This is a genomic window from Neobacillus camarae, from assembly GCF_054950115.1.
The window spans coordinates 1500926-1558596 of sequence record NZ_JBUCKX010000002.1; the positions used below are offsets into that span (position 1 = coordinate 1500926).

The window sequence follows — 57671 nt, forward strand, 5'->3', positions numbered from 1 at the left end:
ATTGTGTAGAAAGGTTGTTGTTTTCCATGAAGCCAGTTACCCTCATGTCCAGGGTATACCGCAAAATACTCCCGGCTGTCCATCAAGAATTGGCTTATTGGAGAGAACGCGCTGAAAGGATTCCGAATTTGGAGCTGCGCAGGCAGGCTCTGGCCAGTATCGAGCACAAAACGTTTCATTGTGAAGGAGGAGCCATATTGGCACTGGCCGCCGAGGCGCACTATATACAGGCAATAAAATTTATTGTTGCCTATCAAACCATTAGTGACTATCTTGATAATCTTTGTGACCGCAGCACTTCGCTGGATCCGAGGGATTTTTCCTCGCTTCATGAGTCGATGTCGGATGCGCTAGTCTTAAACGCGGAACGCAAGAATTATTACCAATATCGTGATGACCAGGACGACGATGGTTATCTTTACGATTTATCCGAAACTTGCAGGTCTGTACTACGGAAACTTGCCCATTATGAACCGATTAAGGATTATCTGCTTGAACTTTGCCACTATTACTGTGAACTGCAGGTCCATAAACATGTGGCCAAGGTTGAACGGGTACCGCGATTGGAAACATGGTTCAACCGGCACAAAGCCAATCTTCCTGATATGGAATGGTATGAATTTTCAGCGTGTTCCGGCTCCACTTTGGGAATATTTTGTCTTGTCTCTTATGCCATGAGGGACGATTTTTCCGCTGAGGATGCGAAAAATATAAGGAACGGTTATTTTCCCTATATCCAAGGTCTGCATATTTTGCTTGATTATTTTATTGATCAAGAAGAAGACCGGGCAGAAGGAGATTTAAACTTTTGCTTCTATTATAAAGACCAAGAAACCTTGTTCGAACGGCTAAGACATTTTGTGTTCGAGGCAGATAAGCATACGGAGCGGTTACCTCATAGAGAGTTCCACCGAATGATTAACCGCGGATTGCTGGGAATTTATTTATCCGACGTAAAGGTCCGGAAACAAAAAGAGGTCCGAAAGTTGGCCAAGGGGATTATTAAGACCGGGGGATGGATCAGTTATTTCTTTTATTTCAATGGACGTGCGTATAGGACCGTCCAAAAAATACTTCAAAACTAATGAAAAATGAGGATGGACGAGCCATCCTCATTTTTTTTCAATTGCGACAATAAATGGTGGATTATTTTGCTGATTAATAAATCGGTACTCCAGGACATGGGCTGTTATTTGATCTAATTGGCGGCAATAGCTTAACAGCGCATCTCGTTCCTCCGCTCCTCCAGGGTGGCCGTGATAAATGACCAGAACAATGATTCCTTCGGGTGCCATGATAGGCAGCAACTGGCCGATGGCCGCAATGGTCGTTTCGGCTTTCGTCACAATCGTCTTGTCACTGCCGGGCAGGTAGCCGAGATTAAAAATGGCACCGGTTACGCTGCCATGAAGCTCGTCAGGAATTATCTCCAGTAGATGTTCATGGCCTTGATTAAAAAGCTGTGTCCGGGCAAGCAGGCCATGCTGTGTTAACCTGTCCTTTGTTGCATGAATAGCTGATTCTTGAATATCGAACCCAAAAACTTTGCCGGTGTCCCCGACGAGTTCAGCCAAAAACACGGTATCATGCCCATTCCCTAAAGTCGCATCCACCGCAATATCCCCGGTGGTCACCGATTTGGTTAATAGAGATTTGGCAAACGAGAGTATACGGTCCAGTTTCATTGGCCCAATCTCCCCGTTTGAAAATATTTCCCCTGCCAGCTGTTTCTGCGTTTTAATTCCGCATCAATACTGTTCAATACTTCCCATTTGTTGACACTCCACATTGGACCAACCATTAAATCAATTGGTCCGTCACCGGTAATCCGGTGGACAACCATTTCCGGAGGCAGGATTTCCAGTTGGTCGCAAACCAAGTTGACATAGTCGTCCATTGTCAGGAATTCCAGCATTCCTTTTTCATATTGTTTCACCATCGGAGTGCCCTTTAACAGGTGCAGCAAATGAATTTTAATTCCCTGAACATCTAGCTTGGCTACTTGACGTGCCGTTTCCATCATCATGTCATGGTCTTCAAGCGGCAAACCATTGATAATATGGGAGCAAACCCGAATGTTATGCTTTCTTAGTTTGTTGGCACCGTCGACATAACATTGAAAGTCGTGGGCACGATTGATTAACTGGGCGGTCCGTTCATGAACGGTCTGCAGGCCCAATTCAACCCAAAGGTAGGTTCGTTTATTGAGTTGCGCCAAGTACTCAACCACCTCATCAGGCAGGCAGTCCGGGCGAGTTGCAATGGATAAGCCGACAACCCCATCCATGTTAATGACCGTCTCATACTTTTCACGCAGCACCTCTACAGGGGCATGGGTATTAGTATAGGCCTGAAAATAGGCCATGTATTTGCCGTCCTTCCATTTGGTGTGCATCTTATTTTTAATATCGTTAAACTGGGTGACCAGGTCGTCAGCGCGATTGCCAGCAAAATCCCCGGAACCCGAAGCACTGCAAAAAGTGCAGCCACCAAAGGCCACTGTGCCGTCACGGTTCGGGCAATCGAAGCCGCCGTCCAATGCCACCTTAAACACCTTATGCCCAAATTGCTGTCGAAGATGATAATTCCATGTATGGTAACGTTTATCATCGGCGGCATAAGGAAATGGTTTGATCTGAAGCATGTATAACAATCTCCTTGGTATAGAGTTTAAGCATCTTTTTATTTTAGCATGGGACAGAAGCCTTATCCAACGATTGTTATTTGCAAAATTGCCAGCATTTATCATTGCTTTACTGTCATAGGAAAGTAAGTGGGGAACACAATAAGAATTGAAGCAGTCCTTATGCTTCAATAATGGCGCTTTTTTTCGGGAGGGTACGTACATGGCTACTCGTGAATCAATGGATGCTTTAAGACAAGAGGTTGAAAATTCAATCCGTTATGCAGAGGAGCAATACAAGCAAAGCAGTCTCCAGCAGCAATATAATAATGATGACTATACTCAAGCACTGCAGCAACTAGAAGCTACCTATCAGGACATCGCTAAAATAGCGCATAGTGCCAGTGCCGAGCAGCGGGATCAGCTTCACCGCATGAGATTGCAGGTCCAGCAACTGCAAAATAATTTGATCTTACAAGATACAAGAGGGGGAGAGCAGTTTTGAAAAAGCGATCTAAACAGCAAAACCCTGAGCAGAAAACCCGCAATGGGATGAATAACCAAGACGTTGAATTGGGGAAAGATTATGATGTGGTGAAAATGGCGAAAAAGAAATACGAAGAGTCAGGCGGCCAGCCGGTAAAATCCAAATTCCATCAGGAACAAAATCAGTCCTCATAAAACAAAAAAATCCCCTGGCAGTACAATCATGCCTGGGGATTTTTTGTTTCCGTTTTCTAATAATACCAATAATTCCAACATATCTTTAGGTAACCGAAAAGAATTGCAACGAACCAGAAAAAGGTCTAAAATGACCAAGGAATTGAATATTTTTCTGATAAAGGAGCGTTTTTTTCATGCCGCGTGCCTTATGGCTGTTAATTATCGGGATGGCAGTGAATATGATAGGCTCTTCTTTTTTATGGCCTTTAAATACCATTTATATTCACAATCATTTAGGCAAGTCTCTGTCCGTTGCCGGGGTTGTATTGATGCTTAACTCAGGAGCGAATGTAATTGGAAACCTCACGGGTGGCTCTTTATTTGATAAAATCGGCGGGTACAAATCAATTCTTTTGGGCATTTTCATCTCTTTGTTTTCCCTTGTTGGTTTAACCTTTTGGCATGGCTGGCCAGAATATGTTATTTTTCTCATCATTGCCGGATTTGGAACCGGGATTATTTTTCCAGCCATGTATGCGATGGCAGGTTCTGTTTGGAAAGAAGGCGGACGAAAAACCTTTAATGCGTTATATGTCGCCTCTAATCTTGGTGTCGCAATCGGTACAGCATCTGCAGGTGTTGTCGCAGACTACTCGTTTCAGCTTATTTTCCTTGCCAATACGGTTATGTACCTAATATTTTTGGTTATTGCCATTTTCGGGTACAGGGGAATTACAATGGATCCTGCCCAGTCCAAGGGTACAGATCAATCGGCTTTATCGGTAAAAAGCAGTGCCAACTTACATGCATTGATCATCCTTAGCTTCAGCTATCTACTTTGCTGGATTCCCTACAGCCAATGGAGCACCACTATTGCCTCCTATACACAGGAAATTAACATAAAGCTTACCCAATACAGTTTATTGTGGACGATAAATGGGGTTCTTATTGTTTTGGGGCAGCCGCTTTTAAATGTCTTGCTAAAAAAGTTTATTAAGTCATTAAAACAGCAAATTATCATCGGTATCGGGATTTTTATGGTCTCATTTTTATTTTTAAACCATGCAGGCACGTTTACAGGATTCCTTGTAGCTATGATTTTCTTGACCATAGGTGAAATGTTTGTTTGGCCAGCGGTGCCGACCATTGCTTTTGGATTGGCACCAAAAGGGCGGGAAGGGTTCTACCAAGGTATTATTAATAGTACCGCAACCGGCGGGAGAATGATTGGTCCGCTGCTAGGCGGGGTAATCGTCGACCTTTACAGCATGACCGTGTTATTCATCATTTTGATTGCCTTGTTTGTCATTGCCATTGCGGCCACACTTATTTATGATCGGAAATTAAAGGCTGTGGTATCGAGTACCTTCCACGGGCAATTCTAATCATCTTTTCCGTGAGGTTATGTTCAGTTTGAGGGGGGATCTATCCATAGGTCCCTATTTTTACGTTTAATTGTAAAAAATTTTGTCAAGGCTGAAATTAGTCCAAGCTACTTGCATACTATAAAAAAATTGATTACAATAACCGTATTACGAAATACTTATATTGCAAAAACCGTGAATAGGAGTAGTAGTGGTTAAGACCCGCATTATTAGAGAGTTGGCGGCTGGTGCAAGTCAACCGGGGACATCATGAACTCGCCTATGAGTTGCAAATGTGAACTTAAGTAAGATTTGCCGTTTTCCGCGTTAAGGATGAATGAAGCGAGTGTTAGTTGCACTAATGTGGGTGGTACCGCGGGAGATACATATATCCTCTCGTCCCTGTCTGGGATGAGGGGTTTTTTATTTTTCACTAGGAGGAACAAGAAATGAGTTTCGATCATCAGCAAATCGAAAAAAAGTGGCAGCAAAAGTGGGAGCAAGAAAAGACTTTTAAAACAAACGAAGAGTACGATAAGCGTAAATTTTACGCCTTGGATATGTTTCCATATCCGTCAGGTGTTGGCCTTCACGTCGGCCATCCTGAGGGATACACCGCAACCGATATCCTCTCCCGCATGAAGCGGATGCAAGGGTATAATGTTCTTCATCCGATGGGCTGGGATGCCTTTGGATTGCCTGCCGAACAATATGCCTTAGATACAGGCAACGACCCGGCAGAATTTACCGAGAAAAACATCAACACCTTCCGCAGACAAATTAAATCATTGGGCTTTTCCTATGATTGGGACCGCGAAGTGAATACAACGGATCCAGAATATTATAAGTGGACCCAGTGGATTTTCTTAAAGCTTTGGGAAAAAGGCCTTGCTTATATTGATGAAGTACCTGTCAACTGGTGTCCTGCACTTGGAACCGTGCTTGCCAATGAAGAAGTCATTGATGGAAAAAGTGAGCGCGGCGGCCACCCTGTTGAACGCCGGCCGATGAGGCAGTGGATGCTGAAAATTACAGCATACGCCGACCGTCTCCTTGAGGACTTGGAGGAACTGGATTGGCCGGAAAGCCTGAAGGAAATGCAGCGAAACTGGATTGGCCGCTCTGAAGGAGCAGAGGTCAATTTCAAAATTGATGGCCATGAAGAAACCTTTACTGTATTTACTACCCGCCCTGATACGCTTTTCGGTGCAACGTATGCAGTTTTAGCACCAGAGCATGCTCTTGTAGACAAGATTACTACTTCAGAGCAACGTACAGCGGTTGATGATTATCTAGATAAGGTTAAGACGAAGAGTGATCTTGAGCGGACAGACCTTGCCAAAGAAAAAACAGGTGTCTTTACTGGCGCCTATGCGGTTAATCCCGCAAATGGCGAAAAAATGCCAATATGGATTGCGGATTACGTATTAGCAAGCTATGGCACAGGAGCGATTATGGCGGTTCCTGCCCATGATGAGCGTGACTACGAATTCGCCAAGGTTTTTGGACTGCCGATTAAGGCGGTTGTTGCCGGCGGCGATGTGGAAGCAGAAGCCTATACGGGTGATGGTGAACACATTAATTCGGAGTTCTTAAATGGTTTAAATAAAGTAGATGCCATTAAAAAAATGATTTCCTGGCTGGAAGAAAAAGAAATCGGGACAAAGAAAGTGACCTACCGCCTGCGTGATTGGCTGTTCAGCCGCCAGCGTTATTGGGGCGAGCCAATTCCAATTATCCACTGGGAAGACGGCACTATGACAGCTGTCCCTGAAGATCAGCTGCCATTGACTCTGCCGAAAACAACCGATATCAAACCTTCGGGTACTGGTGAATCACCACTCGCCAATATTGAGGAATGGGTAAATGTTGTAGATCCGGCAACAGGTAAAAAAGGCCGACGTGAAACCAACACGATGCCGCAATGGGCCGGCAGCTGCTGGTATTACCTGCGTTATATTGACCCGGAGAATTCGGAAGAGCTTGCTTCACAAGAAAAGCTAAAGCATTGGCTGCCAGTCGATATTTATATTGGCGGTGCAGAGCATGCGGTGCTCCACCTGCTGTATGCACGCTTCTGGCATAAATTCCTTTATGATATCGGGGTTGTCCCAACGAAGGAACCTTTCCAAAAGCTGTTCAACCAAGGAATGATTTTAGGCGAAAACAATGAAAAAATGAGTAAATCAAAAGGCAATGTCGTCAACCCAGATGAAATCGTCCATACGCATGGCGCCGATACACTCCGCATGTACGAAATGTTCATGGGACCGCTTGACGCATCGATCGCGTGGTCGACAAACGGCTTGGATGGTTCCCGACGGTTCTTGGACCGGATTTGGCGGTTAATTGTCGAGGAAAATGGCGAGCAGAATCCCAAAATCCAAGACACAGAAGAGGTGTCCAGCCTTGAAAAAGTTTATCATCAAACAGTGAAAAAGGTTACCGAGGACTATGAGGGACTTCGTTTCAACACTGCGATTTCCCAATTGATGGTATTCATTAACGAAGCCTATAGAGCAACTTTGCTGCCAAAGCATTTTATCGAAGGTTTCGTCAAATTGCTGTCACCGGTTGCTCCACACATTGCCGAGGAGATTTGGGAAAAGCTTGGCCATGAAGGCACCATTTCTTATCAAGCATGGCCGGCTTATGATGAAGCAAAACTGGTGGAAAATGAAGTGGAAATCGTCATCCAGGTAAACGGTAAAGTCAAAACAAAAGTGAAGGTTCCAACAGATGCCAGCAAAGAGGCATTAGAAGGAATTGCCATGGAAGATGACCGCATCAAAGAGCAAATTGAAGGAAAAACCATTCGCAAGGTCATCACGGTTCCGGGTAAGTTGGTTAATATAGTAGCAAACTAAATGGGATGAGTGCCGGCTAAAACATAAGGCCGGCCTCTTTTAAAAGGGGATGGATTCTATGGAAGAAATTAAAATCATCACACCGGAAGAACTAAGTAAAAAGCTTGAGTCAGGGGAAAAGCTTGAACTTGTGGATGTAAGAGAAGATGAAGAAGTAGCGGGAGGAATGATTCCAGGGGCTAAGCATATTCGAATGGGAGATATTCCTGCCAATCTCGATTATTTCGACAAGGACAAAGAGTATATTTTCATTTGCCGCTCGAGCCGACGCAGCGAAAACGTCTGCTACTATCTTCAGGAACAGGGCTACAAAGTCCGTAACATGATTGGTGGCATGATGAACTGGACTGGTAACGTCAAATAACCGATTCCAATACGGAATCGGTTTTTTTTTTTTGACACTTTCTTAACTACCGCGTCCGGTTTTTACCGAGGTCTTCAGTCGTTAGGAAGCGCTCTTAACTACCGTGACTGCTTTTTACCGGGGGCTTCGGTCGTTAAGGGGCGTTCTTAACTATAGAATCCGCTTTTTACTGATTCCTTCTGTCGTTAAGACGCTGTCTTAACTTCCATGGCAGCTATTTAATGGTGTCCTTGGTTGTTAATATTTTAATGGGATACTTTCGTGCTTGGAGGGTCTTTAAAAAGAAAGCCACCCATGATCATAACCGGAATAATATTGACGGCTGCCAGGACATATCCCTGAATGTCAGTCCCAATAAACAAAGTGTGGAGTGTAACTAGTATATATAGGATTGGATTTAGGGCATGGAGTTTCTGCCATCTTTGATAACCGATTTTTTTTCTTGCTTTGGAAGTCACAATTGCCAGAATTAAAAAATAGAGACCAATAATTCCTAAAGCATTGGCGATTGTTTGATAGTCGGTTGCAAATGGAATCAGAACATCTGTCCATTTAAATCCCATATACTTGTCAATCAGCAAGAATCCAACATGCCCGACTGTCAGATACAGCGCCCAATCCGACAGGGACTCGTGGAAAATATTCGTTGACGATACATTTTGTTTGCGGCTTTTTTTGATCTGCGTGTAAATCCCGGTCATCGCGGACAGGTAAAGCAAAAAATACGCCACTAAACCGGTTGACCGGATCATATACCACTCAAACAACTCCATCGGGGCTGCCCCCTTTCCATACTTCACCATCATTCTTTATCAAAACAGCGTTTGCGCCTTTTTTTGAAATCCAATCTTGCCCGTCTTTTTCGTCCATCAATAAAACGGTTTTGGCCCAAACATCTGCCTCTAATGCTGTAGGAGCGGTGACGGTGGCGGAAACAATGGAACTCTTGGACGGTTTCCCTGTCCGCGGGTCAATCAAATGGTGCTGCTGCACACCGTTTTTAAGCCATTTTCTTTTTCCTGAAGTGGAGGTCGCAACCGCCCCATCTTTTACTTGAATGGATGAAATCATCTTGGCAGGGGCATTCGGCTCTTCAATCCCAATGTTCAAAGGCCTTGGCAAATCTCCGAAGATACGGATATCCCCGCCGACATTAATGAAACCATAGCCCACTTTTTCCAAAAGTTCAGCGGTGCGGTCAATCACCCAGCCTTTCGCAATCCCGCCAAGGTCAATTTTCTGATGAAGCATAACCGTCTGGTCCGTTTTATTTAATCTATATGGAAAGGCCAGAACAGCAACTGCCCTGTTTCCCCATGGAAACTCTAAGTTTTGGCCACGGATCGTTTCAATGGATGCAGAATAGCCAGCGTCTTCAAGAGCGGAAAGAATGCCAGGATTAAAAATACCGCCTGTTTCTATATAAAGTTGCTCTGCTTGCTCTAAGATCTGGAACAGGTCGTCAGACACAGGAATTTCCTTTCCAACATGCCGGTTAAGATGGGAAAGTTCACTGTCCGATTTGAAACGACTGCAGGTATCCTCAATTCGTTCAAACTGTTTATAGACGGGCATTAAATCATTGGCGAACATTTCTTTATCAATGGAAATTTGAACGATTGTGCTCATGGAGTTAAAACGATATTGAAACATCAGGTGCCTCCTGTAGTGGTATCAAATCCACTTTGATTGTTAAAGTTCTGTCCGCCGCCGTCGGAAAATTGGCCTTGATGATGCCCTCTTCCAAACCCCTGGTCACCACTTCCATAATATTGGCTTGAATCTTCGGAATCGCTGCTGCCAAATGGTGAGGAATTATTTCCATTATTGGCATCACTGTTTCCCTGCTCCGGAAGTTGGACGCCGAATTGATCTTGCTGCTGCTGATTTGTATCACTATTAATGCCCTGATTCTGGGTAGCCGTTTGATTAGTAGATTGCTGATTTCCATTTGAAAATCCGAAATAGGAAGTCAAACCGGCAACCAAAGCTAAACTGCCAAAGCTGACTCCCCAGGAGATTTTTTTCTTCTTATCCACTGGGATAACTCCTTTCAAAATATGAAATTGTTTTACTACTAGGTACTTTACAAGTTGTAACTTAAAAAAACCTTAACTTTTTTAAGAAAAATAATTTTTTAAATTCAAAATATTGTCAATAATAGTAGTAAAAAGTGAGGAGATTCTAGTGATACAGGTAAAACTATTTGATCGGGAACATGAAAAGGATTTAGAGAAAGAAATGAATCGGTTTTTAAGAGGAATCGATGAAAAGAGTCTTTTGGATATTAAATATAATGTTGCGGCATTTCCGGAGGAGGAAGAGGAGGAACAAATCTATTGTTTTTCCGCAATGGTTATTTACCGGGCCTGATGATTAATCAGGCCCCGCTATTTTTTAAAGCAGCGTTCGTGCCGGCCAATCTACCTGTCACAAATGCGGAAGTGATGTTATAGCCGCCGGTATAGCCGTGAATATCAAGGATTTCCCCGCAGAAAAACAAGCCGTTCATGAATTTCGACCCCATGGTTTTCGGGTCAATTTCCTTTACGGAAACGCCGCCTCCTGTCACAAACGCTTTTTCAAGTGGAAGCGTGCCATTTACTTTAAACGTAAACTGCTTGCAGTTTTTCGCAAAACCGCGCAGTTTTTCATTCGATACGGTGCCGCCTTGAGAACCGGATTCGATCTCATTATGTTCAAGCAGAAACAGTAAATAGCGTTCAGGAAGCAATCCCTTTAATGTGTTTTTCATGCTTTTCTTTGGCTCCGACTTTACCATCTTGACAATGCTTTGAAAAAGTTGTTCTTCGGTTCGGTCCGGAAGAGCGTCGAGGCTCATGGTGACTTCAGTTAATTTCCATTTTTTCATTGCCTTGACCACAAACTGGCTGCACCTTAACACAGCCGGTCCGCTGATGCCAAAATGGGTGAAAAGCATGTCCATGCGATGGGTAATCAATGGCTTTCCTTTTGGATTAAGCACGCTCAATCCAATATCCCTTAAGGATAAACCTTGCAAGGTCTTATCTTTAATAAAGGCTTCACTGGAAGTGACCGGTACCTCAGTTGGATACAATTCGGTTATGGTATGGCCGGCTTTTTCTGCCCAGGCATAGCCATCCCCAGTGGAACCGGTATGGGGAACCGACTTTCCGCCCACTGCAATCACGACGGATTTAGCAGTGAAGGATTGCCCGTCTTTTAACAAGACCCCCGAAACATGCCCGGAATCATATAGAACTTCCGCCACCGGGCTGTTTTTGAAAACAGTAATATGATATTTTTCCAATTGATGCAGCAGGGAGTTCACGACGGTTTGGGCTTTATCGGAGACCGGGAACATCCGGCCATGGTCTTCTTCTTTCAATGCAATTCCCAAGTTTTCAAAAAAGCGGATAATGTCTTCATTATTAAAAATAGAAAAGGCACTGTATAAAAACTTGCCGTTGCCAGGGATATGCTTAATAATCTCTTCCAAGGGCAGACGATTGGTCACGTTGCAGCGCCCGCCGCCAGAAATGGCAAGTTTCCGGCCAAGCTTGTCGCCCTTATCAATTAACAGGACTTTTGCACCTTTTTCCCCGGCAGCGATGGCCGCCATTAACCCGGATGGACCTCCTCCAATGACAATGACATCAAAATTCATAGTTTCACCAACTTTTAGACAGATTCATTTCATTATAAACATATAATGTGAAATTAAAACGAATTTGGGTTCATTTTGAGAAAAATAACATTGCTGTTAGTAGCATCCACCGGAAAGAAGTTGTAAACTACTAATAGTCCGCAAAAAAAGTCGAATTTTATTTTGCTTCAATAAGGACTACTATAAGTAACCGTATTGCGGTCAGGAAGGGATTCTATGCAATCTAAGTTATTAAGAGGAACATTTATTTTAACAGTAGGGACAATCCTATCAAAAGTTCTTGGATTGGTTTATGTTATACCCTTTTTCCAAATCGTCGGCAGGGAAGGGACAACCCTTTACCAATTCTCTTACGTTCCATATACCATTTTTATAAGTGTTGCCACGGCCGGTGTGCCGCTGGCCGTTTCAAAATTCATCTCAAAATATAATGCGCTTGAAGAGTATGCTGTTGGCCGAAAGCTATTTAAATCCGGGATTTTAATTATGTTATTAACAGGATTTATGGCATTCTTAATCATGTATCTTGCAGCACCGACATTGGCTGAGATGAGCACTAAGGGTGAAAAAGCCAACCTGGACGATGTTACAACCGTCATGCGTGCAGTTAGTTTTGCGTTGATTGTTGTGCCTTTTATGAGCTTAATACGAGGATTTTTCCAAGGGCACCAGTCGATGGGGCCTTCAGCCGTTTCACAAGTAGTGGAACAAATTGTAAGGATTACCTTTACTCTGCTTGGAGCCTATGTCGTCCTTCATTTTTTTAGCGGGAAGATTGTTACGGCTGTCAGTGTGGCCACATTTGCCGCATTTACTGGAGCAATAGGCGGACTGCTTGTTTTATTTTGGTATTGGTATAAAAGAAAGCCGTATTTGGACGAACTGTTGGTTCATGATAAAGGGACAATGGATGTGTCTCTGAAAGAAATATATAAAGAAATATTTGTCTACGCCTTTCCTTTTGTGTTGGTGGGAATTGCCAACCCATTATTTCAGGCGATTGACCAATTTACCTTCAGTAAGGCAATGGCCGAAATCGGGAAAGTCAAAGTTGCCGATAATTATTTTTCTATCTTGAATTTTGAATCTCATAAAATTGTCATTATTCCTGTATCCCTTGCTACTGCCTTCTCGTTAACACTGGTTCCGAGTATTACCAAGGCGTTTATTGAAGGAGAAAAAAACAGCCTGAATCATCAGCTGAATCAAACGTTTCAAGTGCTGTTATTCTTGACGCTTCCGGCTTCTATAGGGTTATCATTATTAGCGGAACCAGTATACACAGCTTTTTATCAGCATGATCTGTTGGGGGCAAGTGTCCTGTCCGCCTATGCGCCGGTTGCCATTTTGTTTTCCTTATACTCGGTTACGGCGGCAATCCTCCAAGGAATCAATGAACAGCGCTTTACCGTCCTGAGCTTGTTGATCGGATTGCTAATCAAGCTAACATTGAATGTTCCGTTGATTAAGGCGATGGAAATAAAAGGGGCGGTTTTGGCCACGTCTCTTGGTTATGGAGCTGCCATTGCGCTGAATATTTTTATTATAAAAATGTATGCCCGTTATCCGTTCCGGTTTGTTTGGCGCCGGAGTTTATTAATTGCTATTTTTGCAGGTTTAATGTGGGTGGGAACCGAAATTGCCTATAAGATCTTGTTATTATTCCTGTCTCCTGCATCAAAGGTGCAGTCTGTGATTATTATTTTGGTAAGTGCCCTAGTCGGGGCCGGGATTTATTTTTTCCTTGGCCTAAAATCCGGATTGGCCCGGCGGTTATTCGGTGATAGGGTGGATCGGATTATGGATAAACTAAAGCTGTCGAGAAGGAGGGGGACAAGTGAGACTGGATAAATTACTGGCGAATCTTGGCTACGGCAGCCGCAAGGAAGTCAAGCAGCTGCTTAAAAACGGTGGTGTTCAAGTGGACGGTGAAATCATCAAGGATGCGAAACAGCATGTGGACCCTGACGCCCAAACCGTCACCTTATATGGAGAAACGATTGAATATAAGGAATTCATTTATTTAATGATGAACAAACCTCCCGGTGTGTTATCAGCTACAGAAGATACCTCCGGAGAAACGGTAATTGATTTATTGGAGCTGGAGGACCAAGTATATGAGCCGTTTCCTGTTGGACGGCTTGACAAGGATACGGTAGGATTTTTGTTAATTACCAATGATGGTCAGCTGTCCCATCGGCTGTTGTCTCCTAAAAAACATGTTCCCAAGACCTATTTTGCCGTGATTGATGGTGAGGTGACTGAGGCGGATGTGAATGCCTTCGCCAAAGGGGTCATATTGGATGATGGGTATGAAACAAAACCGGGTGAGCTGGTGATATTAAAATCCGGCATCCGCTCCGATATCGAATTGACGATTACGGAAGGGAAATTTCATCAGGTAAAAAGAATGTTCGAGTCCGTTGGCAAAAGAGTCGTTTACCTAAAGCGAATCTCAATGGGGCCGCTTAAGCTCGATGAAACCCTTGTACCTGGCGAGTATCGAGAGTTGACAGACGAGGAAGTTCAGTTATTAAAAGATTATCAGGTGAAATAACAACTTGTATGGATAAAGCGCAGGCAGAGCGAACAGCTCTGCCTTTTACCATGTAATAAATAGTTGTGCTATTTAAAATCTCTCTTTATCCATGTTCAATAATTCATCCATAAAAATGTGAACAATGGGCAACTTATAAATATCAGTCCAATCAAGAAGACAGATAGAAGCATAAAGGGGGATATTTGGTCTTGAAGCTCACTCACAAGCAGCGGATGGAGCTGCATGGTTTTAATAATTTAACAAAGTCGCTAAGCTTTAATATGTATGATATCTGTTTTACACGAACAAAAGAAGAACGCGAGGCATATTTAAATTATATCGATGAACAATACAGTGCGGAACGTCTAACGAAAATTTTACAAGATGTAGCCGATATCATTGGGGCGCATGTCCTGAATATAGCCAGCCAAGACTTCGAGCCTGCGGGAGCAAGTGTGACCTTTCTTGTATCAGAAGCACCGGTGGAACATGCCCCTTCAGAATATTTCGAGGAATCACCTGGGCCAGTGGTGGAAAATGTGGTTTTGCAATTAGACAAAAGTCATGTGACGGTCCATACATATCCGGAATACCATCCTGATGAAGGAATCAGCACATTCAGGGCAGATATTGATGTTTCAACCTGCGGTGAAATTTCGCCATTAAAAGCATTGAATCACCTCATCCGGTCGTTTGAGACGGACGTGATGATTATTGATTACCGTGTCCGCGGCTTTACCCGGAACAAAGATGGATATAAGCTGTTTATCGACCATGACATCAGTTCCATTCAAAACTACATACCAGAGGATGTCGGTGAACAATTTGATATGATTGATGTCAATGTTTATCAAGAGCATATTTTTCATACCAAGTGCAAGCTAAGAGAATTTGATTTAAATAATTACTTATTCGGCTATACGAAAGACAAACTGTCTCCAGATGAGCACATTGAAATCACAGAGCGGATCAAATTGGAGATGGATGAAATCTTCTATGGGAAAAATATCGTGGAGTAAGAAAAGCGCAAATGCTTTAGCTGTATGGCCTGGAGGAGGACTAGGGTAATGGAGGAGTCAATTTTATAAAGACCAGACTTAAATTCTAATAGCATTAAAAAAGAAGTCAGCACTCGCTGACTTCATACTATTTCGGCTTCTTAGCCAAAAGGGAAAAAATAACTAAGATGATTAATGTCACAACGCTAACTAGGGAACCAATTACATTATCTGGGTTGAATAAAAAGCCGATAAATATAATGATTAAACTAACCACACCAAAAATGGTTGTATATGGGAACCATTTGACCATGAATCCTGGTTTCACATGATAGGTGGGACGGAGTTTCAATTGGGCGAGGCAAATAAAGATCCAAATTGCCATAACCGTAAATCCTGGAATGGACATCAAATATCCAAACACTTGACTTGGAGTGACATAAGCAAAATAAACCCCGAAGAGGATAAAAAGGCTGGTAATGGCGATCCCTGCAAGAGGAATCCCTTTTTCTGAGGTCTTTGCCAGGCTTTTTGCCGCCGTACCGCTTTGAGCCATCGAATACAAGGTTCTTGAAGTCGCATATATACCAGAATTAGCTGCAGACAACACAGCGGTTAATAATACAAAGTTCATGATATGGGCAGCAGCCGGCAAGCCTGCCGCACGGAGTACCTGTACAAAGGGACTATCTTCTCCAGTTACCGAATTCCAAGGCATCATGCCGCAGATAATCAGGATGGGCAAGATATAAAACATAATCACTCTTAAGATAACTCCTTTGACAATCTTGGGCATGACCCGCTCGCTATCTTGTGTTTCGGTTACCGCAACCCCGACTAATTCTGCTCCTCCATATGAAAACATAACCACCAGAAAGGCGCTAAAAATTCCGCCTATTCCGTTAGGGAAAAATCCCCCATGCTTTGTATAGTTGCTAAAAGGATCCTGAACAGAACTTGGAATGACTCCAAGCAACAGCAAAATACCAAGTAAAATAAATACAACTAACGCAAAAATTTTTATTCCTGCAAACCAAAATTCCACTTCACCATACGCCTTCACTTGAAATAAATTGATTCCAACAATGATTGCCGCGCATATAATGCTTAGCATCCACAAGGGAGCATGAGGGAACCAAAATTGGAGGAAACTCCCTGCCGCTAACAGTTCAACCACTGTAACAAGGATCCAGTTTACCCAGTAAAGCCATCCGGTAATAAACGAAATCCGAAAACCAAATGCTTTGTGAATCAGGTGCTGAACATTATGGTTAGGGTTGGCAATCGCCATTTCCCCTAATGCAGCCATTACTATAAACAGCAGCAGTCCGCCAATTAGATAGGTGACCACTACACTTGGACCTGCTATATTTAAAGTATCTGAACTTCCTTTAAAAATCCCCGTGCCAATCATTCCGGCCAATGCAATAAACTGCACATGCCTGGGCAAAAGCCCTTTTTTTAGATTTTGTTGTTTTTTCTCCATGATGCTCCCTTTTTCTTTTTCACTTAAACGCTTTTATGCGTTAAAGTTTTTTTATATTAATATAACATATTTATAGTCTTTGTCAATTTCATACTGATAATATTAGCAGACGTTATACCTAATACAAGGAAGTTAATTTCCTTTATTTATTCATTAGCTCTGTAAAACGATAATGTTATTTTTTATCTCTGTTAATTGGAGCGGATAAGCTCGACTCCTCGAAAATCCTCGATTATGCTATCGCATAATTTCGTGCGAAGAAAGTTCATGGATACTTTCCTTGTGCTATCGCATTTTCTTCGTGCATGGGCGGATTCGAGAATGAATTTCAGTGTCCTGCGGGAGTATGGGGCTGGGGAGTCTCCGCAGGCGCGGTACCAGCCGAGGAGGCTTCCCGGCACGCCCGCGGTTCGCTGAGCGACTGGAGCAGAAGTCAACAGCCAAGTTTAACAGAGCCTATTCATTAAAACAGAAAATAGCACACGCGTATAGCGTGTGCTATTAATATCTTTTTGCCGTATAATCCATTTTTAGGATGTCATTTTCACTTTTTTTTGTGTAGTTGTCCACTTTCCGCGGCTTGGGCTTATGACCAAGTCATTATAGGCTAAAACATTCAAATCTCGTTGTATGGTGCGAGGAGTGATACCAAATTCCTCTACAAGTTCTTGAGTCGTTACCGTGCCATGATCACGGATAAACATGTAGATACATTTGATGCGGTTTAACATCCGGTTAGTTGAAGGTTTCAAAGAACCACTCCCTATCCTAATTTCAAACCTATGGCTTAATCCCTCTACCGACAGCCTCTTTGAAGAAGAATCTTCAAGTATATGTAATTTTCTTTTCCGCGCAGACAGCTCCTTTAAATAATGTTGAAGGAGGTACTCAGATGTCATACATCTAACCTTATTGTACCCACAATTTCAGAAAATTTCTACCACTATACATAAATTTAAACAATATCGACAAATTTTTTATGATAGATTCCCTTACCGAACCTCCCTTTTTCTTTTCTTACTATAAATTTATGGTGAAAGGGAACCTATTTATGATAAGTTTTTTGAATTTTTAGTTTTTTGGTAAAAAATGACCAGGCTACTACAAAAGATTGATTAAAGAATTGGAATAGTGCTATTGTTAAAAATAATGCACCATTTTTTGAAAGGGGAAGGTGAGCATGGCATTTGCTATCGTAAATGGGAAGATGATTAATCGGACAGAAGCCAAAGTCGATATGGAAGATCGTGGCTACCAATTTGGTGACGGGGTATATGAGGTAATCCGTGTTTATCAAGGCAAACTTTTTACATTGGAGGAGCATTTAGCCCGTCTGGAAAGAAGTTTGGCGGAGATTAGTATAAAACCGCCCTATACGATCCAAGAGTTAACCGAAATGCTGTACGAATTGGTGGAGAAAAATAACCTCGACACGGGGATTATTTATATGCAAATTACAAGAGGGGTCGCACCACGTAACCATGCGTTCCCTTCCGGAGAAGTGACCCCAAGCTTAACCGCCTATACAAAAGAACTGGCTAGACCGCTAGCTCAATTGAAATCAGGTGTTAAAACGATTTTAACAGAGGATATCCGCTGGCTGCGCTGCGACATCAAGAGTCTGAACTTATTAGCCAATGTTTTGGCAAAACAAAAAGCGGCAGAAAACAACTGCTACGAGGCAATCCAGCATCGCGGACAAGAGGTGACAGAAGGCAGCTCTTCCAATGTTTTCATCATCAAGAATGGGGTGGTCATCACCCATCCTTCAACCCAATTGATTTTAAAGGGGATTACCAAGGATGTCATTTTGAAACAATGTGAAAACCTGCAAATACCAGTAGAGGAGCGGGTATTTTCACTTGATGAGCTGTCTGGTGCTGATGAAGTATTCCTGTCAAGCACGACAAGTGAAGTGATGCCTATTATCGAGATCAATGGCAACACCGTTAAGGATGGGCACCCAGGCCCTGTCACCAAAAAACTCCAAGAAGCGTTTGTACAGGTAATTGCCGGACAATGCGGACTGTTAAAACAATCCATTTAGTGAACAAAGGGCTGTCCCAATTTGAGACAGCCCTTTGTTCATAATATAAGAATGTATCCGGTGTTTGAGAATGGTCCAGCTCCACCAGGAAAGCTTCGACAGCATTACGAAAAAGCTTTTTGAAGGAGGCCTGTCGTTCGCTGACCACTATGGAGAGCTTCCTAGAATAGGCTTCTTCGCAGGAACAAGCGTTTTGTGCTTGTTCCAAGGAGCTTTCACTTTTTTATTGGAATAAGTCGCTAGATAGATATCTTTCCCCTGTATCACAGGCAATGCAGACGACCACGTCATCTGAAGATAATCGTTTGGCCACTTCTATTGCGGCAAAGCAAGCTCCTCCTGAAGAAGGTCCCACGAGAATTCCTTCCTCCTTAGCCAGTCTCCGTGCAATATTATAAGCGTCCTCATCGGCAATTTGATGAATTTCATCATACACATTAGTGTTGAGAATGTCAGGAATGAATCCGGGGCTTGTGCCAACAAGCTTATGAGGTCCCGGTTTCCCACCCGATAACACAGGAGATCCTTTAGGCTCCACCACATGTATGGTCAAATTTTTATAATGCTCTTTTAGGGTTTCCCCTGTCCCCGTAATCGTTCCACCTGTTCCGGCAGTTGCCACAAACGCGGAGAGGGGCCTGCCAATTTCCTTCATGGCTTCGATAATTTCAACAGCAGTGGTATGCCGATGCGCATCAGGGTTTGCTTCATTCTCAAATTGCATTGGAATAAAACTGTCGGGAATCTCTTGAGCCAGCTCTTGAGCCTTTTTAATCGCCCCCGGCATTTTTTCATCGCCAGGAGTCAAAACCACCTTTGCCCCATATGCTTCCATAATGCGGACGCGCTCCTGTGTCATTGTATCCGGCATGACAATAATCGCTTTATAGCCTCTGGCGGCTGCATTCATGCAAAGTCCGATGCCGGTATTCCCGCTCGTTGGCTCGATTATCGTTCCGCCGGGTTTTAAACGTCCGGCTTTTTCTGCTTCTATAATCATATTAAAGGCTGCCCGGTCTTTTACGCTTTTACTTGGATTGAAATACTCAAGTTTCAAATAAACAGAGGCCCCGTTTTCAGGAGCGAGACGATTTAATTTTACCAGTGGTGTTTCCCCAATTAATTCTGCAATGTTGTTGACAACTTTCATAAGGGATCCTCCATTTCTAACCATTTAATTTTTTAAATACCAATATAATCATAAAGAAAATTAAAGCATTTGTAAAAAAATATCGGATAATCTTGGTCAGTAAATAGATACAATTGGGAAAAAATAGACTAAAATTGAATAAAAGAGGGGCAATGAACATGGAAATTAAAGCGCATTATTTTTATGCTGTTAAAATACCTGATGAAACAAAACTAATTTTGGATGAACATTTGGAAAGGCTAAAGCAAACGCTGCCATTCAGCCGTTGGGTTCATTATCAAGACCTTCATATAACCTTGGCATTTTTAGGATTTGCCACTCAGGAACAACTCATCACCGCAAATAAAAATATAAGCAATAATTTAACCAGTGAAAAAATGTTTCCGTTAAACATAAACAAGCTTGGAGTGTTTGGGAAAGAGGAAAGTCCCCGTGTGTTATGGGCCGATACAGAAAACAGCCCCGAGCTTCATGAAATGAGGAAAAAAGTATTTTTAGCCTGTGAACGGGCAGGGTTTCAACTTGAAACCAGGCCGTTTCGCCCCCATATCACCCTTGCAAGAAAGTGGAATGGAGAAGAGCTTTGTCAGGTGAACCTGATGGACATTTGGCATCAATTGCAGCCGGAACCACTGCCGTTTTTGGCAACCGAGGTTGTTTTGTACCGGACAAATCTTCAAAAGACGCCAAAGTATGAAGTGATAAAGGTGTTTCCACTTCAAACATAAATGAAAAGAGAGATAAAGGTTGGTTTTATGAAGCATATTTATTTTATTATCAATCCCCAGGCAAGAAACGGGCAATGCCTTGCCGTATGGAGGAAGATAGAATCCCTTCTTAAGTCGCGGGGCATCCCCTTTATGGCTTTATTGACAGAATATCCTGGGCATGCCAAGAAACTGGCCGGTCAAATTGCGGCCGCCGACGGGCATGAAATGGTTGTGGTGGCCGTTGGCGGCGACGGTACGTTACATGAAGCCATGAATGGTATTGTGAATTTTGAGCACGTAACACTCGGGTTTATTCCTGGCGGGTCCGGAAATGATTTTTCGAGGGGATTCCAAATTCCCAAAGACCCAGAGGATGCCCTTGAAGTGATTCTCCGGCTGATGAAGGGTGCACCACCTCTAATTGACTATGGCAAAATCACCATGTCCGACCAATCTGAACACTATTTTATTAATAATATGGGGGCAGGTTTTGATGCACTGATTGCTTTTGAAGCTAATCATTCCAAGATAAAGGCGTGGCTCAATAAGCTATCACTCGGGCGGCTGGTATATGTTTATTTCCTAATGAAAGAACTATTTACGTATAAACCAGTGGAAATCCACTTATTAATTGATGGGAACCGGCATAGATTTGAAACAACATGGTTTGTAACAGTTTCCAATCAAGCCTTTTATGGAGGTGGCATGAAAATCGCTCCTTATGCCGTTCCGGATGATGGGCTGTTGGATATTACGGTTGCCCATAATCTATCAAGATGGAAACTGTTGCTCGTGTTTGTCAGTGTTTTTGGGGGAAGGCATATTCACTTTAAAGAGGTTAAAACATTCCGGGGAAAACAGATTTCAATAGAATCCAATGAGGCGTTGTATGTTCATGGGGACGGGGAACATATCGGATACACGTCGTTAAAAATAAATATTGTGCCAAAAGGCTTGCGTGTGTTGACAAGACGGCGAGAGAATCGAGAATTTACCACAATTGAGGAGGAAGCGAATGATAGCCGCTGAGAGGAGTTTCCTGGCGTATTTGGATGAAATGACGATCATAACCATTCTCCTCCCGAGGACCAGTGACCAAGAAGTTTCATCCTCTTTTTATATAACGGATGGACCAACGATTCATTCATTAAAAATAACGGAAAATCTGCTGATTGATGACTATCATAAGTATGTATGTGAGTTTTCCGGTGAAATCTGTTTTGAACGGCTCTATTGGATTGTCGATGATTATGGGCGCAAGGCAGATTTGCAAATGGGAGCCGTCGTAAGGACAGATGCTTTTGATCAAAAATTTTATTACCCGGAGGATGACTTAGGTGCCACCTTTTCTCCTGCTGAAACATGTTTTAAGGTGTGGGCACCCACTGCATCCCAGGTGAAACTTAAATTACGGCCGCCAAAAAGTCAATACTCAGATATTATTAAAATGAAACGCGGCGAATCCGGTGAATGGTCGGTCAGGGTGAAAGGAAATTTAGAATTATATCAATACAATTTCCTGATTCAAATAAATCGTGAGTGGCGGGAAGCGGTTGACCCATACGTAAAGGCAGTTACAGTCAATGGAGAGTCCGGCGTCATTGTGGATTTAACCAAAACATCTCGCCCCAAAATCGCCCTTCCGACAATAGAAAACCCGGTTGATGCTGTGATTTACGAAACCCATATTCGCGATTTTACGATTCACGAAGGCAGCGGTGTCCTGCAAAAAGGACTTTATTTGGGTGCCGCCGAACTCCATACGGCAGGAAAAGATGGAAAGCCGAGTGGGTTATCTTACGTGAAGGACTTGGGGATTACCCATCTGCAATTGCTCCCAATCCATGATTTTGCCGGCGTGGACGAGACTGACTGGAGGAAAAAGTATAATTGGGGATATAATCCATTGCATTTTAACGCCCCTGAAGGCAGCTATTCCACGGACCCTACAGACCCTTATTCCCGAATACGCGAGCTAAAACAATTAATCGACCGGATTCATCAGTCGGGACTTCGAGTGATCATGGATGTGGTTTACAATCATGTGTTTATTCGAGAGGAATCATCGTTCGAAAAAATTGTTCCAGGTTATTATTTCCGTCACAATGATTTGGGGCTTCCCTCGAATGGCACTGGTGTGGGAAATGACATTGCATCGGAACGGAGAATGGTTAGGAAGTTTATTGTCGATTCCATCCGTTTTTGGATGGAAGAGTATCATATGGATGGGTTTCGTTTTGATTTAATGGGCATTCTTGATGTGAAAACAATGCGGCAAGTGAGAGCTGTTTGCGATTCGATTGCTAGCGGTGCCATTATCATCGGCGAGGGGTGGGAGCTTGACACTCCTTTGCCTCGGGATCAAAAAGCGACCATAGCCAATCAGGCCCAATTGACCACCATCGCTCATTTTAATGATAAATTTAGAGATACGATTAAAGGCAATACATTTGAGTTATCAGACAAGGGATACGCGCTGGGGAACAGCCAATGCCGGAATGGCGCATTGGAAGTACTCACCGGCAGTATCGGTTTTACAGGAAAAGTCAACAAATTATTTAATGAACCAAGCCAATCAGTCAACTACGTGGAATGCCATGACAATCTTACGATGTGGGATAAAATTGTGGCATGTCTGCCCGATATGGATGATACGCTTCGAGAAAAATATCATCGTTTGGCAACTGGGATGACCATTCTAGCGCAAGGCATTCCTTTTCTTCACAGTGGCCAGGAATTTTTCCGTACCAAGTATGGAGATGCAAACAGCTATTGTTCTCCTGACAGGGTTAACCAACTAGACTGGGACCGTAAATCCCTGTACCAACACAATGTGGAATATGTGAAGGGGCTGATCGAAATCCGAAAAAGCCACCCATGTTTCCGGGTCCCTGACACAGAAAAAATCCTTAGCTCGATCAAGTCGTTACCTGTGGCTGAGCCTTTATTGGCACTGTTGTATCATGTGGATGAAGAAGAACTAATTTTATTGGTTAATCCTCTAGCGAAAAATCAAACAGTCTCACTTCCTGACGGGGATTGGCTGGTTTTGGCTGACCATAAGGAAGCAGGGATGACGCCCCAAACGGCCATCCTAGGGGGAGATGTTCTAGTCGAGCCCATTTCATTAAACGTTTTCCTGAAAAAATAGTTGTTCCAGGTTACTTGACGAAAATTGGCTATTGGAGATAAAATTTATAAAGGATAGCTATTGTAGAATGCTTTCAATAGCTTTTTTTTATTGTTAAAAATAACAAACAATTACGACGGACTATAAATGGGGCCACCCTCCCATTGAACGGCATAAGTTGAAGGTGAACAGTTTTGGAACATATATTTGGACAAGAATGGGACATCACCCCTGCCGGCGGCGCAACAGGTGAAGCCTTTTATGCACAGAAAGAAGATCAAAGGCTCTTTTTAAAGCGGAATTCTTCTCCGTTTCTTGCCGTATTGTCGGCAGAGGGCATTGTCCCTAAGCTTGTTTGGACAAAACGTTTGGAAAATGGAGACGTCATAACAGCACAGCAATGGATGGAAGGAAGGGAATTGAAGCCTTCTGAGATGAACCACGAACTTGTTGCGAAGCTGCTGAAGAAAATCCACCGATCAGAGCCGATGCTTGGGATGCTGAGCCGGTTGGAGAAGACACCAATTATTCCTGAGGACCATTTCCAAGCGGTCATGGAAAATGTCGATGGCAATGTGCGAAATTTGCCTGAAGTTCAAACGGCAATCAGTTTTCTTATAAAAGAGGCAATAAACGTTAATAGTGATGAAAAAGTGGTCTGCCATGGGGATGTGAATCATAACAACTGGCTGCTTACTGAAAACAACCAGTTGTACTTAATTGATTGGGACGGGGCATCCATTGCCGACCCCGCCATGGATCTGGGAATGCTCCTCTATTGGTACATTCCTGAGGAAAATTGGGAAGATTGGCTTCATGTGTACGGAAAAGAACTTAATGACCATTTAAAGCTAAGAATGAAGTGGTATGTAATCCTTCAAACGATCTCATCCATCCAATGGTACAAAGACAGGCATAGCCAGGATGAGATGAATAAATGGATTTCATTCCTCCAGGAAAACATGTCTCAAGAAAATTGACCGATATCATTTACCCATTGGGACAAATTATTTTGGTTTTCTTGGATATGCTGGTCAAGGTCCGCAGTTTGTGCCCCTTTTTGGCTGTAGTTGTACACTTCCTGCAAAATGGATTTTACGTTTTGATCGATTTGTGTATTGACCATAAGCGATTTTACCAGCCGCTCGAGCTGCTCGCATTCAGAAACCGAGCCGCAACAGTCGGTTTGGTGATTCGTTAATATATCTGTCAGTAAATGGACTTGGTCATTATGGCTTAATGGCATAACAGCACACCCTTTCAAGTGGGATTAAAAAGGAATTCACAGTTAGGTTGTGAATTCTTTTTTTATTTATTCATGTGATTATGTTTGCGGGACTTGCGCACATGATAACGGCATGATATGTTTTTTAGACGAGAGTAAACTATAGGAGTGTCAAAAAATGCGACTTAGACATAAACCTTGGGCAAAGGAAAAAATAGAGCAGCATCCGCAATATATCGTATCAAATCCCGAATCCATTAAAGGCAGATGGCATGAGGCATTTGAGAAAGCCCAGCCGCTGCATATCGAAGTGGGCACAGGGAAAGGCCGGTTTATCACGGAAATGGCCAAAGCGCATCCGGATATTAATTATATTGGCATCGAATTGTTTGACAGTGTCATCGTGGCGGCTTTGGATCGATTAATCGAGGCGGATTTACCTAACCTTAAGCTGTTGAATGTGAATGCAGCCGATTTGGCCAAGTATTTTGCTAAAAACGATGTGGACCGCGTTTATTTAAATTTTTCCGACCCGTGGCCAAAAAATCGACATGAAAAAAGACGGTTAACGTATAAAGATTTCTTAAAATTGTATGAAGATATTATGGTCGATGGCGGAGAGATTCACTTTAAGACCGACAATCAAGGCCTCTTCGAATACTCACTGATGAGTTTTTCAGAATATGGTTTGTTATTGAAATTTCTCAGTCTTGACCTGCATAACAGTGACTTTGAAGGGAATATCATGACTGAATACGAGCAAAAATTCTCGGAAATAGGAAACCGGATCTATCGGTGTGAAGTAAAATACCAGAACGCAAACAATTAGGGGCAGCCTCTTGGGCTGAACCCTTTTTTATTTCAGAAATTGGTTAACAATGGTAAACTTAAGGAGAGGAGGACTGGTAATATTATGGAAACATTAATGGTTGGTAATGTTAGTTTGACCTGGTTATCTGGCGGAGTGACTCATTTGGATGGGGGAGCGATGTTTGGGGTTGTTCCGAAGCCATTATGGTCGCGAAAATATCCGTCTAATGACAAGAATCAAATTAAATTGATGACGGATCCAATCTTGGTCCAAGTGGACGGGGAAAATTTATTAATTGAATCCGGATTGGGTAATGGCAAAATGACGGAAAAGCAAATAAGAAATTATGGAGTGACAAGGGAGTCTGAGATTGCCGCCTCTTTGGAAAAATTAGGGCTAACCCCCGACTCCATTGATTATGTCCTAATGACCCATCTTCACTTTGACCACGCTTGCGGTTTAACCAGGCCTGTTGGTGACGGCTATCAATCCGCTTTTCCCAACGCCCGGATTATCGCATCCAAAATTGAGTGGGACGAAATGAGACAACCGAATATCCGCTCAAAAAGTACATACTGGAAGGAAAATTGGGAATCAATCTCATCACAGGTAGAAACATTTGAAGAAACATGGAACCATGGCCCAATCCAAATGATCCATACTGGCGGCCACAGTGATGGTCATAGCATTATCATCATCGAGAATCAGGGCGAGATGGCGATTCATATGGCAGACCTCATGCCAACACATGCCCATCAAAATGTATTATGGGTGATGGCTTATGATGATTACCCCATGAATTCGATTACCGCAAAAGAAAAATGGCTGCCTTATGCGATGAGTAAACAGGCCTGGTTTACCTTTTATCACGATGCTTATTATCGGGCGGTAAAATGGGGAACGGAAAACGGCCAAATAATTGATTCCATAAAAGTGGAAGAAACAGACGCGTAAAATTGGGGAATTAGGATTTCCCCCGGGTTTTGTCCGCTTGTAGGCTTCATGAGGGCAGAATTCAGAATTATCCCCAGGTTTTTGTCCGCATGACAGTTTTTTTCATGAGGACTGGCTGAAAGGAAGAAAAAACCAAGCCGCTTAAAAGTACGGCTTGGTTTTTTATGACGCTAATTCTTCAGGCAATCGGCGTATATCCAATAGGGTCCCGGTGTAGGCATCCGCTATAAATTCGTATTGCTCGTTTGTTCCATTATCATTTTTGGAGATTCCGCCCTTATATACTTCATAGTGGAATTGATGCTTTTCATAAGGCACGGCTTCCATATGTATCCAAGAACCGCTGATGGGGCCGGATTCTTTAAATTGCTTTTTAACATATTCCAGCACTTTTTCGGGTGAAACTTTTGTTTTCTTTGAAATGAATTCCTTAGCTGCATATCCCCCAATCACTCCAATGACGGCACCTAGGATAAACGACGATTTCCAGTTCATTTGGCAGGACCTCCAAAAATTTATTTTGGAAAAATATACATGATAGTTTCCCTTTCAGTATATCGTATTTAACCGGAAATAGGTAATATTACATTTATTAATTGAAAAATTGGCAACAACCATAAAATTTAGCTAAAATAAATAATATATACATATAGATTGATGCTGCAAAGCATGGTAAGGAGACCAAAAATGAATGAACAGACGCTAAAGCTTTTCCAAACCCTGACCGAACTCCCAGGAGCACCTGGAAATGAACACCTGGTCCGGAAATTCATGAGGGAACAATTATCCAAGTACTCGGATGAAATCGTCCAAGATAAACTAGGCAGTATTTTTGGTGTGAAAAAAGGAAACCGTGACGGCCCGACAGTTATGGTTGCCGGCCACATGGACGAAGTTGGTTTTATGATTACGGCCATTACCGACAATGGCATGCTCCGGTTCCAACCGCTCGGAGGCTGGTCTGCCCAAGTCCTTCTGGCCCAACGGGTTCAAATTTTGACCAAAAACGGTCCAATAATCGGGGTGGTGGGGTCGATTCCGCCGCATTTATTGGATGATTCCAAGAAAAACAAACTTCCTGACATCAAAGATATGCTTATTGATATCGGCGCGGATGACAGGGAGGATGCTGAAAAAATCGGTATCAAGCCTGGGCAGGCCGTTCTGCCCATTTGTCCATTCACACCGATGGCCAATAGTAAAAAAATTATGGCGAAAGCTTGGGATAACCGGTACGGATGCGGCCTGGCAATCGAACTTCTACAGGAACTGCAGAATGAAACCCTGCCTAACACGCTATACTCCGGTGCCACTGTCCAGGAAGAAGTAGGTTTGCGCGGCGCCCAAACTGCTGCCAACATGATTAAGCCTGATATCTTTTTTGCCCTTGATGCGAGCCCGGCAAACGATATGACTGGAGATAAAAAACAATTTGGCCAATTGGGCAAAGGAGCCTTGTTGCGCATATTTGACCGGACTATGGTGACTCATAGGGGGATGCGCGAGTTGGTGCTCGATACAGCTGAAACTCATAAAATACCTTACCAATACTTCATATCTCCTGGCGGCACCGATGCGGGTCGTGTCCATCAGTCCAATGAAGGAATTCCAAGTGCGGTAATTGGAATCTGTTCCCGCTACATTCATTCACACGCATCCATCATTCATGTCGATGATTACGCTGCGGCAAAAGAGCTTGTCACAAAACTAGTGAAAGCCTGTGACAAAACCACTGTAGAATCAATAAGAGCCAACAGCTGATAGTAATGAGGCATGTCATGCGCATGCCTCGTTTTTCGTTATGAAAGGAGATACTCACATGAAGATTGTCATCGGATCTAAAAATCCTACAAAAATTGCAGCAGTAAAAAGAAGTTTTACCGGCTATGAAGCAGAATTTGTGTCGTTGGATGTATCATCAGGGGTTAGCAATCAGCCGTTTTCAGACGAAGAAACGATCAGGGGCGCCATCAACCGGGCAAAAGCTTCTTTAAGCGAAGGCAATGGGGACATAGGAGTCGGTCTTGAAGGGGGCGTCCAGGAAACCAGTCAGGGATTGCTTCTTTGCAATTGGGGTGCCTTGGTCACCAACGGGGGCCAACCCATTGTTGCTGGCGGTGCAAGGTTCCTGCTCCCTAAAGAGGTGGCTGAGCGCCTTCGGGAGGGCGAGGAGCTTGGAACAGTTATGGATGACTATGCCAAAAAGAAAAATGTGAGCAAACAAGAAGGAGCCGTGGGAATTTTTACAAACGGTATGGTAAATCGTGCAGATATGTTTACGCACGTTATGGCCCTGTTAGTTGGCCAGTTTGCCTATCAGCAAAAATCTTCACAAAACTTTTAATTTTCGACAACATCGTTCGACAAACCCCTTGTCATTTGAATAATTTGGAAGGTATGATGGAGATAGAATATACATTAGGAGGCGAAATCGTCTGAAATCCTTTAAAACTATCTCCATTTTTATTCTTTTTGTTTTTATATTAACAGCATGCGGGAATTCATCGTTCAAATCGGAAAGTAAAACGACGACAAAGTCGGTAAAAGCCGCTTTTGTAGAAAAGGCAAAAAAGCCAAATAAAAAAAGCGGAAATATCCAGTTTTACTTACCTTTCGGATATGAAATTGAGAATAAAACCCCTAATAATCTTATTCTTAAAAATGGTTCAAAAACATATATTCTATTTGTCAATCCACAGGAAAAGCCTTCGAGTAATGTGGTCTACCAAGCCACGGAAGAACAATATAAAAAGCTCGATACCAGCGAAGAGTTTAAAAACGGGGATCAGCTTGGGTTTTTGACCATTAAACAAATAGAAGATAATTTGAATGAAGTGACTGTTGGGGTCGGCGGGGCCAAAATCACGACCCAAGTGAAAACGCGCAGCATGTCCGATGAAGCCGATACGATGATGCAAATTGTCCATTCTGTTCAATATTAAATGAAGGCGGCGGAAGTTCCGCCGTTTTTTATTGTTCCAATTTATTGGATATGATAAAACTAAGCGGTGATTGCATATAGTTGGACTCGAAACTAGAAAGATTGTTATGATGAAAAAAACAGATATTTTATAATAAATGGAGGATGATTTGCTGATGAAAAATCTAGAGTCAATCGAACAATTTGAACAAATAAAAAGCGAAGGGAAAGCGATTTTTATGTTTTCTGCAGGCTGGTGCCCGGACTGCCGCTTTATTGAACCGGCACTTCCGGAAATCGAGGCAAACTTCTCTGAGTATACCTTTATCCATGTGGACCGCGATGAATTTATTGATTTATGCCAGCAACTTGACGTGTACGGTATTCCTAGCTTCGTTGCTTTCGACCATGGCCAAGAACTTGGCCGTTTCGTAAGCAAAGACCGCAAAACCCAAGAAGAAGTAGAATCCTTTATAAAGGGATTGAGCTAAAGTGAAAATGGACAGCCAAAAAATGCGGCGTGAACTGGAAGTCCGTTTGCGCGGGGAAAACAGGAGGCTGACCTATAACCGGGAAAAAGACCAACTCCGTATTGAAAGTGAGCGGACCGGCAAGGGAATTACGGTTTCATTGCCAGGAATCGTCGCAAAATGGAACCTGGAGAAAGATAAGGCGATTGATGAAGTCGTTTATTATGTTGAAGAAGGTCTTCAGGCCATGGAGAGCCCTGTCCAACTAAGCAATCATGAAAAGAGAATTTTTCCGGTTATCCGTTCGACCTCGTTCCCGGCTGAAGCAGCGGAAGGTGTCCCGTTTCTGACTGATGACCATACGGCGGAAACTAAAGTTTATTATGCTTTAGACATGGGGAATACCTATCGGTTGATTGACTCCCGCATCATGGAGCAAGAAGGCTGGGAGATTGGGCGGATTAAGGAAAACGCCCTGTTTAATGCGAGGTCATTGCCAACGCCGTTAAAAGAGGACCAAGTGGCCGGTAATCTATTTTATTTTTTAAATACCAATGATGGATACGATGCTTCTAGAATCTTAAATAAAGGGTTCCTCAATGATATGGAAAAAAAAATTCAAGGAACCATGGTGGTGGCTGTCCCCCATCAGGATGTGTTAATAATTGGCGATATTCGCAATGACAGAGGATATGATGTATTGGCTCAAATGGCCATGAGTTTCTTTGCCAGTGGAAGGACCCCAATTACCGCCCTTTCTTTCTTATATGAAAACGGAGAACTAGAGCCGGTCTTTATTTTAGGAAAGAATAAATGATTACTTTTTGGCTCTGTTAAACGATATAGTTGATTTTTAACACTCTGTGATTGGAAAGGATAAGCTCGACTCCTCGAAAATCCTCAATTCTGCTATCGCATAATTTCGTGCGATGAAAATTCATGGATGCTTTTCTTATGCCACCGCATTTTCTTCGTGCGTGGGCGGATTCGAGGAAGAATTTCAGTATCCTGCGGGGAGACCCCGCAGGTGCTCCTTGCGCCGCGACTCCCCGGCACGCCTGCGGAAAGTGAGCTTCTTTCGCTACAATCAACAGCCATATTAAACTAGGCCTTCTTATCTTTTTAAGACAACAGATCACTTTTAAAAAGTGGTCTTTTTTCATTGCCTTTTTCCATCCAATTGTCATTTTATAAATAAAATCGACTGATTCTAAAGAATCCTGTCGAAAAAATCATAAATACTGCTAAAATAGAAAGATAGATGAAAAGAAAGAGTGATAGTTTTGAGCTGGATCCAAGACTTGATTCAAAAATTTAAGAAAGAGGAAGAACTCGAATTTGACCAATCCTTTTTCCATTATGATAAACCGGAAGATTTAATCATTGAAAAAAGCAATACCAGCATAAAGGACCTGGATGCGAGAATCGCCTACCAATATCCCAAAAATAATCTTCGTCCTAATCCAATTCAAAAAACCATTGATTTGGGGATGCCCCAAAAAACGGGACAGGAAAGACGGGCAAGGAGAAAACAGCCGGACCTGTCAAAAAGCGAAACCGTACATGAACCGATCATCAAAAAAGGCCCTGTTGCCAAAAAGGCCCCTGTTCCTAAAAAGGAGCCTTCTTCCAGAAGCCGTGGCCCGTTCCATCCTACGGAAATCCCGTCACCAGTTTATGGATTTAACAGGCCAAAGAAACAAGCTTCGGTAATTGAACATGAGTTAACCTATTTTTTAGAAGAAGACAGCCAAGTAGTAGTAAGGGATTGGCCCGTAAAAACAGACAGGGTTAAACCCGCCACTGAAAAATTGGAGAGTACTAGGGTTAGCCAACCTACATTCCAACCTTCCAGCATGGCGGACGGGGAGGAAACGGCTGCCAAAATTTTAAAAGAAGATAGCCAAGTAGTATTAAGGGATTCGCTTGTAAAAACAGACAGGGTTAAACCCGCCACTGAAAAATTGGAGAGTACTAGGGTTAGCCAACCCACACTCCCACCTTCCAGCATGGCGGACGGGGAGGAAGCGGCTGCCAAAACTTTAGAAGAAGACAGCCAAGTAGTATTAAGGGATTCGCTCGTAAAAACAGACAGGGTTAAACCCGCCGCTGAAAAATTGGAGAGTACTAGGGTTAGCCATACCACATTCCAACCTTCCAGCATGGCTGAAGGGGAGGAAGCAGCTGCCAAAAAAGAACCCGTCGACGTGGCGAATGCTGTGGTGCCTGACACCGTTGAGGAACAAGCACTGGCGAAAATTATGGGTCATCCAATCCCTGAATCCTCTATAACGGATCAACCGCAGGAGTTAACTTCCGCTGCAACAGTTATACAGCCTGAAGAAGATACATATCCCATGGAGCCTTCTGCAAGTTCTGAAGATAATGGGGAAGGGGCGGGTCCCACTGTCCAAGGTCAGGAAATTGATGCTGAACCGGAGCAAACAACCCAGCGGCCACGCCGGTCACATCTGCCATTTAATGTCTTAATGCTAAAGCAGGATAGGCAGTCTTGGTCTTCAAGGCAAGAAAAACGCGCTCAAACAGAGAAACAGAATCCACCGGCTGTCGTCCATCAGGCGGCACCCGTGCCAGAAAGCAATTCCCAATCGGAAATAATCCAAGAACTGGAGTCGTTTTCTGATCCCGGACTGTTCCAATTTCCTGAAAACAACTTGTTATCGCCACCTGTAATAGAATCGGATGATACAGAATGGTTAGAGAAGCAACAAGAAATTCTAAATCAGACATTACATGATTTTAATGTGGGCGCAAGCGTCGTAAATGTGACGCAAGGTCCTTCCGTCACCCGTTTTGAGGTACAGCCCGAACCCGGAGTGAAAGTAAACAAAATCACCAATTTAAGTGATGATATCAAACTGAGTCTTGCTGCCAGGGATATCCGTATCGAAGCCCCAATTCCGGGCAAGCATACAATTGGGATAGAAGTGCCCAATAAAAAGGCAAGACCTGTATTCATCAGTGAAATTATTGAAACCCATGTGTTTCGAACTTCACCGTCACCATTAACAGCTGTTCTTGGCCTGGACATAGCCGGCAGCCCGATTGTGACCGATTTGAAAAAGATGCCGCACGGGTTAATTGCTGGAGCAACCGGTTCGGGAAAAAGTGTTTGTATAAACTCGATTTTGGTCAGCTTGTTGTACAAAGCCACTCCGGATGACCTAAAATTGCTGCTGATTGATCCGAAAATGGTGGAATTGGCCCCATATAACCGGCTTCCCCATCTTGTCAGCCCGGTCATCACAGATGTGAAGGCAGCCACAGCTGCTTTAAAATGGGCGGTCGAGGAGATGGAACGCCGCTATGAACTGTTTGCCCATACAGGCGTCAGAGATATCAACCGATTTAATGAACTGGCCATGAAGCATAAACAGTATGCGGACAAATTGCCCTATATCGTCATTGTTATTGACGAGCTGGCGGACTTAATGATGATGTCGCCGGCAGATGTGGAAGAAGCCATTTGCCGAATCGCCCAAAAGGCACGGGCCTGCGGCATTCACTTAATCGTCGCTACCCAAAGGCCATCTGTTGATGTCATTACCGGGTTAATCAAGGCCAATATTCCAACAAGGATTGCCTTCTCGGTGTCATCACAGGTGGATTCCCGCACCATTATTGATATCAGCGGTGCCGAAAAGCTTCTTGGGCGGGGAGATATGCTATTTCTGGAAAATGGTTCTTCAAAGCCGGTCCGGCTCCAAGGAACATTTGTCTCGGATGAGGAAATTGACCGCATAACTGCACATGTAAGAAGCCAAAGGGAACCGGAATATCTATTTGAACAGGAGGAATTGTTGAAAAAAACACAAGTCACCTCAGAGGAAGATGAATTGTTTTATGATGCATGTGAATTTATTATTGATCATGGAGGAGCATCCACCTCGAGTTTGCAGCGTCGGTTTAAAATTGGTTATAATCGGGCAGCAAGATTAATGGATATGCTCGAAGACAGCGGATATATTTCCGGGGCGAATGGGAGCAAGCCGCGTGAGGTGCTCATAACGGAAACGGACTTGGAGTCCATTCAAGATTCCCTGTGAAAACCGTAGTATTCTTTAAGGCAGGGACTCATACTAAAGAGTGAGTCACAGCGCTGCATTTACAAAATAGTTTTTATAAGCAAACAGTGCTATAATATTGAATTGTATTTTCATTGAAAAAATAAAACCGGCTATCGGACATGACTCGTTTTTCATGTTAGCAATTACAGACAGATGTCATATACTGTTTTACAGATAGACGTTGGTTGGAGGTTCTTCTATGACTATTTACCATTTTGTAGGTATAAAGGGGTCGGGAATGAGTGCACTCGCACAAGTTCTGCACGATATGAAATTTCAGGTGCAAGGCTCCGATGTCGAAAAGCGCTTTTTTACGCAACTGGCCCTTGAGCAATCAGGGATTACCATTCTTCCGTTTCAAAAGGAAAATATTAAGCCAGGCATGACTATTATCGCAGGAAATGCGTTTCCTGACACTCATGAAGAAATTCAAGAAGCCATGAAACTCGGACTTCCTATTGTACGTTATCATCGCTTTTTGGGCGATTTTATGCAAAGTTTTACGAGTGTGGCCATCACTGGGGCACATGGGAAAACATCGACCACCGGTCTGATGGCTCATGTCGTTTCTGGTGCCAAGCCTACTTCTTTTTTAATCGGGGATGGAACCGGTAAAGGGGAAGAGGGTGCAGAATACTTTGTCTTTGAGGCATGTGAATACAGACGTCATTTCCTTTCTTATTTTCCTGACTATGCCATCATGACGAATATTGACTTTGACCACCCTGATTATTTTGCCAATATTGATGATGTTTTCTCCGCTTTTCAGGAGTTGGCCATGCAAGTCAAAAAAGGCATCTTTGCATACGGTGATGATGAAAAGCTTCAAAGAATCCAGGCAAAGGTCCCTGTGATATTTTATGGATTCGGTGAGGAAAATGACTATCAAGCGGCCAATATTGTAAAAACGACAGAGGGCACCACCTTTGATGTGTTTATTCGCAATACATTTTATGATACCTTCTCCATACCGTCGTTTGGGGATCATAATGTATTAAATGCTTTGGCGGTTATCGGTATATGCCATTATGAAGACATCAATAAAGACATTGTTAAAGAACGGTTAACCACCTTCCAAGGGGTAAAAAGAAGATTCACTGAAAAATCCGCCGGCACGCAAATATTGATTGATGATTATGCCCATCACCCAACAGAAATTAAAGCAACCATTGAGGCGGCACGGCAAAAATACCCAGACCGGAAAATTGTAGCTGTGTTCCAGCCGCACACCTTTACACGCACCCAAGCTTTCCTGGATAATTTCGCGGAAAGCTTAAGTCTTGCCGACAAAGCGTATTTGTGTGAAATTTTTGGCTCTGCCCGTGAGAAGCAAGGAAAGCTGACGATTAAAGATTTACAGGATAAAATCGCCGGAGCCGAAATCCTGTCGGAAGAATCTACCGATGTATTAAAACAATATGAAAACAGCGTAATCATTTTCATGGGAGCTGGAGATATTCAAAAATTCCAGGAAGCTTATGAGAAACAGTTAGTCTAAAGAAACCCGCCCAATCGGCGGGTTTTTTTATTGGATCAGGCAAAAACATCAGGAAGACAAGACAAATCAAACGTTGTAGTATAAGATTAGATTAAGGTTTATATAGTTCGCGGATGGGTAATACATAATGATAGGATTTATGGCGGAGGTATCAGGATGGTAATAATTTTGTATTTGAGTGCAGCTCTGGCAGCTGTAGCGTTTTTCGTACTGGTGATTTATTTGGCATCCACATTAAAATCACTTCGGGTCACACTTGATAGTGTTTCAGACACACTAAAAGGGCTGGAAACACAATTGAAGGGCGTGACAAGTGAAACAACGTTGCTGTTGCAAAAAACAAATGCCCTTGCCGATGACCTGCAGCAAAAATCGGAACGGCTAAATACGGTCGTGGATGCCGTTAAAGAAGTCGGCACCACAGTCGGCAAATTTAACGGCACCCTGCAGAATATCACACAAACGGTGGACAAACAAGTTGATGAAAATAAAGAAAGAATCTCACAAATTGTCCAATGGGGTAACGTTTTCTTGGAATTAAAAGAAAAATGGCAGGAGCATCGTCAGGCCAAAAAAGAACTTCATGTGAAAGAACCGGAAAGAGTAAGGTCACATTAATCCAAAAACGCAGATCATAATCAATAAATAGAGGTGATTGGGTATGTCAAAAAGGGAATATGAATCACGTGATAACAATCAAAGCCGGACAGAAGATTCTTCAGGCAACTTTCTGTTGGGTGCCATTATTGGCGGAGTCGTCGGAGCTGCTGCCGCGTTGTTATTCACATCCAAATCAGGAAAAGAACTTCGGGAAACCATTGTAGACCAAGCTGGCCGAGTAATGGACAAAACCGGGCCGCTCAGGCAGCAATCGGCTGAGCTTTTCAATAAAGTGTCAGGTAAACAAGACGGAACCGACTCTGAAACAGAAGTTACTTATATCCCCATAAAAGGCCCGCAGGATGTCTCAAACGGTAAGGAATCGGAGGGGCAGAATAAAATGGACAGTGACTCCATCAAGAAGAAACTAGAAGAAGCACAGAAAGCTTTTGACGATGAAGAAAGCAGGGTAAAAATATAGCTTCTGTTAAACGATAATGATGATTTTCTACTCTGTTGATTGGGGCGGAAGGCAATCTACTTCTGCGGGAGTACGAGGCCGAGAAGGCTCTCCGGCACACCCACAAGTTTGCTGAGCTTCTTTGCTGCAATCTACAGCCAAATTTACAGGTCCAAAATATAAAAAAGTCTGTTTGTTTGTCTAACCTTTCGGTGAAGTGTTAAAATTACTTCACCGTTATTTTTTTTAGGAGGGAAAAAAATGCTTAAGAAAATTGATTCTGCCGAAGAATTTGATCAGATCCTAAACAGCAGTAACACGTTTTTTCTTTTAAAACACAGTTTGACATGCCCCATCAGCCAGGCTGCATACAACGAATATGAAAAATTCTCCAATGAAAATGAGAATGTTCCTGCTTACTATTTGGCAGTGCAGGATGCCCGGCCGTTATCGAACGAGATTGCGGACAAGTTTGCGATTAAACATGAATCTCCGCAAGCCATCCTGTTTTCAAATGGCGAGCCCAAATGGAATGCTTCCCATTGGAAAATTACCAATCGTTCATTGTCCACAGCTGTTAATGGGCAGTAAATAAATACAAGTTGAACAACTAACAGTGTTATTGCATACATTAATTTAATATACTTAATTAAACACTTTAGCGCTTAAAAGCGTTTAATTGTTAAAGAAAAAAGTCGTGACAAAGGATTTCTTTTAAGCTATAATTAAGCCTAAATTATTATAAATTTTTAAAAATTCTAAGATTGTATAGCAGGAAGTGTTCCTTCAAAGGATAACTATACTGATTTACAAGGAAAGGACGGGACTAGGATGGGCAATGATAATTTGGATCAATTAAGGGCTCGTGTCGATGAAGTAAACTTGGAATTGTTGAGGCTAATTAATGAAAGAGCTCAGCTCGTCCAAGAGATTGGACGAGTAAAAGAAAGCCAGGGGGTATACCGTTTCGATCCGGTCCGCGAAAGAAAGATGCTGGACAAAATCAAGGAGAATAATGACGGGCCTTTTGATAATGCCGTCATCGATCACCTGTTTAAAGAAATTTTTAAAGCAGGCCTTGATTTACAAAAGGATGACCATAAAAAGGCATTACTTGTTTCGAGAAAGAAAAAGCCGGAAGATACCATTGTTACGTTAAAAGGTGAGAATATCGGCGATGGCAAACCGCATTTTGTTTTTGGTCCATGTTCAGTTGAATCATATGAGCAGGTAGCAACTGTGGCCAAGGCCATGAAAGAGAAAGGATTAAAGCTCTTGCGCGGAGGTGCCTACAAGCCGAGAACCTCTCCATACGATTTCCAAGGATTAGGCGTGGAAGGGCTGAAAATCTTAAAACGAGTGGCAGAAGAATATGATATGTCCGTTATCAGTGAAATCGTCAACCCGGCCGATATTGAAATGGCATGCGAATATATCGATGTCATCCAAATTGGCGCCCGCAATATGCAAAACTTCGAATTACTTAAAGCTGCAGGGGCTGTAAATAAACCAGTATTGTTAAAACGTGGTCTTTCTGCAACCATTGAAGAGTTCATCAACGCTGCAGAATATATTATGTCACAGGGAAATGGACAAATTATCCTTTGTGAGCGCGGAATTCGTACTTATGAAAAAGCAACTAGAAATACACTCGATATTTCAGCAGTGCCAATTTTGAAAATGGAAACTCACCTGCCGGTTATGGTGGATGTTACCCATTCTACCGGCCGTAGAGATCTATTGTTGCCAACAGCGAAAGCAGCAATCGCGATCGGCGCAGATGGAGTCATGGCTGAGGTCCACCCGGATCCGGCCGTAGCCTTATCCGATGCCCAGCAGCAAATGGACTTGGGACAATTTGACGAGTTTTATAATGAACTCCTTGCTTCCAATTTTGTCAGGGTATAATAATCAATTTTCCATGTTTAAACCTTCTGCGTTCTTTGCAGAAGGTTTTTATTTTACAGAAATATTGAATGGAGCGGGAATTATCATGTAAACCCTGCCCAATCGATTATGTAAAAAAAGTATAAAATATTTGCGGCTTTTCATTTCTTATCGTATGATTAAATACATATTGGCTTGTTTACTTTATCACAAATTTAAAAAGTGGAAATAAAATGAGTATATTTTTATTTACTGCTGTAAAATAAAGAAAACAATGAACGTTTTAGGAGAGTGTTACAGTGAGTAATATTACGATTTATGATGTTGCCCGTGAAGCGAATGTATCGATGGCAACGGTTTCCCGTGTCGTCAATGGGAATCCAAATGTAAAACCCGTTACACGAAAGAAAGTTTTAGAAGTCATTGAGAGACTCGGATACCGCCCGAACGCAGTGGCAAGAGGGTTGGCAAGTAAGAAAACGACCACAGTGGGTGTAATCATCCCTGATATCTCTAATATCCTTTTTGCTGAATTGGCACGGGGGATTGAAGATATTGCCACCATGTATAAGTACAATATCATCTTGAGCAACTCCGACCAAAATAAAGATAAAGAATTACATTTACTGAATACCATGCTGGGCAAACAAGTAGATGGAATCGTGTTTATGAGCGGCCATATTACCCAGGAGCATGTGGAAGAATTCGAAAAGTCCCCGGTACCGATTGTGCTTGCCGGATCGATGGAAGAATCCGAAAAACTCCCTTCAGTCAATATTGATTATGAGAGGGCTGCCTATGATTCCGTCAAGGAGTTCATCGATAAAGGCCATAAACATATCGCCATCGTGATGGGCCCGGTATATGAGCCGGATATTTCGAATAAAAAACTGGATGGTTATAAACGGGCGCTAGAGGACGCCGGTATCCCATTTAACGAAGAGCTTGTGGTTGAAGGGGATTATACTTACGACTCGGGAATTGAAGCCTTAGAAAAGCTGTTAGAAGCCGGAAATAAGCCAACGGCGATTTTCGTGGGTTCTGATGAGATGGCACTTGGTGTCGTTCATGGGGCACAAGACAAAGGCTATAAAATCCCAGATGATTTTGAAATCATTACTTCTGACAACACCAGGCTTTCGCTCATGGTCCGCCCGCAGCTGACAACGGTCGTCCAGCCGTTATATGATATTGGCGCCGTATCAATGCGATTATTGACCAAACTGATGAATAAGGAAAAAGTTTCTGAAAACACCGTCGTCCTGCCGCATCGAATTGAACACCGCCAGTCGACCAAATAAACAATTATGATAATGTATGAGCCGCCATAATAATATGGCGGCTTATTTGTTCTAAGAACGGAAGGGTCTACCGCGAACACTATAGGGAAAAAAGGCGATTAGGGTAACGTAAAAGGGGTATATGTGACCGAAACGGGAAAAAAGAAGCAATGAGGGTAACGTAAAAAGGATCTACACGACCGAAACGGGAAAAAAGAAGCAACGAGGGTCAAGTAAAAGGGGTCTATGCGACTGAAACGGGAAAAAAGAAGCAATGAGGGTAACGTAAAAAGGATCTACACGACCGAAACGGGAAAAAAGAAGCAACGAGGGTCAAGTAAAAGGGGTCTATGCGACTGAAACGGGAAAAAGAACGACGAGGGTAACGTAAAAAATGGCCAACGTTACCTTAATCTCCGGAAACAGTTGATTAAGGTAACGTAGTTTTTCAGCTTATTGTCCTGTTTTTTTTGCTTCATTTTTTTGCTGGCTGCGAATTGGGTAGAGCACTTTTTCCAGTGTAATCTGATTCTTTTCCGTTATTTCTGCCTTTCTGGGGATTGGTGGATAAATGTCTAACGGGTCATCCCACTCTTGGGGAAGCTTCACCGGTGCAAGCGGCTGCCATTGGGCAATCCAGTCGGCAGGGAGCCCCCCGAAACCATTCTGGTTTTCCATCATCTCAAGCCAAATCAACGCCCATGCTCTCGGGACAACCCGCCAGATATCATATCCACCGCCGCCAACCGCAATCCATCTGCCGCCGCAATAACGGTGGGCGATTTCATGGGCCAGTTTTGGAATTTCTCGATAAATTTTCATCGTGGCCGACAAATGGGTTAAGGGGTCATAATAATGCGAATCTACGCCGTTTTGGGTCAAAATGATATCCGGTTTAAAGAAATCAGCCACTTCCCGGATCGCTTGCGTATAGGCATCAATCCATGATTCATCTTCTGTAAACGCATCTACCGGAATATTAAAAGAATACCCATAACCGGCACCCTGGCCCCGCTCATTTACGTTTCCCGTTCCTGGAAACAAGTACCGGCCGGTTTCGTGAATTGATAATGTACAAACACTCGGGTCATCGTAAAAGGCCCACTGGACACCATCGCCGTGATGCGCATCCGTATCCACATATAAAACCCGGGCATGGTACTTTTTCTGTATGTACTTAATGGCTACGGCACTGTCATTATACACACAGAAACCAGATGCCTTTCCCCGGAAGCCGTGGTGGAGCCCGCCACCGAGATTGACCGCATGCAGGGCGCGGCCAGACATCACTTCATCGACTGCAGTAAGCGTCCCGCCTACCAGCAGGGAACTGGCTTCATGCATATGGGCAAACACGGGCGTATCTTCTGTTCCCAAGCCGAAGTTTTCCGCCACTTCATTGGCAAGCAGGCCCATTCCGGCTTTTTTAACTGCCTCTATGTAGCCTGGGTCATGAATTAAAGTTAACTCCTCCTCTGTAGCCATTCGCGGCGGAATAACTTGATTCTTATCAAGCGCGTTCAGACGTTCCAATAAGTCTACTGTCAGTTTAAGCCGGAATTGATTAAAGGGATGATGGCTTGAGAATTTATAATTTAACTGCTCTTCTGAGTAAATAAAGGCGCAACGGTCACTCATAAAGAAATCCCCGGAAGATTTGGCCATAGCACATGATGACCAGCCTTTTTTAAATCCTCAATTAATCCCGTAGGGTTCATCATTTGTACCCTGATCACCAAAATTTTATAATGCTCATCCTGTTTATCCGGATAAACCAGCACACTTAAAATGTTTGCGTTCCGATTGCGGATGATTCCAGCCACATCAGAGAGGACCCCCGTAATATTTGGGACTTTTATTTCTATTTGGGAACCGGGCTGATGCGCTCCCGTCAGCTCAACCATCGTCCTTAGTAAATCCGTCTCCGTTAAGATTCCCACCAATCTTTTGTCTTTAATAATGGGGATACAGCTAATTTTATGTTCATAAAATACCGCGGCCACTTCTTCCACAAAATCAAGCGGATGACCGGTTATGACATTCTTCTCCATAATAAGTTCCAGCGGCTTTTTTAATTCCTTCGGGTTTTCATTCGTCCGGAATGTGGAAGGCGTTACCTCTTTTAACTTTGAGATGGTTACTAGGCCGACCAAAAGCTCCTCATCATTGACAATCGGGATATGGCGGATATTATGAGCCTCCATTGCCTGAATGGCGTCCGCAATCGTATCCGTTGGATGCAAAGTCACCACATTGGTTTTCATTATTTCATCTATAATCATTTTAAATCCCACCGTTCAAAATAGATTTGCCATAAAAACCATAATAAAAGGCAATTTTGTGTTTATTAATACATAAACCGGTTCATAAATCGGAGGCGGTCAAAACGTTGAACAGATAAAGTGTCAACCCGTTTCCCAATTCGGGCCATTAAGCAGTTTGCCGGGTGGGAGCAAATCTCCGGGTCGTCGGTGGCATACCATTGAAGGCCGCCGGCACTCATCATTTTTTCCATCACCTTGCGATACTCCCAGACATTTAGATTCGTCCCTTTTAAATCCCAGTGCCAATAATATTCCGTCGTTATGATGATATAATCTTCCATGGCATCATCCATCATCGAGAGGATTAACAAATTTTTTCCGACCGCACAGCCCCGAAACTTTGGAATGACTTCAATCGCACCCAATTCTATTAAATTATCAATATGTCCCTCAGACCATCGTTCCAGCGGGTCGGGGTATAGGTACGTCACATAGCCAACCACCGTATTCTCGTGCCGGGCAATAATAATTCGTCCCTCCACTAAATCCGCAATCCCAATCAACGCTTGATGTTGCTGCCCTGCAGGCCGGAATGCGGTTAAATCCTGATGGAATTCATAACTTGCAAGCTCTTCAGAGGTTATTGGCCCTTCAATGACTAAAGTCCCATGGGGAGTGTCCAGTTCTTTTACATAATAAGTTTTTTTATGTTCCATTGGGTCACCTCCTGGAAAATTAAGATATATTACTTTTATTATACATAAATTTTCCTGCATGAAAGTGTTTTCACAAAATTTTCTGTATTATATATAGGATAAGAGAATCATAATTTTTAAAATACATTTTTTTAAAATTGTGAATAGTCATTTTTTGTAATATAATAATATCAAATGCGACAAAGGGGGATTTTACCAATGAAATTGGAAGCGTTACCAGTTGTTCAAGGGGACCACAATTTACAAAACTACGAACAAACCTATCAGAACTTTGATTGGATTGAAGCCGAAAAAGAGTTTTCCTGGAGTGAAACAGGTCTCGTGAATATGGCATATGAAGCGATTGACCGCCATGCGGAAACATTCAGGAAAAATAAAGTGGCTCTTTATTACAAGGACGCATCAAGAAATGAAAAATATACTTTTAAAGAGATGAAAGAGCTCACAAACAAGGCTGGGAATGTTTTAAAACAATATGGGGAGGTAGAAAAGGGCGACCGCGTGTTTATTTTCATGCCGCGATCTCCGGAACTTTACTTTGCTGTATTGGGTGCTATTAAACTAGGTGCAATTGTTGGACCGCTATTCGAAGCTTTCATGGAAGGGGCTGTGCGCGACAGGCTGCAGGACAGCGAAGCAAAGGTTCTTGTCACCACGCCGGAGCTGCTAGGCCGGGTGCCAATTCAAGATTTACCGGCATTAAAGCATATTTTTGTAGTCGGCAAAAATGTAACGGAAGAAGGGCTTTGCATTGACTTTTTACAAAAATTTGCCGGCGCCAGCAAAGAGCTTCAAATCGAATGGGTCGATAGAAGGGATGGCCTGATTCTTCATTACACGTCCGGTTCTACCGGGAAACCGAAGGGCGTATTGCATGTACATAATGCCATGATTCAGCATTATCAGACGGCAAGATGGGTGTTGGATTTAAAAGAGGAAGATGTCTATTGGTGCACAGCCGACCCAGGCTGGGTAACCGGAACCTCTTACGGTATCTTTGGCCCTTGGTTAACGGGGACTTCCAATGTGATTGTCGGGGGACGTTTCAGCCCGGATGATTGGTATAAAACAATTGAAGATTTCGGGGTAACCGTTTGGTACAGTGCACCGACCGCATTCCGGATGCTGATGGGCGCAGGCGATGAATTGGTGAAAAAATACGATTTAAGCTGCCTCCGGCACGTTGCCAGTGTTGGGGAGCCATTGAACCCTGAAGTGGTGAAATGGGGAGCAAAGGTCTTTAATCGCAGGATTCATGATGGCTGGTGGATGACGGAAACTGGAGCGCAATTAATCTGCAATTATCCTTGCATACCGATAAAGCCCGGTTCTATGGGCAAGCCGATTCCTGGCGTAAAGGCCGCGATTGTCGACGACCAAGGAAACGAGCTGCCGCCATATCGCATGGGTAACCTGGCCATCCAAAAAGGCTGGCCTTCGATGATGCATACAATTTGGAACAATCCCCAGAAATTTGAGTCCTATTTCATGCCAGGCGGCTGGTATGTTTCCGGTGATTCTGCCTATATGGATGAAGATGGCTACTTCTGGTTCCAAGGCCGTGTGGACGATGTGATCATGACGTCTGGCGAGCGGGTAGGCCCGTTCGAAGTGGAAAGTAAGCTTGTGGAGCATCCTGCAGTGGCCGAAGCAGGCGTCATTGGCAAGCCGGACCCTGTCCGCGGGGAAATCATTAAAGCCTTTATTGCTTTAAGGGATGGCTATCAGCCTTCCGATGAATTGAAAGAGGAAATCAGGCAATTTGTCAAACTAGGCCTTGCTGCCCATGCGGCGCCAAGGGAAATTGATTTCCGCGACAAACTGCCAAAAACCAGAAGTGGTAAAATCATGAGACGTGTCTTAAAAGCGTGGGAATTAGACCTGCCAACTGGCGACCTCTCCACAATGGAAGACTAATAAGAAAAGCGCAAGCGCCCTGGTCAGCGCACGACAGACCTGGAGGGCTCCAACTGAGATAAAGGAAACACGAAGAGCCGGAGGCGAATTCGTGCTTGACTTATCGTGGGGCGGAGACTGAAGGACACTAGGCGATAGGGTGCTGGAGCTAGACAATTATCAAGTTTAAAAACTTTATTCTTTCTTATCCATTAAAAAAAGAAACCCGCACCGTCGCTTCACGGTGCGGGTTTTTATGGTTATTGCGGTAAAACCTCTTGGGGTGTCCCTTCTTGTGTGCCGCCGACCTCAACGAAGTTGGATGGCGCGGATTCATTTCCGGCAATATCCACAGCTGTCACATAATAAAATCCGGGACCTGCTGTATAGGATAAACTGCTGCCGCTTTTTACGCTGGCTACTTTAGCATTTGAAAAACCGCCTTGGTAAACCCGATAGCCAATTACATCATTATCTGCTGGGGCGGACCAAGAAAGGTTATTACCAGAAACAGCAACGCCTACACTGTCTGGCTTCTTGCCATTATCGGTCATTTTTGCATCAGCCACAAGGACACTTCCCCAACGCTCACGATTAGGAATAAGCTGTCTGGTATCTTTGAAGTTTCCTCCTGTCATTCTAGTGACAAAATCAGGGTTCAGGATTACTCCCGATTGAGAAAACTCACTTGGTGTGGAATCCAATGCCAAATATTTTTTGCTGTTAATTGTCACATATTTTCCTTGAATCAAACTGTCGTCCACTTTTGTAGGAACATCTTTTGCATTAAAGTAATCCGTTTCCACCAATCCTGCCTTGGAGCAGGCATCTGATGGAAGTAAACCCGAAACCGCACAAAAACTTCGCTGAACAATTCCTTCAGGCTTCGTAAATTCTTCTTTTGGTGCAATCAAGTCTGGACGTTTATCATACGCGGCATTGAGTAACTGGGCCCAGAGGGTATTGGTGCGCTGGCTGTAGGACATTCCGCTGGTCTTTAACGACTTTGGCGTGTCATAGCCGGTCCAAATGCCAAAGGTAACATTAGGGTTGGTGGCAACCAACCAGGAATCCCAATAGTCAAAGCCTGTACCTGTTTTTCCGGCCCAGTCGGCACTGAATTTAAGCTGGCTCTTGACTCCGGCTGCCGTCCCCATTTTGATCACATCACGCATCATATCCAGTGTGAGCCAAGCCGTTTGCGGTTTGAAAACATCAACCGGTTTCACTTCATGCTGATAAACGGTTTTGCCATTTTTATCAACGATTTTATCGATTAAATAGGCATCAATAAATTGTCCGCCATTGGCAAAAGTACTGAAGGCATTGGTGTTTTCTTCAATCGTCACCCCGTTTGTCAATGAGCCTATCGCGGTGGAGGCGAGTTCATAATCATCTTTTGTTAAAGAAGTAAAGCCCATTTTTTCAAGGTACTTCGCCGGTTTCTGGTCAAGTATTTCGGTATATAGCTTGACTGCCGGAACATTATAGGATTTCGCCAAAGCATATCTGGCAGACACGATTCCGCTATACTTTAGGTCATAGTTATGCGGCCAAGGTGTATTTTTAGATGGGTCGAGCTTTAATGCTACGTCAGGAAGCGGCATTCCCGGAGAAGCTTTTCCCAGTTCAATCGCTGGCGCATAGACAAGCAGCGGTTTCATGGTGGAACCATTCTGCCGGACGGCGCTTGTTGCGTGATTTAATTGGTGTTCACTGTCATAATTCCGTCCGCCGACAAAGCTGAGGATTTTCCCGGTTTTATTTTCAATCAGCATCGCCCCGACCTGAACTTGCTCCATCACGGTTTTCGTTTCACCGGTTTCAGTGTCTTTCTTTTCCTGGGGCTTATCCGGGCCATAATATTTATAATTGTCCTTTGCGATCTGCATCGCATCATAGATATCTTTGTCAATGGTGGTATATATTTTATAACCATTTTGTTTTAAATCATGGCTTGCCAATGTTTTATATTTGTAAGCCAGGTTTTCGTCCTTCTTCAAGTCCTCTTCGCTATAGCCGTCCTTTTTGGCTAAAACAGTTGTGAGATCTTCTTTTGCCCGCTTTTCAATTTCAAAGGTTAGCCAAGGATAATCTTCTAGCGGGTTACTGGTGCTAGGTGGTATAAAGTCCTTTGTAATATCGTAGGCGGATGCTTCCGCATATTCCTTTTGGTTAATATAACCGCCATCATACATTCGCTTTAGAACAGTTTTCATCCTGGTCAGACCAGGCTCGAGATTATTCTTGACGGTCCCTTCCGCTGTAAACGGGGTATAGCCGAACGGGCTTTGCGGCAGTCCGGCAATAAAGGCCGCTTCTGGCAACGTCAATTCGTTGGCAGGTTTGCCGAATATTCCTTTGGCTGCTGCCTGGACACCGGCAATGTTTCTTCCGGACGAGTTTCGTCCAAAGGTCGAAACATTTAAGTAGGCTTCAAGAATTTCCTTTTTATCAAAAAATTTCTCAAGGCGAAGCGCTAACAAAATTTCATTTGCTTTCCGCTGGAACGAGACCTCATTGGTCAAAATCTGGTTCTTAATCAGCTGCTGGGTCAAGGTGCTTCCGCCTGATTGGATTGGAGAGTTGGTTACCTCTTGAAATAAAGCCCTGAATACAGCTTTTGGGACAACTCCTTTATGCTGATAAAAGTATTCATCTTCGGTCGCGATAACCGCATTAATCAGATAATCTGAAACCTGATTCAGTTTTACTTCTTCCCGTTCCAAGTCCGTCCTGAGCTTTCCAAGATAAACATCATTAGCAAAATATAATTCCGAGGTTTCCGAGTAATTATAAATATCTTTTTTCATACTATCATAGGAGCGGACAGGCTCATCTTTCACAAGAGAGGCAAAATAACCGGCACCCACGCCAGCAGCGAATGATCCTCCGAGTATAAAAACAACTAACACAAGGAGAAATAGGTTCCAAACTACTTGGGAGGTAATCCGAACCCCTTTAATCGTTTTTTTATGAGTAATGAAACTAAGCAGCGATTTTGCTTTTTCTAGCCATGGTTTTAACTTTTCATTCATAGCATCACCTCTTTTAAAATCACATTACATTATAGCATACCAGGGGTATAAAAACTGACAAGCTTCAACATTTTTCTGAAATTTCCATTTGAGATTTGACAGCAGCGGCCAGATATGATAAAAATGCTTTAAATAAATTTTTTTATAAAAGCGTTGAAAGGAACCAATTGTAGTTCTTCTATCCCTGTTATTTAGAGAGCCAGCGGCCGGTGCAAGCTGACACAAATAGAGGAATGAAATACATCCTGGAGCTTTCTCTGTGAACATTGGAGTAGCAGAGAACGGTTTTAACCGTTATTTTGTTCAAGTTGGAGGAAAAATTTCCTCAAGCTGGGTGGTACCGCGTACATATACGTCCCTGCATTTTTGCAGGGACGTTTTTATTTTGATTGGAGGGATTTGAATTGGATTTATTGCAGGATTTGGAATGGAGAGGCATCATTTATCAACAATCGGATGAAGAAGGGTTAAAGGAACTTTTAAATAAAGAGAGTATTTCGCTTTACTGCGGGACAGACCCATCTGCGGACAGCTTGCACATCGGCCATCTAGTTCCATTTTTAACGTTAAGAAGATTTCAGCAGCACGGGCATCGTCCCATTGTGCTGGTTGGCGGCGCTACTGGATTAATCGGCGACCCGAGCGGAAAAAGTGAAGAGAGAAAATTATTGACCGTAGAAACGGTTCAGCAAAATGCAGAAGGGATTAAAAATCAGTTAAAGGCCATTTTTGAGTTTGAAGGAGAAAATGGTGCCATCATGGTCAATAACTATGATTGGACCCAGGCGATGGATGTAATCACCTTCCTGCGTGACATTGGCAAGCACATCGGGATTAATTACATGCTCGCCAAGGATACAATTGCGAACCGCCTCGAGACCGGTATTTCGTTTACTGAGTTTAGTTATACGATTTTACAAGCAATGGATTTCTTGCATTTGTATGAGCAGCATAATTGCCGGATGCAAATCGGCGGCAGTGACCAATGGGGAAATATTACCTCAGGATTGGAGTTAATCCGCAAGATTCACCCGGTTGAATCCAAGGCTTTTGCGCTAACGATTCCGCTTATTACAAAAGCAGATGGGACTAAGTTTGGAAAGACAGCCGGGGGAGCAGTCTGGTTGGACCCGGAAAGAACGACTCCATACGAGTTCTACCAGTTCTGGATTAATACAGCGGATGCCGATGTGGTCAAATACCTAAAACTGTTTACGTTCCTTTCCCATGAGGAAATCGAACAATTAGAAGTTTCCGTTCAAGAGGAGCCGCATCTGCGTAAAGCGCAAAAGGCATTGGCGGATGAGATGACCAGGCTGATTCATGGCGAGGAGGCTCTCCAGCAGGCAATCAAAATTTCTGAGGCATTATTCAGCGGCGATGTCAGAAGCTTGACAGCATCCGAGATTAAACAGGGCTTTAAGGATGTGCCTTCTTTTGACGTGGACAGTGAATTTGATGGCAATCTTGTGGATTTGCTAGTATCTGCCAAAATTTCACCTTCCAAGCGCCAAGCACGTGAGGATATATCAAACGGGGCGATTTCTATAAATGGCGAAAAAGTAACAGATACCAATTATGTGCTACAGGAATCCGATCGGATTGAAGGTCAATTTACGATTATCCGAAGAGGGAAAAAGAAATATACTTTAATCAAATACTAGTAATCAAAGGGACTTGGATTTTGCAGGTCCCTTTTTTCTATGAGACAGAAGCGGAGAGAAAAACGGAGAAATGTCTTATAAAAGGGATATATGAGACAAGACGGGGATGAAGTCAGGTAGAATGTCTCATATAGGCACTCTATGGGACAAAAGGAGGGAGGGAACGCATAGAAATGTCTCATATAAAATCTTGAGGACAAAAAGTGGGGAAACGGCTGGAGAAATGCCCTTTATTAAAGTTGCCGAAAAACTAGGAAATTGTCTTTAAGCACAGTCAGAAAGAAAAGATATCGGCTAAGTCGTTTGGTGTAACGGGCTTCCCGTCCATTTCGTCAAATATATAAAGAGAAAGCATGCGATGGGGGTGTAGGAATGAGATTTATAATTCACGCCGTCTTTATTGTTCTAATTGCACTCGTTACCTTTTTCGGACTAGGACCTGTCCTACTGGCAGACGGCAGTTCACAAGAAAGACTCATCACGGCAGCCATTGTTGTGTTAATCTATATTATTCTGGCCTTTTTATATCGAAAGACCATCCTTTGGTCGAAGAATAAAAATAAATAAAGAAATCCCCAGCCAATATTGGCTGGGGATTTCTCGTTTGAAAAATTAACGTGAGTAGAACTCAACGATAAGAGTTTCGTTAATTTCAGCAGGCAATTCAGAACGCTCTGGTAAGCGAGTGAAAGTACCTTCTAATTTGTCAGCATCAAAAGTTAAGTAATCAGGAACAAAGTTGTTCACTTCGATTGCTTCTTTGACAACATCAAGGTTGCGTGATTTTTCACGAACACTGATTGTTTGACCAGGTGATACACGGTAAGATGGGATATCTACGCGAGCGCCATCAACTACGATGTGGCCATGGTTAACTAATTGGCGTGCTGCACGACGAGTGCGAGCAAGACCTAAACGGTATACTAGGTTATCCAAACGTGATTCAAGGAGAATCATGAAGTTTTCACCTAATACGCCAGTCATTTTGCCGGCTTTAACGAATAAGTTGCGGAATTGGCGCTCATTTACGCCATACATATGACGAAGCTTTTGCTTCTCTTGTAATTGCAATCCGTATTCAGAAAGCTTTTTGCGTTGGTTTGGACCATGTTGTCCAGGAGCGTAAGGACGCTTTTCTAATTCTTTACCTGTGCCGCTTAGAGAGATTCCAAGACGACGAGATAATTTCCAGCTTGGGCCGGTATAACGAGCCATGAATGACTCCTCCTCTGTGTTTTTATTTTGGTAAAATAAAAACCGCTGCGAAAACATCGATAACCGTCATTTTGTTTTCATGCACCATCGCCCTAGCAGCGGAGGGTTACTCGATGCACCATCACTTTTCGCGAGGAACAAAATGAACAAACTATCATCGTTCTCATAGGCTGCAGTATTTTACACAAGGAGTATTATATAATTTTTGTGGTCTACGAGTCAAGTATATTTCTAAATGTGGCTTGTTTTCCATTTTTTCCATTTGTTACTCTCCATAAAAAGCAGTTGTTGGCTTCTTAACGATTAGACGATATGGCACATATACTATATAAAAACAAGACCGTTTTCAAATTAGGAGGGCGAGTGATGAAACAGAAGAAGTCTCGGTTTGAAACAGAAGTCATTCATGCCGGTTATCATGGGGAAGACCATTTAGGGAGTTTGGTGCCGCCGCTTTACCAATCATCCACCTTTATATTTGCCAATGCGGAACAAGGAGAAAAAAGATTCGCCGGTACAGAAGATGGATACATTTATTCGCGCTTAGGAAATCCTACGGTAAAAATACTCGAAGACCGGATGGCTGCACTAGAACAAGGGGAAGCAGCCCTGGCGTTTTCCTCCGGAATGGCGGCAGTAAGTTCCGTCCTGGTTTCTCTGACAAAGACCGGTGACCATGTTCTCTGCTCGCAGGGGGTATATGGGTGTACCTTTGGACTTCTCAAGTTATTAAATGAGAAATATAACATTGATTATGATTTTTCAAGCATGGATTCTTTGGAAACCTTTGAAAGGGACATCAAACCCAACACTGCCTGTATCTATATCGAGACTCCCATTAACCCGACAATGAAGCTGGTGGATTTGGAGCTGGTGGTGAATGCGGCAAAACAGCGGGGAATCCCCGTTGTCGTGGACAACACTTTTTCCTCCCCGTACCTGCAAAGGCCCATTGTCCATGGCTGTGATGTGGTGATCCACAGTGCGACCAAATACATCTGCGGGCATGGTGATGTTGTAGCCGGACTGGTAATTGGAAAACATGATTTCATAAAAAAAGTTTCTAAAACCACTCAAAAAGATATGGGCGGGGTAATCTCCCCGTTTGATGCATGGCTGCTGCTGCGGGGATTAAAAACCCTCCCAATCAGGATGGACCGCCATTGTGAAAACGCCTCACGGATTTTTGGCTTTTTAAAAACCCATCCCAAAATCGATAAGATTTATTATCCTGGGGATCCTCATCATGAAGATTACCAGATTATGAAAAAGCAAATGAAGCAAGCCGGTGGCATGGTATCGTTCACCATCAAGGGGTCAAAGGAAACTGCTCAGCGGTTTATCAACGAATTGCAATTAATTCCTATTGCGGTTAGTTTGGGGGACCCGGAAACGTTGATCCAACATCCGGCCTCGATGACTCATGCCGTGATACCGGTGGAGGAAAGGTTAAAAATGGGAATTGAGGATAATCTTCTGCGCCTTTCAGCTGGGCTGGAAGCATGGGAGGATATCGTGGAGGATCTGGAGCAGGCACTTGAAAAGATATAAAAAAGCCCAAAGGAGCTGTGAGTAACTTTCTGCAGCTCCTTTTTTTGCTAGGATTTTATATGTGATTAACTAAGATGGAGACAAATTCTTCAAGCTTGATTTGATCCAATTCGTCGAATCGGTTCGTTTCTGGAGAATCAATATCCAACACACCGATTAAGTTTCCTTCTTTTACCATAGGAATAACGATTTCAGATTGGGAAGCGGCATCACAAGCAATATGCCCAGGAAATTGATGGACATCTTCCACCCGAACCGTTGTCTTTTTGGACGCCGCTGTGCCGCAAACTCCTTTCCCCAGCGGTATGCGAACACATGCAGGAAGTCCCTGGAATGGCCCTAATACAAGCTCATTATTGGCATCCATTAAATAAAACCCTACCCAATTGACACGATCCAAGAATTGATTCAACAAAGCGGAAGCATTGCTGAGATTGGCAATTTGATTTGGCTCATCATGGATCAATGCCTGAAGCTGTTTTTTTAGTAAATCATAATTATCTTCTCGGTTTCCCTGATATTTTTCGACGTTAAACATGAGATTTCACCTATTTCTTATTTTTTTTACAGTTTATTTTATCAGAAATATCGAAAATGGGCACAGAATGTCGATTTTTTCATACAGGAATCCTGTGTAGGTATAAAGAACTCTTAAGTAAGGGAAAAGGGCTGTTCAGAAGGAGGAGAAGGAAATCGATGAAGAAGGATTCAAGAGAAGCAATCATGCATGCTGCTATATTGTTGTTCAATTCCAAGGGGTATTCGGGTACTTCAATAAGGGACATTGCCAGTGCTGCCAAAGTGAATACGGCTTCCATAGCCTATTATTTTGAAAATAAAGCAGGTTTGTTAGAATATTGCTTCACGTATTTTTTTGAACAATACATCACTATCATCGAAGAAGCTTATTCCTCCATCGATCAAGGGGCGTCTGCCTGCATCAAGCGAATTGTTTCGGAATTGCTCCATTTCCAATGCAAAAACCATCTGCTCGCCAGCTTTGTGTATCGTGAATTGTCTATGGATTCGCAAATCTCCAGAGAAATCATGTCCACTTACTCCATAAAAGAGAAATATTACCTTCAGCAAATTTTTGAACGGGGATTTGAGTGGAAAGAATTCCGTCCGCACTCCATTCCATATTTAATTGTCCAACTCAAGGGTTTCTTAATGATGCCTTTTGTAAACACCAATTATATGAGAGAAGTTTTATACGTATTTCCAAGCGAACGGTTCTTTGAGCAGAAATATCTGAAAGATATCCAGTTATGGATAGACAGTGTCCTTTGTCTGCCGATGGAGGCTAAAAAGGAAGCCGTGAGTAAATAACGTCCCGTCCAATTCCTTATGACAAAAGAAGGGGTATGAATAGATTCTAAGTCGATAGCCCTTGCCTGGGATTAATGAATCCCGCGAGGTCTTTTTTTATTTGCCGTTTTATTCTATCGGTCCCTCTATGGCACACGCAAAAATCACTGGATTTCGTTGTTCTTTAAGATGATTTTACTTTTTCGCCGACTTTTTTAAAAAAAATGAAAATAATAGTCAAAAGTTGTCGTTATCATGGTATCATTAAGGCATTGATAATGAATGAAACCATTATGTTTGATATAGATTGGTAAGAATGCTCGTTGTGCTGATTAAGGGGGCTTAACATTGTGAAATATATCATTGGATTATTCATCCTAGTACTAGCTTTTTTTGTAGTAGGATATTTTATAAAGAAAAAATATTTTAAAGAAATGGACCGGCTGGAAGCTTGGAAAATAGATTTGTTTAACCGCCCGATACAGGATGAAATGTCAAAGGTAAAACAATTGAATATGACCGGGCAGACAGAAGAACTTTTTGAAAAGTGGAGAAACCAATGGGATGATGTGGTCACAGTAAAGCTGCCGGACCTGGAAGAACTGCTGTTTGACGCGGAAGAGTACATAGACCATTACAGATTTAAAAAGGCAAAGGGAGTCCAAGCATTAATTTCCGAGAAACTCCAGGAAACAGAAAATCAAGTGAATGGCATTTTGGAAGAACTGTATGAGCTGGTTGGCAGTGAAGAGAAAAACCGGGTTGAAATTGAGGCGTTAAAGGAAATTTACCGCGAGAGTAAAAAGACACTCCTAGCGCACCGGCATAGTTTTGGTAGTGCGGAAAAATACTTGGAATCGGAACTGGCTATCGTAACTGAAAAATTTCATGAATATGAAGAAAAAACCGGACATGGGAACTATTTGGAGGCCCGTGAAGTCGTTTTAACCATAAATGGCAAGCTTGATAAGATTAAAAATGATATGCTTGTGATTCCCCGGCTCTTAATTGAATGCCAATCCTTAATTCCCAACCAGCTTGCGGAAGTGATGGCGGGATTAAGGGAAATGACCGAACAAGGCTATTACTTGGACCATATACGGATTGATGAAGAAATTAAACGCTTGGAAGATAAAACGGCCGAGAATTTGCATTTGATTGAGCAAACAAAAGTGGATCAAGCAGAAGAAGGCATGACAGAGATCAAACAAAGAGTTGATGTGCTATTCGACCTGATGGAACAAGAAGTTCACGCCAAGCATTTTGTTATGAAGAACGAGCCCATTACAGGACAACTCCTTGCTTCAGCGGGCGAGGAAAATAAGCAGCTCTCTGAGGAAATTCTCTATTTGCAGGAAAGCTACCAGTTATCCAATGTGGATTTGGAACTGCTGGCAAATATGGATATGGAACTTACAGCGGTTTATAACCGCCATGAAATACTAATGGAAAAATTAAAGCTGAACAAAACAGCTCAAACCGTGATAAGCGGGGAATTGGCCGAAATAAAGGAACAGTTGGATATCATCCGCGAGGGGCAGGACAGCTTTGCCCAAAAGCTCCAGGCGCTCAGAAAAGATGAACTGGAGGCAAGGGAAAAGGTCAGAGAGCTGACTAAAAAAGTCGGAGAAACGCTTAGGCATGTATCCAAAAGCAACGTGCCCGGTCTTCCGGAGGATTACCAATATTTAATCGAGGATACCAAGGAAAGTATCCAAAACGTACGATTGCAACTGGAGGAAAAGCCGCTTAATATTGCGGGTCTAAATCAATATTTGGAAATTGCTGTGTTAACCGTAGAAAAGCTTGTCAATTCAACCATTGATTTGATTGAAAATGCGGCATTGGCGGAGAAGGCCATTCAGTACGGAAATCGTTACCGTACCAAAATTCCTTCCGTTGCCAAGGGATTGGCCGAGGCGGAAAGTGCCTTCAGACGCTACGATTACCAAGAAGCACTCGAACAGGCGGCAGCGTCATTGGACAGCGTTGACCCCCAAGCATTGAAAAAAATCAAAGCCACAATTGAAACTGAGTAGAGTAAATAAGAAGAAACTGATTCGACCATAATGAGGTTAATTGGTTTCTTCTTTTCTTTTTCAATTGACGAAATTATGATAAGATTTATTTCTGGTGCATGTACGGCTTTAAAAAAAGAAAGGTGAAGGGTTCATGATTTATTTTGACAACAGCGCAACAACGAAACCATATAAGGAAGCATTGGACTCCTATGTCAAGGTTGCGGGTGAATATTACGGAAATCCTTCTTCGCTTCATCGGTACGGCGGACAGGCAGAGAAACTGCTGTCACAGGCGAGGGAACAAATAGCCAGACTATTGGATATAAAGGCTCCGGAGATTTACTTTACATCAGGGGGGACGGAGAGCAATAATTTGGCGATAAAAGGGGCAGCTTTCTCCCATCGTAACAGGGGGCGGCACATCATTACCTCCAGTGTGGAGCATCCATCTGTCAGTGACGCCATGGAGCAGCTAGAAGCAGAGGGGTTTGAAATTACCTGGCTTCCGGTAAACGATACTGGCAGAGTTTCCGTTGATGACGTGGAAAAGGCCATCCGGAAAGATACCATTCTTGTATCGATTATGCATGTCAATAATGAGGTAGGAACAATCCAGCCGATAGAAGAAATCGGAAAAATGCTGGATCGCTATCCCACTATCTTATTTCATGTGGATGCGGTTCAAGCGGTGGGAAAAGTCCCAATTAGGATTGCTAATCATCGTATTGACCTTATGTCCATTTCAGGGCATAAGTTTCATGGATTAAAAGGAACGGGAGCACTGTTTATTCGGGAAGGAATTCGGTTGACTCCCTTATTTGCCGGCGGAAAGCAAGAGCGCAACATTCGCAGCGGGACGGAAAATGTGGCAGGAGCAGTAGCCATGGCAAAAGCACTTAGACTTTCCATGGAAAAAAGCAAATCAGGTTTGGCCGTCATGAAAAGGATACAAACCCTGCTTAGAACTGGGCTAAATAATATAGAGGACATTCAAATTAACTCCCCGTTGGAAAACGGGGCACCGCATATTTTGAATTTCTCATTAAACGGAATGAAATCGGAAGTATTTATCCATGCACTGGAGACAAAAGGGATTTATGTGTCGACTACCAGTGCCTGCTCTTCAAAAAGAAAGTCAGCCAGCAAGACGCTTCTGGCAATGGGGGTCCCGGACGATTTGGCTGACAGCGGCATCCGCCTAAGCTTATCGGCAGACAATACAGAAGCTGAGGCAAAGGCCGTTCTGGAAGCAATTGAGGACACCGTAAACCATCTAAGAAAGGTTATGAAACCATGAATTATGATCGCATATTAATCCGCTATGGTGAAATATCCACAAAGGGAAGAAATCGCAAAAAGTTTGTTGATAAGCTCAGAAAAAGTGTAAGGATTGCCCTATCGCCATTTCCAAAGGTGAAAATAGAAGCAAGCCATGATCGGATGTATGTTTTATTAAACGGAGAAAATGGAATAGAAATCGTTGAAAAATTAAAACATATATTTGGGATTCAGTCATTTAGTCCTGCAGTAAAGGTACGGAAAGACCTGGACGAATTGAAGCAGGCTTCACTAGATTTGGTGTCTGCGCTTTTTCTTGAGGGCCAAACCTTTAAAGTAACCGCCAAACGATCGGATAAAACATTCGAATTGAATACAGATGAAATCAATCATGCACTTGGCGGCCATTTATTGCAGAATGTCCCGGGAATCAAAGTGGATGTGAAACACCCGGATATCAACTTACGGGTAGAAGTAAGGAAGGAAGCCATTTACCTGTCTTGTCAAACCATTCAGGGTGCCGGAGGGCTCCCGACTGGTTCAAGCGGAACAGCCATGTTGATGCTATCCGGCGGGATTGACAGTCCGGTGGCAGGGTTCTTATCCATGAGACGTGGACTGGAAATAGAAGCGGTCCATTTTTTTAGCCCGCCGTTTACAAGTGAACGGGCAAAGGAAAAGGTCATCGATTTGACAAAAAAATTGGCGGGGATTTATGGTTCCCCCATCACACTGCATATTGTTCCGTTTACAGACGTTCAGCAGGCGATTCGCGAACAGGTGCCGGAAAATTATACCATGACTTCGACCAGACGAATGATGCTGCGGATTACCGACGAATTGCGGCAAAAACGGGAAGGATTGGCCATTATTACTGGCGAAAGCCTCGGACAAGTAGCCAGCCAAACCCTCGAAAGCATGTTTGCAATCAATGAAG

The 57671-nt window shown here is 43.1% G+C and carries 55 protein-coding genes and 2 other annotated features (2 of these 57 running past the window's edge); of the genes, 38 read left to right on the forward strand and 17 right to left on the reverse strand.

Annotation, left to right across the window (positions count from 1 at the left end; translation table 11 throughout):
• Together ACY8D0_RS14875 and ACY8D0_RS14880 are read left to right on the forward strand one after the other, a co-directional pair.
• Positions 1 to 9 carry the 3' end of an alpha/beta hydrolase gene (locus tag ACY8D0_RS14875; protein WP_462411252.1) on the forward strand. The gene continues 795 nt to the left of window position 1, outside the view, so only the last 9 of its 804 coding nucleotides appear in the window; its start codon lies off the left edge, out of view; its stop codon occupies positions 7 to 9.
• 17 nt (positions 10 to 26) lie between these two features.
• A complete protein-coding gene (locus tag ACY8D0_RS14880; RefSeq protein WP_462411253.1) occupies positions 27 to 1085 on the forward strand; it encodes a tetraprenyl-beta-curcumene synthase family protein in 1059 nt (352 codons plus the stop codon).
• Between the two features lie 27 nt (positions 1086 to 1112).
• Here the strand turns inward: ACY8D0_RS14880 and mnmM are convergent, their stop codons facing one another.
• Positions 1113 to 1685: a tRNA 5-(aminomethyl)-2-thiouridylate-methyltransferase MnmM gene (mnmM, locus tag ACY8D0_RS14885; protein WP_462411254.1), complete on the reverse strand. Its 573-nt coding sequence runs from the start codon at positions 1683 to 1685 to the stop codon at positions 1113 to 1115.
• Positions 1682 to 2644: a tRNA modification radical SAM protein MnmL/YtqA gene (gene mnmL / locus ACY8D0_RS14890; RefSeq protein ID WP_462411255.1), complete on the reverse strand. Its 963-nt coding sequence runs from the start codon at positions 2642 to 2644 to the stop codon at positions 1682 to 1684. Before mnmL ends, mnmM begins: the two co-directional genes overlap by 4 nt.
• Before the next feature lie 202 nt (positions 2645 to 2846).
• Here mnmL and ACY8D0_RS14895 point away from each other — a divergent pair, with 202 nt between their 5' ends.
• The 5 genes from ACY8D0_RS14895 (at position 2847) to ACY8D0_RS14915 (ending at position 7881) form a co-directional block, all read left to right on the forward strand.
• Entirely contained in the window at positions 2847 to 3128 is a 282-nt protein-coding gene (locus ACY8D0_RS14895; RefSeq protein WP_462411256.1) for a YtzC family protein, read from the forward strand.
• Entirely contained in the window at positions 3125 to 3304 is a 180-nt protein-coding gene (locus tag ACY8D0_RS14900; RefSeq protein WP_462411257.1) for a glycogen biosynthesis protein GlgD, read from the forward strand. Before ACY8D0_RS14895 ends, ACY8D0_RS14900 begins: the two co-directional genes overlap by 4 nt.
• Positions 3305 to 3480: 176 nt before the next feature.
• The gene (locus ACY8D0_RS14905; protein ID WP_462411258.1) at positions 3481 to 4671 is read left to right on the forward strand and encodes an MDR family MFS transporter; all 1191 of its coding nucleotides are present in this window, start codon (positions 3481 to 3483) and stop codon (positions 4669 to 4671) included.
• Positions 4672 to 4836: 165 nt separating this feature from the next.
• Positions 4837 to 5057 (forward strand) — a binding site (T-box leader).
• A gap of 42 nt (positions 5058 to 5099) precedes the next feature.
• Entirely contained in the window at positions 5100 to 7517 is a 2418-nt protein-coding gene (leuS, locus tag ACY8D0_RS14910) for a leucine--tRNA ligase (protein WP_462411259.1), read from the forward strand.
• A 58-nt stretch (positions 7518 to 7575) separates the two neighbouring features.
• Complete coding sequence (locus tag ACY8D0_RS14915) at positions 7576 to 7881, forward strand: rhodanese-like domain-containing protein (RefSeq protein ID WP_462411260.1); 306 nt, start codon at positions 7576 to 7578, stop codon at positions 7879 to 7881.
• Between the two features lie 245 nt (positions 7882 to 8126).
• On the opposite strand, the gene ACY8D0_RS14920 is transcribed toward ACY8D0_RS14915, so the two are convergent.
• The 3 genes from ACY8D0_RS14920 to ACY8D0_RS14930 are packed head-to-tail and all read right to left on the reverse strand — an operon-like array spanning position 8127 to position 9920.
• Positions 8127 to 8654 carry a ferric reductase-like transmembrane domain-containing protein gene (locus ACY8D0_RS14920; protein ID WP_462411261.1) on the reverse strand — a complete coding sequence of 176 codons (528 nt, stop codon included), beginning with the start codon at positions 8652 to 8654 and terminating at the stop codon, positions 8127 to 8129.
• Positions 8641 to 9534 (reverse strand): FAD:protein FMN transferase, encoded by an 894-nt coding sequence (locus tag ACY8D0_RS14925; protein WP_462411262.1) that lies wholly within the window; start codon positions 9532 to 9534, stop codon positions 8641 to 8643. Before ACY8D0_RS14925 ends, ACY8D0_RS14920 begins: the two co-directional genes overlap by 14 nt.
• Positions 9534 to 9920 (reverse strand): hypothetical protein, encoded by a 387-nt coding sequence (locus ACY8D0_RS14930; protein ID WP_462411263.1) that lies wholly within the window; start codon positions 9918 to 9920, stop codon positions 9534 to 9536. The genes ACY8D0_RS14925 and ACY8D0_RS14930 overlap by 1 nt, the downstream gene beginning before the upstream one ends.
• 148 nt (positions 9921 to 10068) lie before the next feature.
• On the opposite strand from ACY8D0_RS14930, the gene ACY8D0_RS14935 reads away from it, so the two are divergent.
• Positions 10069 to 10254 carry a sporulation protein Cse60 gene (locus ACY8D0_RS14935; RefSeq protein ID WP_042459830.1) on the forward strand — a complete coding sequence of 62 codons (186 nt, stop codon included), beginning with the start codon at positions 10069 to 10071 and terminating at the stop codon, positions 10252 to 10254.
• A 7-nt stretch (positions 10255 to 10261) separates the two neighbouring features.
• On the opposite strand, the gene ACY8D0_RS14940 is transcribed toward ACY8D0_RS14935, so the two are convergent.
• Positions 10262 to 11530, reverse strand: coding sequence for a BaiN/RdsA family NAD(P)/FAD-dependent oxidoreductase (locus ACY8D0_RS14940; protein WP_462411264.1), 1269 nt, complete (start codon positions 11528 to 11530; stop codon positions 10262 to 10264).
• A 216-nt stretch (positions 11531 to 11746) separates the two neighbouring features.
• Between ACY8D0_RS14940 and ACY8D0_RS14945 the strand changes: the two genes are divergently transcribed.
• The 3 genes from ACY8D0_RS14945 (at position 11747) to speD (ending at position 15088) form a co-directional block, all read left to right on the forward strand.
• Positions 11747 to 13381, forward strand: coding sequence for a putative polysaccharide biosynthesis protein (locus ACY8D0_RS14945; protein ID WP_462411265.1), 1635 nt, complete (start codon positions 11747 to 11749; stop codon positions 13379 to 13381).
• A complete protein-coding gene (locus ACY8D0_RS14950; RefSeq protein ID WP_462411266.1) occupies positions 13368 to 14087 on the forward strand; it encodes a pseudouridine synthase in 720 nt (239 codons plus the stop codon). Before ACY8D0_RS14945 ends, ACY8D0_RS14950 begins: the two co-directional genes overlap by 14 nt.
• A gap of 191 nt (positions 14088 to 14278) precedes the next feature.
• The gene (gene speD, locus ACY8D0_RS14955) at positions 14279 to 15088 is read left to right on the forward strand and encodes an adenosylmethionine decarboxylase (protein WP_462411267.1); all 810 of its coding nucleotides are present in this window, start codon (positions 14279 to 14281) and stop codon (positions 15086 to 15088) included.
• Positions 15089 to 15215: 127 nt separating this feature from the next.
• Here speD and ACY8D0_RS14960 read toward each other — a convergent pair whose 3' ends face one another.
• Positions 15216 to 16553: an amino acid permease gene (locus ACY8D0_RS14960; RefSeq protein WP_462411268.1), complete on the reverse strand. Its 1338-nt coding sequence runs from the start codon at positions 16551 to 16553 to the stop codon at positions 15216 to 15218.
• A 530-nt stretch (positions 16554 to 17083) separates the two neighbouring features.
• Positions 17084 to 17305, reverse strand: a complete 222-nt coding sequence (locus ACY8D0_RS14965; RefSeq protein WP_462411269.1) for a DeoR family transcriptional regulator — start codon at positions 17303 to 17305, stop codon at positions 17084 to 17086.
• 428 nt (positions 17306 to 17733) lie between these two features.
• On the opposite strand from ACY8D0_RS14965, the gene dat reads away from it, so the two are divergent.
• Entirely contained in the window at positions 17734 to 18600 is an 867-nt protein-coding gene (gene dat / locus ACY8D0_RS14970) for a D-amino-acid transaminase (protein ID WP_462411270.1), read from the forward strand.
• A gap of 223 nt (positions 18601 to 18823) precedes the next feature.
• Here dat and cysK read toward each other — a convergent pair whose 3' ends face one another.
• Positions 18824 to 19750, reverse strand: a complete 927-nt coding sequence (gene cysK, locus ACY8D0_RS14975; RefSeq protein WP_462411271.1) for a cysteine synthase A — start codon at positions 19748 to 19750, stop codon at positions 18824 to 18826.
• Positions 19751 to 19908: 158 nt separating this feature from the next.
• On the opposite strand from cysK, the gene thpR reads away from it, so the two are divergent.
• From thpR to ACY8D0_RS14995, 4 genes are all read left to right on the forward strand, one after another.
• Complete coding sequence (gene thpR / locus ACY8D0_RS14980) at positions 19909 to 20478, forward strand: RNA 2',3'-cyclic phosphodiesterase (protein ID WP_462411272.1); 570 nt, start codon at positions 19909 to 19911, stop codon at positions 20476 to 20478.
• Between the two features lie 27 nt (positions 20479 to 20505).
• Positions 20506 to 21489, forward strand: coding sequence for a diacylglycerol/lipid kinase family protein (locus ACY8D0_RS14985; RefSeq protein WP_462411273.1), 984 nt, complete (start codon positions 20506 to 20508; stop codon positions 21487 to 21489).
• Positions 21476 to 23611 (forward strand): type I pullulanase, encoded by a 2136-nt coding sequence (gene pulA / locus ACY8D0_RS14990; protein WP_462411274.1) that lies wholly within the window; start codon positions 21476 to 21478, stop codon positions 23609 to 23611. The genes ACY8D0_RS14985 and pulA overlap by 14 nt, the downstream gene beginning before the upstream one ends.
• Positions 23612 to 23784: 173 nt before the next feature.
• Positions 23785 to 24570, forward strand: a complete 786-nt coding sequence (locus ACY8D0_RS14995) for a phosphotransferase (protein ID WP_462411275.1) — start codon at positions 23785 to 23787, stop codon at positions 24568 to 24570.
• On the opposite strand, the gene ACY8D0_RS15000 is transcribed toward ACY8D0_RS14995, so the two are convergent.
• The gene (locus ACY8D0_RS15000) at positions 24558 to 24836 is read right to left on the reverse strand and encodes a YtzH-like family protein (RefSeq protein WP_462411276.1); all 279 of its coding nucleotides are present in this window, start codon (positions 24834 to 24836) and stop codon (positions 24558 to 24560) included. The genes ACY8D0_RS14995 and ACY8D0_RS15000 overlap by 13 nt on opposite strands.
• 157 nt (positions 24837 to 24993) lie before the next feature.
• Between ACY8D0_RS15000 and trmB the strand changes: the two genes are divergently transcribed.
• Together trmB and ACY8D0_RS15010 are read left to right on the forward strand one after the other, a co-directional pair.
• Positions 24994 to 25644, forward strand: coding sequence for a tRNA (guanosine(46)-N7)-methyltransferase TrmB (gene trmB, locus ACY8D0_RS15005; RefSeq protein ID WP_462411277.1), 651 nt, complete (start codon positions 24994 to 24996; stop codon positions 25642 to 25644).
• A gap of 84 nt (positions 25645 to 25728) precedes the next feature.
• Positions 25729 to 26580, forward strand: coding sequence for a YtnP family quorum-quenching lactonase (locus ACY8D0_RS15010; RefSeq protein ID WP_462411278.1), 852 nt, complete (start codon positions 25729 to 25731; stop codon positions 26578 to 26580).
• 162 nt (positions 26581 to 26742) lie between these two features.
• Here the strand turns inward: ACY8D0_RS15010 and ACY8D0_RS15015 are convergent, their stop codons facing one another.
• Entirely contained in the window at positions 26743 to 27075 is a 333-nt protein-coding gene (locus tag ACY8D0_RS15015) for a PepSY domain-containing protein (protein ID WP_462411279.1), read from the reverse strand.
• A gap of 192 nt (positions 27076 to 27267) precedes the next feature.
• On the opposite strand from ACY8D0_RS15015, the gene ACY8D0_RS15020 reads away from it, so the two are divergent.
• The 12 genes from ACY8D0_RS15020 to ccpA all read left to right on the forward strand — a co-directional run bounded on the left by ACY8D0_RS15020 (position 27268) and on the right by ccpA (position 39804).
• Complete coding sequence (locus ACY8D0_RS15020; RefSeq protein ID WP_462411280.1) at positions 27268 to 28341, forward strand: M42 family metallopeptidase; 1074 nt, start codon at positions 27268 to 27270, stop codon at positions 28339 to 28341.
• 58 nt (positions 28342 to 28399) lie between these two features.
• Positions 28400 to 28924 carry a DUF84 family protein gene (locus ACY8D0_RS15025; protein ID WP_462411281.1) on the forward strand — a complete coding sequence of 175 codons (525 nt, stop codon included), beginning with the start codon at positions 28400 to 28402 and terminating at the stop codon, positions 28922 to 28924.
• 373 nt (positions 28925 to 29297) lie between these two features.
• Entirely contained in the window at positions 29298 to 29522 is a 225-nt protein-coding gene (locus ACY8D0_RS15030) for a hypothetical protein (RefSeq protein ID WP_462411282.1), read from the forward strand.
• Positions 29523 to 29676: 154 nt separating this feature from the next.
• Complete coding sequence (locus tag ACY8D0_RS15035; RefSeq protein ID WP_462411283.1) at positions 29677 to 29991, forward strand: thioredoxin family protein; 315 nt, start codon at positions 29677 to 29679, stop codon at positions 29989 to 29991.
• Between the two features lie 7 nt (positions 29992 to 29998).
• Positions 29999 to 30787, forward strand: a complete 789-nt coding sequence (locus tag ACY8D0_RS15040; RefSeq protein WP_462411376.1) for a DUF1444 domain-containing protein — start codon at positions 29999 to 30001, stop codon at positions 30785 to 30787.
• Between the two features lie 466 nt (positions 30788 to 31253).
• On the forward strand, positions 31254 to 34037 hold the full coding sequence (locus tag ACY8D0_RS15045; RefSeq protein ID WP_462411284.1) for a DNA translocase FtsK: 2784 nt from the start codon (positions 31254 to 31256) through the stop codon (positions 34035 to 34037).
• Positions 34038 to 34257: 220 nt separating this feature from the next.
• Positions 34258 to 35556, forward strand: coding sequence for a UDP-N-acetylmuramate--L-alanine ligase (gene murC / locus ACY8D0_RS15050; protein ID WP_462411285.1), 1299 nt, complete (start codon positions 34258 to 34260; stop codon positions 35554 to 35556).
• 156 nt (positions 35557 to 35712) lie between these two features.
• The gene (locus tag ACY8D0_RS15055) at positions 35713 to 36174 is read left to right on the forward strand and encodes a DUF948 domain-containing protein (protein WP_462411286.1); all 462 of its coding nucleotides are present in this window, start codon (positions 35713 to 35715) and stop codon (positions 36172 to 36174) included.
• Positions 36175 to 36217: 43 nt separating this feature from the next.
• Complete coding sequence (locus ACY8D0_RS15060) at positions 36218 to 36637, forward strand: YtxH domain-containing protein (protein WP_462411287.1); 420 nt, start codon at positions 36218 to 36220, stop codon at positions 36635 to 36637.
• 240 nt (positions 36638 to 36877) lie between these two features.
• A complete protein-coding gene (ytxJ, locus tag ACY8D0_RS15065; RefSeq protein WP_462411288.1) occupies positions 36878 to 37207 on the forward strand; it encodes a bacillithiol system redox-active protein YtxJ in 330 nt (109 codons plus the stop codon).
• A gap of 240 nt (positions 37208 to 37447) precedes the next feature.
• Complete coding sequence (locus ACY8D0_RS15070) at positions 37448 to 38524, forward strand: bifunctional 3-deoxy-7-phosphoheptulonate synthase/chorismate mutase (protein ID WP_462411289.1); 1077 nt, start codon at positions 37448 to 37450, stop codon at positions 38522 to 38524.
• A gap of 278 nt (positions 38525 to 38802) precedes the next feature.
• Positions 38803 to 39804 (forward strand): catabolite control protein A, encoded by a 1002-nt coding sequence (gene ccpA / locus ACY8D0_RS15075; protein WP_462411290.1) that lies wholly within the window; start codon positions 38803 to 38805, stop codon positions 39802 to 39804.
• 432 nt (positions 39805 to 40236) lie between these two features.
• On the opposite strand, the gene ACY8D0_RS15080 is transcribed toward ccpA, so the two are convergent.
• The 3 genes from ACY8D0_RS15080 to ACY8D0_RS15090 all read right to left on the reverse strand — a co-directional run bounded on the left by ACY8D0_RS15080 (position 40237) and on the right by ACY8D0_RS15090 (position 42763).
• On the reverse strand, positions 40237 to 41421 hold the full coding sequence (locus ACY8D0_RS15080; protein WP_462411291.1) for an acetoin utilization protein AcuC: 1185 nt from the start codon (positions 41419 to 41421) through the stop codon (positions 40237 to 40239).
• Positions 41418 to 42065, reverse strand: a complete 648-nt coding sequence (locus tag ACY8D0_RS15085; RefSeq protein WP_462411292.1) for an acetoin utilization AcuB family protein — start codon at positions 42063 to 42065, stop codon at positions 41418 to 41420. Before ACY8D0_RS15085 ends, ACY8D0_RS15080 begins: the two co-directional genes overlap by 4 nt.
• 65 nt (positions 42066 to 42130) lie before the next feature.
• Complete coding sequence (locus ACY8D0_RS15090) at positions 42131 to 42763, reverse strand: GNAT family N-acetyltransferase (protein WP_462411293.1); 633 nt, start codon at positions 42761 to 42763, stop codon at positions 42131 to 42133.
• Between the two features lie 198 nt (positions 42764 to 42961).
• On the opposite strand from ACY8D0_RS15090, the gene acsA reads away from it, so the two are divergent.
• A complete protein-coding gene (gene acsA / locus ACY8D0_RS15095) occupies positions 42962 to 44680 on the forward strand; it encodes an acetate--CoA ligase (protein WP_462411294.1) in 1719 nt (572 codons plus the stop codon).
• Between the two features lie 239 nt (positions 44681 to 44919).
• On the opposite strand, the gene ACY8D0_RS15100 is transcribed toward acsA, so the two are convergent.
• Positions 44920 to 47697 carry a transglycosylase domain-containing protein gene (locus ACY8D0_RS15100; RefSeq protein ID WP_462411295.1) on the reverse strand — a complete coding sequence of 926 codons (2778 nt, stop codon included), beginning with the start codon at positions 47695 to 47697 and terminating at the stop codon, positions 44920 to 44922.
• A 144-nt stretch (positions 47698 to 47841) separates the two neighbouring features.
• Positions 47842 to 48060 (forward strand) — a binding site (T-box leader).
• A gap of 41 nt (positions 48061 to 48101) precedes the next feature.
• Between ACY8D0_RS15100 and tyrS the strand changes: the two genes are divergently transcribed.
• The gene (gene tyrS / locus ACY8D0_RS15105; protein ID WP_462411296.1) at positions 48102 to 49361 is read left to right on the forward strand and encodes a tyrosine--tRNA ligase; all 1260 of its coding nucleotides are present in this window, start codon (positions 48102 to 48104) and stop codon (positions 49359 to 49361) included.
• A gap of 372 nt (positions 49362 to 49733) precedes the next feature.
• Positions 49734 to 49928 (forward strand): DUF6954 family protein, encoded by a 195-nt coding sequence (locus ACY8D0_RS15110; RefSeq protein WP_462411297.1) that lies wholly within the window; start codon positions 49734 to 49736, stop codon positions 49926 to 49928.
• A 45-nt stretch (positions 49929 to 49973) separates the two neighbouring features.
• Here the strand turns inward: ACY8D0_RS15110 and rpsD are convergent, their stop codons facing one another.
• Positions 49974 to 50576 carry a 30S ribosomal protein S4 gene (gene rpsD, locus ACY8D0_RS15115; protein WP_462411298.1) on the reverse strand — a complete coding sequence of 201 codons (603 nt, stop codon included), beginning with the start codon at positions 50574 to 50576 and terminating at the stop codon, positions 49974 to 49976.
• A gap of 366 nt (positions 50577 to 50942) precedes the next feature.
• Between rpsD and megL the strand changes: the two genes are divergently transcribed.
• Positions 50943 to 52127: a methionine gamma-lyase gene (gene megL, locus ACY8D0_RS15120; RefSeq protein WP_462411299.1), complete on the forward strand. Its 1185-nt coding sequence runs from the start codon at positions 50943 to 50945 to the stop codon at positions 52125 to 52127.
• 55 nt (positions 52128 to 52182) lie between these two features.
• On the opposite strand, the gene ACY8D0_RS15125 is transcribed toward megL, so the two are convergent.
• Positions 52183 to 52665 (reverse strand): GAF domain-containing protein, encoded by a 483-nt coding sequence (locus ACY8D0_RS15125; protein ID WP_462411300.1) that lies wholly within the window; start codon positions 52663 to 52665, stop codon positions 52183 to 52185.
• 158 nt (positions 52666 to 52823) lie between these two features.
• Between ACY8D0_RS15125 and refZ the strand changes: the two genes are divergently transcribed.
• The 4 genes from refZ to thiI form a co-directional block, all read left to right on the forward strand.
• Entirely contained in the window at positions 52824 to 53456 is a 633-nt protein-coding gene (gene refZ, locus ACY8D0_RS15130; RefSeq protein WP_462411301.1) for a forespore capture DNA-binding protein RefZ, read from the forward strand.
• A gap of 329 nt (positions 53457 to 53785) precedes the next feature.
• Positions 53786 to 55474, forward strand: a complete 1689-nt coding sequence (ezrA, locus tag ACY8D0_RS15135) for a septation ring formation regulator EzrA (RefSeq protein WP_462411302.1) — start codon at positions 53786 to 53788, stop codon at positions 55472 to 55474.
• 133 nt (positions 55475 to 55607) lie between these two features.
• On the forward strand, positions 55608 to 56753 hold the full coding sequence (locus ACY8D0_RS15140; RefSeq protein ID WP_462411303.1) for a cysteine desulfurase family protein: 1146 nt from the start codon (positions 55608 to 55610) through the stop codon (positions 56751 to 56753).
• Positions 56750 to 57671, forward strand: the 5' portion of a protein-coding gene (gene thiI, locus ACY8D0_RS15145) for a tRNA uracil 4-sulfurtransferase ThiI (protein WP_462411304.1). It continues 287 nt past the right edge of the window; only the first 922 of its 1209 coding nucleotides appear in the window; its start codon is at positions 56750 to 56752; the stop codon falls past the right edge of the window. Before ACY8D0_RS15140 ends, thiI begins: the two co-directional genes overlap by 4 nt.

Excerpts from the sequence above, each read along its gene's own strand:
- ACY8D0_RS14880 (WP_462411253.1), top strand. The coding sequence starts at position 27 with ATGAAGCCAGTTACCCTCATGTCCAGGGTATACCGCAAAATACTCCCG.
- mnmM (WP_462411254.1), bottom strand. The coding sequence starts at position 1,685 with ATGAAACTGGACCGTATACTCTCGTTTGCCAAATCTCTATTAACCAAA.
- mnmL (WP_462411255.1), bottom strand. The coding sequence starts at position 2,644 with ATGCTTCAGATCAAACCATTTCCTTATGCCGCCGATGATAAACGTTAC.
- ACY8D0_RS14895 (WP_462411256.1), top strand. The coding sequence starts at position 2,847 with ATGGCTACTCGTGAATCAATGGATGCTTTAAGACAAGAGGTTGAAAAT.
- ACY8D0_RS14905 (WP_462411258.1), top strand. The coding sequence starts at position 3,481 with ATGCCGCGTGCCTTATGGCTGTTAATTATCGGGATGGCAGTGAATATG.
- leuS (WP_462411259.1), top strand. The coding sequence starts at position 5,100 with ATGAGTTTCGATCATCAGCAAATCGAAAAAAAGTGGCAGCAAAAGTGG.
- ACY8D0_RS14915 (WP_462411260.1), top strand. The coding sequence starts at position 7,576 with ATGGAAGAAATTAAAATCATCACACCGGAAGAACTAAGTAAAAAGCTT.
- ACY8D0_RS14920 (WP_462411261.1), bottom strand. The coding sequence starts at position 8,654 with ATGGAGTTGTTTGAGTGGTATATGATCCGGTCAACCGGTTTAGTGGCG.
- ACY8D0_RS14925 (WP_462411262.1), bottom strand. The coding sequence starts at position 9,534 with ATGTTTCAATATCGTTTTAACTCCATGAGCACAATCGTTCAAATTTCC.
- ACY8D0_RS14940 (WP_462411264.1), bottom strand. The coding sequence starts at position 11,530 with ATGAATTTTGATGTCATTGTCATTGGAGGAGGTCCATCCGGGTTAATG.
- ACY8D0_RS14945 (WP_462411265.1), top strand. The coding sequence starts at position 11,747 with ATGCAATCTAAGTTATTAAGAGGAACATTTATTTTAACAGTAGGGACA.
- ACY8D0_RS14960 (WP_462411268.1), bottom strand. The coding sequence starts at position 16,553 with ATGGAGAAAAAACAACAAAATCTAAAAAAAGGGCTTTTGCCCAGGCAT.
- dat (WP_462411270.1), top strand. The coding sequence starts at position 17,734 with ATGGCATTTGCTATCGTAAATGGGAAGATGATTAATCGGACAGAAGCC.
- cysK (WP_462411271.1), bottom strand. The coding sequence starts at position 19,750 with ATGAAAGTTGTCAACAACATTGCAGAATTAATTGGGGAAACACCACTG.
- thpR (WP_462411272.1), top strand. The coding sequence starts at position 19,909 with ATGGAAATTAAAGCGCATTATTTTTATGCTGTTAAAATACCTGATGAA.
- ACY8D0_RS14985 (WP_462411273.1), top strand. The coding sequence starts at position 20,506 with ATGAAGCATATTTATTTTATTATCAATCCCCAGGCAAGAAACGGGCAA.
- pulA (WP_462411274.1), top strand. The coding sequence starts at position 21,476 with ATGATAGCCGCTGAGAGGAGTTTCCTGGCGTATTTGGATGAAATGACG.
- ACY8D0_RS15000 (WP_462411276.1), bottom strand. The coding sequence starts at position 24,836 with ATGCCATTAAGCCATAATGACCAAGTCCATTTACTGACAGATATATTA.
- trmB (WP_462411277.1), top strand. The coding sequence starts at position 24,994 with ATGCGACTTAGACATAAACCTTGGGCAAAGGAAAAAATAGAGCAGCAT.
- ACY8D0_RS15010 (WP_462411278.1), top strand. The coding sequence starts at position 25,729 with ATGGAAACATTAATGGTTGGTAATGTTAGTTTGACCTGGTTATCTGGC.
- ACY8D0_RS15015 (WP_462411279.1), bottom strand. The coding sequence starts at position 27,075 with ATGAACTGGAAATCGTCGTTTATCCTAGGTGCCGTCATTGGAGTGATT.
- ACY8D0_RS15020 (WP_462411280.1), top strand. The coding sequence starts at position 27,268 with ATGAATGAACAGACGCTAAAGCTTTTCCAAACCCTGACCGAACTCCCA.
- ACY8D0_RS15025 (WP_462411281.1), top strand. The coding sequence starts at position 28,400 with ATGAAGATTGTCATCGGATCTAAAAATCCTACAAAAATTGCAGCAGTA.
- ACY8D0_RS15035 (WP_462411283.1), top strand. The coding sequence starts at position 29,677 with ATGAAAAATCTAGAGTCAATCGAACAATTTGAACAAATAAAAAGCGAA.
- ACY8D0_RS15040 (WP_462411376.1), top strand. The coding sequence starts at position 29,999 with ATGGACAGCCAAAAAATGCGGCGTGAACTGGAAGTCCGTTTGCGCGGG.
- murC (WP_462411285.1), top strand. The coding sequence starts at position 34,258 with ATGACTATTTACCATTTTGTAGGTATAAAGGGGTCGGGAATGAGTGCA.
- ACY8D0_RS15055 (WP_462411286.1), top strand. The coding sequence starts at position 35,713 with ATGGTAATAATTTTGTATTTGAGTGCAGCTCTGGCAGCTGTAGCGTTT.
- ACY8D0_RS15060 (WP_462411287.1), top strand. The coding sequence starts at position 36,218 with ATGTCAAAAAGGGAATATGAATCACGTGATAACAATCAAAGCCGGACA.
- ytxJ (WP_462411288.1), top strand. The coding sequence starts at position 36,878 with ATGCTTAAGAAAATTGATTCTGCCGAAGAATTTGATCAGATCCTAAAC.
- ACY8D0_RS15070 (WP_462411289.1), top strand. The coding sequence starts at position 37,448 with ATGGGCAATGATAATTTGGATCAATTAAGGGCTCGTGTCGATGAAGTA.
- ACY8D0_RS15080 (WP_462411291.1), bottom strand. The coding sequence starts at position 41,421 with ATGAGTGACCGTTGCGCCTTTATTTACTCAGAAGAGCAGTTAAATTAT.
- ACY8D0_RS15085 (WP_462411292.1), bottom strand. The coding sequence starts at position 42,065 with ATGATTATAGATGAAATAATGAAAACCAATGTGGTGACTTTGCATCCA.
- ACY8D0_RS15090 (WP_462411293.1), bottom strand. The coding sequence starts at position 42,763 with ATGGAACATAAAAAAACTTATTATGTAAAAGAACTGGACACTCCCCAT.
- acsA (WP_462411294.1), top strand. The coding sequence starts at position 42,962 with ATGAAATTGGAAGCGTTACCAGTTGTTCAAGGGGACCACAATTTACAA.
- ACY8D0_RS15100 (WP_462411295.1), bottom strand. The coding sequence starts at position 47,697 with ATGAATGAAAAGTTAAAACCATGGCTAGAAAAAGCAAAATCGCTGCTT.
- ACY8D0_RS15110 (WP_462411297.1), top strand. The coding sequence starts at position 49,734 with ATGAGATTTATAATTCACGCCGTCTTTATTGTTCTAATTGCACTCGTT.
- rpsD (WP_462411298.1), bottom strand. The coding sequence starts at position 50,576 with ATGGCTCGTTATACCGGCCCAAGCTGGAAATTATCTCGTCGTCTTGGA.
- megL (WP_462411299.1), top strand. The coding sequence starts at position 50,943 with ATGAAACAGAAGAAGTCTCGGTTTGAAACAGAAGTCATTCATGCCGGT.
- ACY8D0_RS15125 (WP_462411300.1), bottom strand. The coding sequence starts at position 52,665 with ATGTTTAACGTCGAAAAATATCAGGGAAACCGAGAAGATAATTATGAT.
- refZ (WP_462411301.1), top strand. The coding sequence starts at position 52,824 with ATGAAGAAGGATTCAAGAGAAGCAATCATGCATGCTGCTATATTGTTG.
- ACY8D0_RS15140 (WP_462411303.1), top strand. The coding sequence starts at position 55,608 with ATGATTTATTTTGACAACAGCGCAACAACGAAACCATATAAGGAAGCA.